At 72.7% G+C, this 40,616-nt stretch carries 32 protein-coding genes (1 of these 32 cut by a window edge); 13 read left to right on the top strand and 19 right to left on the bottom strand.

The window, feature by feature from the left end; all coding sequences use genetic code 11:
• Positions 1–974, bottom strand: partial view of an ATP-binding protein gene (locus tag IG86_RS0109605; RefSeq protein ID WP_030822642.1) — the 5' portion only. 322 nt of this gene lie to the left of the window's left edge; 974 of the gene's 1,296 nt are visible here — the first part of the coding sequence; it begins with the start codon at positions 972–974; its stop codon lies off the left edge, out of view.
• A 131-nt stretch (positions 975–1,105) separates the two neighbouring features.
• Here IG86_RS0109605 and IG86_RS0109610 point away from each other — a divergent pair, with 131 nt between their 5' ends.
• Both IG86_RS0109610 and IG86_RS0109615 read left to right on the top strand, forming a co-directional pair.
• Positions 1,106–2,449: a PspC domain-containing protein gene (locus IG86_RS0109610; RefSeq protein ID WP_030822639.1), complete on the top strand. Its 1,344-nt coding sequence runs from the start codon at positions 1,106–1,108 to the stop codon at positions 2,447–2,449.
• The gene (locus IG86_RS0109615) at positions 2,436–2,660 is read left to right on the top strand and encodes a hypothetical protein (RefSeq protein WP_030822636.1); all 225 of its coding nucleotides are present in this window, start codon (positions 2,436–2,438) and stop codon (positions 2,658–2,660) included. The genes IG86_RS0109610 and IG86_RS0109615 overlap by 14 nt, the downstream gene beginning before the upstream one ends.
• Here IG86_RS0109615 and IG86_RS0109620 read toward each other — a convergent pair.
• From IG86_RS0109620 to guaA, 4 genes are all read right to left on the bottom strand, one after another.
• Positions 2,606–3,115, bottom strand: coding sequence for a DoxX family membrane protein (locus IG86_RS0109620; RefSeq protein WP_030822633.1), 510 nt, complete (start codon positions 3,113–3,115; stop codon positions 2,606–2,608). The genes IG86_RS0109615 and IG86_RS0109620 overlap by 55 nt on opposite strands.
• 18 nt (positions 3,116–3,133) lie before the next feature.
• Positions 3,134–4,390, bottom strand: coding sequence for a hypothetical protein (locus tag IG86_RS0109625; protein WP_030896258.1), 1,257 nt, complete (start codon positions 4,388–4,390; stop codon positions 3,134–3,136).
• Between the two features lie 102 nt (positions 4,391–4,492).
• Entirely contained in the window at positions 4,493–5,263 is a 771-nt protein-coding gene (locus IG86_RS0109630) for a class II aldolase/adducin family protein (protein WP_030896261.1), read from the bottom strand.
• Between the two features lie 129 nt (positions 5,264–5,392).
• Complete coding sequence (guaA, locus tag IG86_RS0109635) at positions 5,393–6,979, bottom strand: glutamine-hydrolyzing GMP synthase (RefSeq protein WP_030822625.1); 1,587 nt, start codon at positions 6,977–6,979, stop codon at positions 5,393–5,395.
• Positions 6,980–7,271: 292 nt separating this feature from the next.
• Between guaA and IG86_RS0109640 the strand changes: the two genes are divergently transcribed.
• Positions 7,272–7,532, top strand: coding sequence for a chorismate mutase (locus IG86_RS0109640; protein ID WP_030896263.1), 261 nt, complete (start codon positions 7,272–7,274; stop codon positions 7,530–7,532).
• Positions 7,533–7,790: 258 nt separating this feature from the next.
• Here the strand turns inward: IG86_RS0109640 and IG86_RS0109645 are convergent, their stop codons facing one another.
• The 7 genes from IG86_RS0109645 to IG86_RS0109675 form a co-directional block, all read right to left on the bottom strand.
• Positions 7,791–9,425 (bottom strand): LPXTG cell wall anchor domain-containing protein, encoded by a 1,635-nt coding sequence (locus IG86_RS0109645; protein ID WP_157854801.1) that lies wholly within the window; start codon positions 9,423–9,425, stop codon positions 7,791–7,793.
• Between the two features lie 166 nt (positions 9,426–9,591).
• Positions 9,592–11,412: a GMC oxidoreductase gene (locus IG86_RS0109650; protein ID WP_030896267.1), complete on the bottom strand. Its 1,821-nt coding sequence runs from the start codon at positions 11,410–11,412 to the stop codon at positions 9,592–9,594.
• Between the two features lie 10 nt (positions 11,413–11,422).
• Complete coding sequence (locus IG86_RS0109655) at positions 11,423–13,054, bottom strand: succinic semialdehyde dehydrogenase (protein WP_030822614.1); 1,632 nt, start codon at positions 13,052–13,054, stop codon at positions 11,423–11,425.
• Between the two features lie 103 nt (positions 13,055–13,157).
• Positions 13,158–14,801 carry a serine/threonine-protein kinase gene (locus IG86_RS0109660; protein ID WP_030896270.1) on the bottom strand — a complete coding sequence of 548 codons (1,644 nt, stop codon included), beginning with the start codon at positions 14,799–14,801 and terminating at the stop codon, positions 13,158–13,160.
• Between the two features lie 125 nt (positions 14,802–14,926).
• Positions 14,927–17,524 (bottom strand): protein kinase, encoded by a 2,598-nt coding sequence (locus tag IG86_RS0109665; RefSeq protein WP_030896273.1) that lies wholly within the window; start codon positions 17,522–17,524, stop codon positions 14,927–14,929.
• A 78-nt stretch (positions 17,525–17,602) separates the two neighbouring features.
• Entirely contained in the window at positions 17,603–19,576 is a 1,974-nt protein-coding gene (locus tag IG86_RS38555) for a serine/threonine-protein kinase (protein ID WP_051785071.1), read from the bottom strand.
• A gap of 605 nt (positions 19,577–20,181) precedes the next feature.
• The gene (locus IG86_RS0109675) at positions 20,182–21,888 is read right to left on the bottom strand and encodes a glycerol-3-phosphate dehydrogenase/oxidase (protein ID WP_030822602.1); all 1,707 of its coding nucleotides are present in this window, start codon (positions 21,886–21,888) and stop codon (positions 20,182–20,184) included.
• A gap of 228 nt (positions 21,889–22,116) precedes the next feature.
• Between IG86_RS0109675 and IG86_RS0109680 the strand changes: the two genes are divergently transcribed.
• Together IG86_RS0109680 and IG86_RS0109685 are read left to right on the top strand one after the other, a co-directional pair.
• A complete protein-coding gene (locus tag IG86_RS0109680; protein ID WP_030822598.1) occupies positions 22,117–23,346 on the top strand; it encodes a nucleotide sugar dehydrogenase in 1,230 nt (409 codons plus the stop codon).
• Between the two features lie 116 nt (positions 23,347–23,462).
• Positions 23,463–23,933 (top strand): hypothetical protein, encoded by a 471-nt coding sequence (locus IG86_RS0109685; RefSeq protein WP_037942187.1) that lies wholly within the window; start codon positions 23,463–23,465, stop codon positions 23,931–23,933.
• Positions 23,934–24,137: 204 nt separating this feature from the next.
• Here the strand turns inward: IG86_RS0109685 and IG86_RS0109690 are convergent, their stop codons facing one another.
• From IG86_RS0109690 to IG86_RS0109705, 4 genes are all read right to left on the bottom strand, one after another.
• The gene (locus IG86_RS0109690; protein ID WP_030659524.1) at positions 24,138–25,262 is read right to left on the bottom strand and encodes a GuaB3 family IMP dehydrogenase-related protein; all 1,125 of its coding nucleotides are present in this window, start codon (positions 25,260–25,262) and stop codon (positions 24,138–24,140) included.
• 139 nt (positions 25,263–25,401) lie between these two features.
• On the bottom strand, positions 25,402–26,901 hold the full coding sequence (gene guaB, locus IG86_RS0109695; RefSeq protein WP_030822591.1) for an IMP dehydrogenase: 1,500 nt from the start codon (positions 26,899–26,901) through the stop codon (positions 25,402–25,404).
• 114 nt (positions 26,902–27,015) lie between these two features.
• Positions 27,016–27,645, bottom strand: coding sequence for a sigma-70 family RNA polymerase sigma factor (locus IG86_RS0109700; RefSeq protein WP_030659530.1), 630 nt, complete (start codon positions 27,643–27,645; stop codon positions 27,016–27,018).
• A 375-nt stretch (positions 27,646–28,020) separates the two neighbouring features.
• Positions 28,021–28,632, bottom strand: a complete 612-nt coding sequence (locus IG86_RS0109705; RefSeq protein ID WP_003948568.1) for a response regulator transcription factor — start codon at positions 28,630–28,632, stop codon at positions 28,021–28,023.
• 389 nt (positions 28,633–29,021) lie between these two features.
• Here IG86_RS0109705 and IG86_RS0109715 point away from each other — a divergent pair, with 389 nt between their 5' ends.
• Complete coding sequence (locus tag IG86_RS0109715; RefSeq protein WP_030027725.1) at positions 29,022–29,348, top strand: WhiB family transcriptional regulator; 327 nt, start codon at positions 29,022–29,024, stop codon at positions 29,346–29,348.
• Between the two features lie 189 nt (positions 29,349–29,537).
• Here IG86_RS0109715 and IG86_RS0109720 read toward each other — a convergent pair whose 3' ends face one another.
• On the bottom strand, positions 29,538–30,437 hold the full coding sequence (locus IG86_RS0109720) for a LysR family transcriptional regulator (RefSeq protein WP_030822588.1): 900 nt from the start codon (positions 30,435–30,437) through the stop codon (positions 29,538–29,540).
• 88 nt (positions 30,438–30,525) lie between these two features.
• Between IG86_RS0109720 and IG86_RS0109725 the strand changes: the two genes are divergently transcribed.
• The 3 genes from IG86_RS0109725 (at position 30,526) to IG86_RS0109735 (ending at position 32,834) form a co-directional block, all read left to right on the top strand.
• Positions 30,526–31,212: an MOSC domain-containing protein gene (locus IG86_RS0109725; RefSeq protein ID WP_030896291.1), complete on the top strand. Its 687-nt coding sequence runs from the start codon at positions 30,526–30,528 to the stop codon at positions 31,210–31,212.
• 31 nt (positions 31,213–31,243) lie between these two features.
• A complete protein-coding gene (locus IG86_RS0109730) occupies positions 31,244–32,017 on the top strand; it encodes an SDR family NAD(P)-dependent oxidoreductase (protein WP_030822582.1) in 774 nt (257 codons plus the stop codon).
• Between the two features lie 106 nt (positions 32,018–32,123).
• On the top strand, positions 32,124–32,834 hold the full coding sequence (locus tag IG86_RS0109735) for an ester cyclase (RefSeq protein ID WP_030822579.1): 711 nt from the start codon (positions 32,124–32,126) through the stop codon (positions 32,832–32,834).
• A gap of 63 nt (positions 32,835–32,897) precedes the next feature.
• Here the strand turns inward: IG86_RS0109735 and groL are convergent, their stop codons facing one another.
• Positions 32,898–34,526 (bottom strand): chaperonin GroEL, encoded by a 1,629-nt coding sequence (gene groL, locus IG86_RS0109740; protein WP_030822576.1) that lies wholly within the window; start codon positions 34,524–34,526, stop codon positions 32,898–32,900.
• Between the two features lie 111 nt (positions 34,527–34,637).
• On the bottom strand, positions 34,638–34,946 hold the full coding sequence (gene groES / locus IG86_RS0109745) for a co-chaperone GroES (protein WP_030011064.1): 309 nt from the start codon (positions 34,944–34,946) through the stop codon (positions 34,638–34,640).
• A 963-nt stretch (positions 34,947–35,909) separates the two neighbouring features.
• Between groES and IG86_RS0109750 the strand changes: the two genes are divergently transcribed.
• From IG86_RS0109750 to IG86_RS0109765, 4 genes are all read left to right on the top strand, one after another.
• Positions 35,910–36,590, top strand: coding sequence for a response regulator transcription factor (locus IG86_RS0109750; RefSeq protein ID WP_030822573.1), 681 nt, complete (start codon positions 35,910–35,912; stop codon positions 36,588–36,590).
• Positions 36,583–37,917 (top strand): sensor histidine kinase, encoded by a 1,335-nt coding sequence (locus IG86_RS0109755; RefSeq protein WP_051785067.1) that lies wholly within the window; start codon positions 36,583–36,585, stop codon positions 37,915–37,917. Before IG86_RS0109750 ends, IG86_RS0109755 begins: the two co-directional genes overlap by 8 nt.
• Positions 37,918–38,017: 100 nt before the next feature.
• Positions 38,018–39,214, top strand: a complete 1,197-nt coding sequence (locus tag IG86_RS0109760; RefSeq protein WP_030896295.1) for an LCP family protein — start codon at positions 38,018–38,020, stop codon at positions 39,212–39,214.
• Positions 39,202–40,596 (top strand): FtsW/RodA/SpoVE family cell cycle protein, encoded by a 1,395-nt coding sequence (locus IG86_RS0109765; protein ID WP_030896299.1) that lies wholly within the window; start codon positions 39,202–39,204, stop codon positions 40,594–40,596. Before IG86_RS0109760 ends, IG86_RS0109765 begins: the two co-directional genes overlap by 13 nt.
• Positions 40,597–40,616 lie beyond the last annotated feature (20 nt).

Below are 40,616 nucleotides of genomic sequence, written 5' to 3' on the forward strand. Positions count from 1 at the left end.
ACGACGACCTCGATGGGCACGCCGTGGTGGTCCTCGACCTCGGCCGCGGTCTTCTTCACGGCCTCCGCCAGGGTGGCGGGCTCCTCGGCCTCGTCCTTGCCGGTGCCCTCGGGCTTGTACAGCCAGTTGCGCAGCTCGCGTTCCTGGGCCCGTGCGAGGCGGCGCACCTCGCCCACGTCCTCCGCGTTGCGCTGGATCAGGGTGAGGGTGTGCAGCACCGAGTCGTGCACGTGGGCGGCGACCTCGGCGCGTTCCTGGGCGCGGATGCGCATCAGCCGTTCCTCGGAGAGGTCCTGGGTCATCCGGATCAGCCAGGGGCCGGCGAGCAGGGCCACGCCGACGAGGACGGCGAGGGTGGCGGTGAGGACGTTGCCGAGCTGCGCGGCGGAGCCCCGTACGACGATGAAGACGGTGAGGCCCACACCGACCAGGGCGACCCCGGCGAGCGCGCGGGCGGCCTGGAAGAGGCGCCCGTGCCGGCCGGCGGCTGTGGTCCAGTGGGCGCGGCGGGCGTTGTCGGCCTGCCGCCATACGAGGACCACCCCGGCCCCGACCAGCAGCGTCGGCCATACGTAGCGCCCGGACTCGCCGCCCAGCTGGACCTTGGAGATGAAGATGCCCGCGCCGATGAACAGGGCGATCAGCGCGGTGATCTGCCCGCGGTCCGGTTTGCGCAGCCGGCGGGTGCCGTCGGGGAGGGACTCGAAGAAGGAGCGGTGCCCCGCGCGGCCGCCCACGCCGAGCGGTACGAACACCCAGAACGCGGCGTAGAGCAGCACGCCCAGTCCGTCGCCCCACATGAACAGCAGGAGGAACGCCAGCCGGACCCAGCCCACGGGCAGCCCGAGGTGCCCGGCCAGTCCGCGCGCGACACCGCCCAGCATCCGGCCGTCGGCGCTCCGGTAGAGCTTGCGCTGCGGCGGGTCGTCGGCGTCCGGGGCGTGCGGTGGGCGGGAGGCGGCGGCTACGGGCATGTCACCAAGGGTCACATGGCGGGCCGCGGCCCGGCATCAGGGCATCCCCCCACTTCTGCCCGGGAGATTTCAGGGTTGCGCCAGGGTAGGGCCGGATTCCCGGCAGCCGCGCCGCCCGTCACCATGGACGCATGACCGAAGTACACGATGCCCCGCCGCAGGCACCCGGGGCGCCCCGGGGAGCCGAAGCCCGGCCGTCCCTGCGCCGCAGCAAGCGCGACAAGGTCCTCGCGGGCGTGTGCGGCGGTCTGGGCCGGTACTTCGACCTGGACCCGGTGGTGTTCCGGATCGTCCTGGGCGTCCTCGCGGTCACCGGCGGCGTCGGCCTGATCTTCTACGGCTTCGCGTGGCTGCTGCTCCCGCAGGAGGGCGAGGAGGACAGCGAGGCGAAGAAGCTGCTGACGGGCCGGGTCGAAGGGGCGACGCTGGCGGCGGTGTTCGCCGCCCTGGTGGGCTGTGCGCTGTTCCTGTCGATGCTGGACAACGGCGCCCTGGCGGTCTTCTCGGTGCTGGTGGTCCTGGCGCTCGGCGGTGCCTCGTACTGGTCGCAGCGGCGGCGGCAGGCGGCCCCGCCCGAGACGGAGGCACCCGCCCCGGGCGGGGCCGCGCCCCGCGCCGCGCACGGGCCGGCGGCCCCGCCCGAGACGAAGGCGCCGCCCGCCCCGGGCGCCCCTTCCTGGTGGCGGGACCCGCTGGTCAAGGACGGCACCACCGGCCCCGTCGGCGCGACCGGATACCTGTGGGGGCCCGACGACGCCGCCGGCCCGGCGGAGCCCGACGCGGCCGGCGCCGCGGACGCGGCCGTACGGCGGCCCGCCGCCGCCCGGGTCCGGGGGCGCGGCGGCATCGGCGGCCGGGTGTTCGTGCTGGCGCTGCTGGCCGGGGCCGTCGGTACCGCGGCCGACTGGGAGGGCAGCCCGCTGGGCGAGGCCCTGCAGACCGGGCTCGCCGCCGCGCTGATCGTCTTCGGCCTCGGCCTCGCGGTCAGCTCCCTGCTGGGGCGCACCGGCTTCGGCACCGTCGTGCTGGCCGTGATCACCGCGGGCCTGCTCGCGGGCGCGGCGGCGCTGCCGCGCGAGATCGGCACCGACTGGCAGGAGGTCGAGTGGCGTCCGGCCGCCGTGGCCGACGTACGGCCCGTGTACGAGGCGGGCACCGGGCTGGCGACCTTGGACCTGAGCCGCCTGGACGTGCCGAAGGGCACCAGCGTGTCCGTCAGCGCCTCCGTCGACGCGGGCCGGCTCAAGGTCCTCCTGCCCCGGGAGGTCACCGCCGAGGCGGACGTCACCGTCCGGCGCCTCGGCGACATCCAGCTGCCCGGCGACTACGCGGGCCGCATCGAGCGGGCCGGGCCGGGGCGGCAGAACCGGACGGCGACCCTCGCGCCGCCCGCCGGCACCGAGACCGGCGGGACGATCGAGCTGGACCTCAATGCGGGAATCGGACAGGTGGAGGTGGCCCGTGCGGCGTCATGAGTTCCAGCCGGGACGGCTGATCGCGGGCCTGGTCCTGCTGCTGGCGGGCGTGCTCTACCTGGTCGAGACCACCGGTGAGGCCGACATGCCGTGGTACGCGGTCATCCCGATGACCGCGGGCGGGCTGACACTGGCCGCGCTGGTGGGGCTGGTGACCTACGCGGTGCGCCGGGACCGGCGCGACCGGATCTCCGAGTCCAGCGACAGGTAGGGCGCGCCGGCGAGGATCAGCGGGGTCCAGGCCATCAGGTAGATCAGGTCGTTGCCGTAGTAGTACGGGCTCACCGCCCACGACACCGTGAGCCACAGGCTCAGCGAGATCAGCGCCCCGCCGACGGCCGCGGTCCGCGACAGCAGCCCGACCAGGGTGCCGAGGCCCACCAGGACCTCTGCGACGGCGAGGAACACGGCGAAGCCGACGGGCGCTTCCAGAGAGAGGTCCACGAGGGCGGGGATCGCGGAGGTGTCGCGCACCCCGCGCATCAGGTCGCCGATGGAGCCGTCGCCGGAGGCGGAGAGGAACACGGGGTCGAAGAGCTTGTCCAGACCCGCGTAGACGAAGGTCACGCCGAGGAACAGGCGCAGGGGCAGCAGGTGGTACCGGGCAGCCTGTTCACGCAGCCCGCGCGGTACGTCGGTCCGGGGAGGTGCTTCGGTTCTGGTCACGCGTCATGTCTACCCCGATCACTCGGCCACGTCGATGGTGCAGCGGTTGGATTCCACTCCGGCGGCCGTGACCACCTGGATCTCGGTGCGCCCGGGTTCCACTTCCGCCGGGACCGGCACCGTCAGCACCGCGTCGGAGGGGTTGGTGAACCCGCCCGGCACCGGGACCAGCGGCACGTGCACGTGGACCGCCCCGATCCGTACGACCAGCCGGGCGAGCATCTCCGGGGTCTGCGCGCCGGGCGGCACGAAGCCCACGCCCCGGATCTCGATGTCGTCCCCGGGGCGGACGGCGGCGTCCAGGTCCCCGGGCTCGCGTCTGCGCACCACCGACAGCACCAGCGGGCGGCTGCCCTCCGCGTACTTCGCCGCCAGGTAAACCGCCGCCGACAGGGCCACCAGCAGGGCCAGCGCCCAGGGCAGCTGCGGCAGCCGGCCGGGGAAGCGGGCGAGCGAGGCCGCCGCGTAGGCCAGTACGACGGTGGAGACGAGCACGTACTGCGCGTCGGGGAAGCTCCCGCGGCCCGCGTCGTCCGTCAGCAGGTCCGCTCCGCGCGGCCGGTCGGCCGGCAGCTTCTGCAGCCGCTGGCTCATGATCCGTACGGAGACCACCCGGCGCACCAGCACCGCCACCGCGGAGGTCAGCACGACCACGGACAGCAGTGGCAGCGCCCGGTCCAGGGCGAGGCCCGCGTACAGCGCCCGCCGCTCCGGGCCGGGGGCCGAGGCGGCCAGCCGCAGCGCGAGCAGCAGCGTGGCGAAGGACGTCAGCACCACCCAGGCGGTGGGCACCGCCTTCGAGGTGGACAGCCGGTTGTCCTCGCCGACCAGCGGGGCCAGCAGTCCGCCGCGCACCGACTGGGCTCTGGCGGCGACCGTCAGCAGCCCGGCGAGCAGCAGGGCCGCGAGGAGTCCGGCGGTGCGCGCGGTGGACCAGCCGGTGCCGAGCGCGGCGGCGACCTGGACCAGGAGCAGGACGCCGGCGGCGATCCACACGGCGAGGACGGCCCGCCAGGAGAACACGTACAGCCAGGAGTTGCCGGCTTCCCGGCCCCGGTCGGCGACGGTACGGGCCGACAGGGTCAGCTCGTCGGAGACCCACTGGCGGGAGGCGCCGAGGGAGTGGGCGACGGCGGCCGGCACGCCCTGCCCGGCGGCGAACTCGTCGCGCTTCTCCAGGAACGCGGCGACCGCTCGACGGTGCCCTTCCCGTGCGCACTCTTCGCAGGCGCAGGCAGTGGTATGGGTGCCGCGGGACATCTCTTGGACAGCCACGTACGTGCCGCCTCTCTGAACTACGGGGCAATGCCAGCGAATTGTGCACCACTGGGGCAGTGCTCCGGATTGCGCACGATGTCAGAGCAGGTGATTAACGGTTCATGATGTTGACGCCATGTCCGCGACGGTCTGCCACAGCGGCTGGTAGCTCACCCAGGCGGCCAGGTCCCCGCCGAACCGCTCGCGGGTGGCCAGGGCGCCGTGGTGGTCGATGAGCACCGGTTTCCCGGCGGCCCGTGCGATCAGCTGGACCTGCGCCGCCCGTTCCGCGGCGACGAACCACCAGGCGGCCGCGTCCACCGAGCCGCCGACCGTCAACAGCCCGTGATTGCGCAGGATGAGCGCCTTGTACGGGCCGAGCGCCCGGGCGATGCGCGCGCCGTCCTCCGCGCCGGCGTACTCGTCGAGGAGCGCGTGGTCCTCGTAGAAGGCGCAGGCCTCGTGGGTGACCGGGGCGAGCAGCTCGCCGAGGGCGGCGAGGGCCCTGCCGTACGGGGCCTGTGCGCGGACGACCGCCACCGCGTCGGGGCGGGCCCGGTGCACGGCCGCGTGCACGGCGAAGGCCAGTTGGTTGACGCGCCGCTCCCCCCGGACCACCCGCCCGTCCCCGTCGACGAGCAGCAGGTCCTCGGGGCCGAGCGGGGCGAAGGCCCGGCCGAAGGGGTTCACCCAGTAGCAGTCGTCGTACTCCGGGTCCCGCGCGGTGACGTGCCCGGCGACCCCGTCCTCGTACCCGAGGCGGGCGAACAGCCGCAGCGCGCCCGCGAGCCGCTCCTTGCGGTGCGCCCGCTCCTCGGCCGGGTCCGTGTGCGCGGGCGGCATCTCGAAGCGCAGCCGTTCCACGGGCACGGGTACGGGCTGGTCCGGCATGGGCGCTCCTTCGACGGCTCGGCTCGGCTCGCGGCGCAAGGTACCGGCGCCCCTGCCAAGTGGCCAGAGAAACGGCGGAGCCGCCGCCCCGGAGGGGAGCGGCGGCTCGTCACGCACGGCGGGTGGGGACTACTCCCACTCGATGGTGCCCGGGGGCTTGCTCGTGCAGTCCAGGACCACACGGTTGACCTCCGGCACCTCGTTGGTGATGCGGGTGGAGATCCGGGCGAGCACCTCGTAGGGCATGCGCGTCCAGTCCGCGGTCATCGCGTCCTCGGAGGAGACGGGGCGCAGCACGATCGGGTGGCCGTAGGTGCGGCCGTCGCCCTGGACGCCGACGCTGCGGACGTCCGCGAGCAGGACGACCGGGCACTGCCAGATCTCGCGGTCCAGGCCGGCCGCGGTGAGCTCGTGGCGGGCGATGGCGTCGGCCTCGCGCAGCAGGTCCAGGCGCTCCTTGGTGACCTCGCCGACGATGCGGATGCCGAGGCCGGGGCCGGGGAAGGGCTGGCGCTGGACGATCTCGTCGGGCAGGCCGAGTTCCTGGCCGACCATGCGGACCTCGTCCTTGAACAGCTGGCGCAGCGGCTCGACGAGCTCGAACTCGATGTCGTCGGGGAGGCCGCCGACGTTGTGGTGCGACTTGATGTTCGCGGTGCCGGTGCCGCCGCCGGACTCGACGACGTCCGGGTACAGGGTGCCCTGCACGAGGAAGGCGACCGCGGGGCCGTCCTCCTGGAGGATCTCCAGCTGGGCCTGCTCGAAGACGCGGATGAACTCGCGGCCGATGATCTTCCGCTTGGTCTCCGGGTCGGAGACGCCGGCGAGGGCGTTCAGGAAGCGCTCCTGCGCGTCGACGACCTTCAGCTGCACGCCGGTGGCGGCGACGAAGTCCTTCTCGACCTGCTCGGTCTCGCCCTTGCGCATCAGGCCGTGGTCGACGTAGACGCAGGTCAGCTGGGAGCCGATGGCCTTCTGCACGAGGGCCGCGGCGACCGCGGAGTCCACGCCGCCGGACAGGCCGCAGATGGCGCGCTTGTCGCCGACCTGCGCCTTGATGGCCGCGATCTGCTCCTCGACGATGTTGCCGGTCGTCCAGGTGGGGGCGAGGCCGGCGCCGCGGTAGAGGAAGTGCTCCAGGATCTGCTGGCCGTGCGTGGAGTGCATCACCTCGGGGTGGTACTGCACGCCGTACAGCTTCTTCTCGTCGTTCTCGAAGGCCGCCACGGGCACGACGTTCGTCGACGCGGTGACGGTGAAGCCCTCGGGGGCGGCGGAGCAGGCGTCGCCGTGCGACATCCACACGGACTGGTTCGCCGGGGTGCCCTCGAAGAGGGTGGAGCCGGCCTTGGAGACGGCCAGCGGGGTGCGGCCGTACTCGCGGGCGCCGGTGTTGTCGACCGTGCCGCCGAGGGTGACGGCCATCAGCTGGAAGCCGTAGCACATGCCGAAGACGGGGACCCCGGCCTCGAAGATGGCGCGGTCCAGCTGCGGGGCGCCCTCCTCGTAGACGGAGGACGGGCCGCCGGAGAGGATGATCGCCTTGGGGTTCTTGGCCAGCATCTCGTCGACGGGCATCGAGCTCGGCACGATCTCGCTGTAGACCCGTGCCTCGCGGACGCGGCGGGCGATGAGCTGGGCGTACTGGGCGCCGAAGTCGACGACGAGAACCGTGTCCGGGGCGCTGTCGTGGGCGGCGGAGGGTGCTTCTGGCACGGGGCGGCCTTCCGGCGGAAGAGGTGGCTGTTTTGTCGATTCTAACGGGGGACGCCGGGGCCCCTTCGTCTCACCATCCGAATGTGCTTGGCGTGCGGGGGGACGGGAGGCAATAATCCCTTCCGTGCGCAAGCAGCTGAGCTTCCTCTTTACCTATGGCACCGGCCGGTCCGGTCGCCATGGGTCATCGTGATGCTCGCTTGAGCCGCTGACTTCCCAGAGCGCCCCGGTCCGACAGGACCGGGGCGCTCCGCGTTTCCGCTCCTGACGGCACGACCCACAGGAGAACACCATGAGCGTCACCACCACCCCCGAGCAGCTGATCGCCGAGTCCCGTACCCGCATCGACGCGATCGACGACCGGATCATCGGGCTGATCCAGGAGCGGATGGCCGTCTCGACGGTCGTCCAGGACGCCCGGATCGCCTCCGGCGGGCGCCGGGTGCACCTGTCCCGCGAGATGGAGGTGCTGTCCCATTGGAACGACGCCCTCGGCAGGCCCGGCACCGCCCTCGCGATGACCTTGCTGGAGCTGTGCCGGGGCCGGGTGTGACGGCTGTTCGTCACCCGTCCGGCGCGTGACCGCCCCGGGAACGCCTCGTTGGTGAGGGTGTCCGCGGCAGCCAGCCGCGGAACGCAACACCACGCGTGGCTCCGCAGGAGCGATGAGACGTGCGCCTCGTGGTGCGTGCGTCGTGGGACCTCGCTCCTTCGCGTGACCGGACGGCAGGGGACAGCAGCCCGGTCACCCCGTAGAAAACGGCCGGCCCAGGGGACGCCCCGGGCCGGCCGCTGCGTTCGTGCTCCGCCGCTAGGCGTGCGTGCCGCTCTTGCGGCGGAAGGCCAGGACGAGACCGCCGCCCGCGGCCACGAGCACCGCGCCGCCGAGCGCGAGCGGCCCGGCGGAGCTGCCGGTGGCGGCGAGGCCGCCGTTCGCCGTGGCGCCGGACGTGGCGGTGGCCGTGGCCGTGGCCGAGGAGGTCGCCGTGGCGGTCGGCGAGGCGGTGGCCGTGGCGGTCGGGCTCGGCGAGGCGCCGCCGTCCTTCGCGCTGATCACGACGGACGCCTTGTCGTTGGCGTGGTTGGGGTCCCACGGCTGGCCCTTGGTGCCCTCGGGCGTCCCCTGGCCGACCGAGACGGAGCCCGCCGCGTTCGCCACGACCTGCTCGATCTTCAGCTCGAACGGGTAGCTGAACTTCTCCCGCTCCCCCACGACGTGTCCGGTGGAGCAGAAGTAGCGCGGCGCGCCGAGCGTCTGCTCGCGGGCGGTGCCGTCGGGGTTGACGCCCTGGCAGCCGGCCGGGACCTTGGTCACCTTCGTGCCGGCCGGGATCACGATGTCGGTGCGGGCGATGCTCTGACCGGAACGCAGTTCCGCCACCCAGGCGGGGCCGTTGTTGCGGAAGCCGAAGTCGGCCTTCACCGTCTCGCCCGCCCCGCCGGCGAGTGCGACGGGCCAGGCGACGAGGTCGGCGCTGTTCCTCGTCCTGAAGTCGAACTCCTGGAGGTTGTTCCAGGGGTCCAGGTCCACCGACTGCGCGGAGGCCTTGGCGGCGCGCTCGCGCACGGCCAGCTTCTTGCCGCCGGTCGGCTTCTTGGAGGTCTTGCCGGCCTTCGGCTGGTCGCCCGCGGCGTACACGGCGTAGGTGAGGCCGTCGGCGAAGGCGTGCGGGGCCGCCTTGAGGGTGAGCGGGCCGTCGACCCCGTAGACGGTGCCCGGCTTGTACTCGCCCTCCAGGAGGCACTGCACCGTGCTCCAGCCCGTGTTCCAGGGCCGGCCCTCGCTCGGGTCCTCGGAGTAGGAGCAGTTGTCGTACTGCTCGACCAGGTCGATGCCGTGCGTGGTGCGCATCTCCAGGACGACGCCCTGGACGGACTCCGTGCCCTCGTTGGCGAAGACGATCGACAGGGGCTGCTTGTCGCCCGGCTTCTGCTCCGCCTTGAGGTCGGCCCGCTCCAGGACGAGGTCGGGGCCGCCGACCCGGACCTTGGTGGTGGCGGACTTGAAGGTGGCGCCTTCGGCCTTGCCGGTGACGGTGAGGTCCGCGGTGGCGCCGGCCTTGCTGTCCTTGGCGGCGCTGAGGTCGAGGTCCACGACGGTGGTCTCGCCCTTCCACAGCGCGGGGCGCTTGCAGGTGACGGCCGCCTCGGTGAGGGCGCAGTCAGAGCCCTGCTGCTTGGCGAGCGCGACGTCGGCGATGCCCTTGAGCCCGCTGAGGTCGATCGTGAAGGTGCTCTGGCGGTCGAAGGCCGCGGCGGTGTCGTTGACGAGCCGGAACTCGACCGAGGTCTTCTGCGGTCCGACGTTCTGCCCGGGGTGCGGGCGCAGGCCGATCTCGGCCGGTCCGGCCAGGGTGAAGACGGGGTCCGCGGCGTGCGCGGGAGTGGCGGCGAGCCCCAGGGCGGCGACGCCGCAGGCAGCCATCAGGGAGATGCGCTTTCTCATGCTGCCGTTGACGGCCGAATGCGACGCGCAGTTGCCTCGTTGACCGTGTGATCGACACCACAGCCCGGCTTGGCGGATTCCGGTACAACCATCAAGGCTGAACATCTGTCACGTATGTACCGCGGTGGGTACCGCGCTCGGAGGGGGAGCGCGGTACCCACCGCCGTCATCCGGCCGGTTCCGGATCCCGTGGGGGAATTTCGGGGACGGCCAGGAACGGCAGCCTCAGCGCGCCGAACGCGTCCTTGGGGACGGCCGGCCGGACCGGTTCCACCGCGTCCAGGCGGGCGTAGGCGGCGCCCTGTTCGGGGCGCGGGTCCCGCTCGCCCTTGTTCGGCCAGTACGACATCGCCCGCTCCGCCTGGGCGGTGATCGTCAGCGACGGGTTGACCCCCAGGTTCGCGGAGACGGCCGCGCCGTCGACCACCGAGATGCCCGGATGTCCGTAGAGCCGGTGGTACGGGTCCACCACGCCCTCCTCCTCGGACGCCCCGATCGGGCAGCCGCCGAGGAAGTGCGCGGTCAGCGGGGTCCCCATCAGCTCGCCGATGTTGCTGCCCGGGAAGCCGTTGATCTCCTCGGCCAGCAGGGTCGCGGCCTGCGTGGCCTCCGCGATCTGCACCGGGTTCGGGGCGCCGTGCCCCTGGCGGGCGGTGAGCAGGCCCTTCCCGATCCCGCCCGGCTTGCGGTACGTGGTCAGCGAGTTGTCCAGGGACTGCATCACCAGGCCGATGATGGTCCGCTCCGACCAGCGCCGGTTCGACAGCGACCTGGCCAGCTGCACCGGGTGCCGCACGGTCCTGGCGAGCCAGCCGCGGACCCGGTGGGCGCTGTGGGGGACCTGCAGGACGGTCATGAACCCCATGGCGTTGGAGCCCTTGCCGTAGCGGACGGGCTCGATGTGGGTGTCGGCGTTGGGGTGCACCGAAGAGGTGATCGCCACGCCGCGGGTGAAGTCGGCCCTCTGCTCCTCGCCGGGGCCCGCGCCGCGCCGCCTGCGGTAGCGGCGGTCGTCGGTCTGGGCGCCGATGATGCCCTCGGAGTTGGTCCGGGTCAGCTCCCCGAGCCGCTGCGACAGGCGCGGCAGCTCACCACGGTCCTTCATGGTGTGCAGCAGGGTCTGCGTGCCGTACGTGCCCGCCGCGACGACCACGTACCGGCAGCGCAGCACCTTCGCCTTCCCGCGGCGGCGGCCGTCGGTGGGCACGGTGCGGACGCGGTGGCCGCCGTCCGGGTGCTCGGACAGGGCGGTGACGGTCGTCATGGGGTGGATGACGGCGCCGGCCCGCTCGGCCAGGTGCAGGTAGTTCTCGTTCAGGGTGTTCTTCGCGCCGTGCCGGCAGCCGGTCATGCACTCGCCGCACTCGGTGCAGGCCTTGCGGGCGGGGCCGGCGCCGCCGAAGTACGGGTCGGCGCTCTCCTCGCCGGGCCGGACCCGGCAGGTGCCCGCGGCGTCCTCGCCGTCGCCGAAGAACACGCCGACCGGGGCCATGTGGAAGGAGTCCCCGACGCCCATCTTCTCGGCGGCCGCCTTCAGGTGGACGTCGGAGGGCGTCATGGTCGGGTTGAGGCGCACCCCGAGCATCCGCTTGGCCTGGTCGTAGTAGGGGGCGAGTTCCTCGCGCCAGTCGGTGATGGACGCCCACTGCCGGTCCTGGAAGAAGGCTTCCGGCGGCACGTACAGGGTGTTGGCGTAGTTGAGCGAGCCGCCGCCCACGCCGGCGCCCGCGAGCACCATGACGTTGCCGAGCACGTGGATCCGCTGGATCCCGTACAGCCCGAGCGCCGGCGCCCACAGGTAGTTGCGCAGGTCCCAGCTGTTCTTGGGCAGGCTCTCGCGGGTGAAGCGGCGCCCTGCCTCCAGGACACCGACCCGGTACCCCTTCTCGGTGAGGCGCAGGGCCGAGACCGCCCCTCCGAAGCCGGACCCGATGACGATGACGTCGTAGTCGTAGGCGTCGTCGCCGGATGCGTCGTCGTGCGACACGGATACCTCCTCAGCGCAGTCGGAGAGCCTTCATGACCTGGAGGCTTCGGGTCATGAACGCCGCGTACTTCTCGTCGTCCATGCCCAACGAGGGCGCCATCGGGAGCAGCCGCTGGTGGGCGACGGTCTGGGCCTCGGTGTACTTGAGGATGCCCTCGGAGCCGTGGCGGCGGCCGAGGCCGGAGTCCTTCATGCCGCCCATGGGGGCCTGGGCGCTGCCGTAGGCGGGGGCGTAGCCCTCGTTGATGTTGACGGTGCCGGTGCGCAGGCGGGCGGCGACGGAGTGGCCGCGGCGGGCGTCCTTGGTCCAGACGCTGGAGTTGAGGCCGTAGGCGGTGGCGTTGGCCTCCGCGATCGCCTGCTCCTCGTCGGTGAAGCGGTAGACGGAGACGACGGGGCCGAAGGTCTCCTCGCCGCACACCGCCATGGGGGCCTCGACGCCGTCGAGGATGGTGGGCTCGTAGAAGAGCGGGCCGATGTCGGGGCGGGCGGTGCCGCCGGCGACGAGGGTGGCGCCCTTGGCGACGGCCTCGTCCACGTGCCGGGTCACGGTCTCCAGCTGGCGCTCGCCGACCAGCGATCCCATGTCGGCGCCGTAGGCGAGGGAGGCGCCGAGCCGCATGGCCCTGGTACGGGCGGCGAACCGCTCGACGAAGGCGTCGGCGATCGAGGCGTGGACGTAGAGCCGCTCGATGGAGATGCACAGCTGGCCGGCGGAGGAGAAGCAGGCGCGGACGGCGCCCGCGGCGGCCTTCTCGATGTCGGCGTCGTGCAGGACGAGCATGGCGTTCTTGCCGCCGAGTTCGAGGGAGACCCCGACGAGGCGGTCGGCGGCGCCCCGGGCGACCTCGCGGCCGGTCCGGGTGGAGCCGGTGAAGGAGACGTAGTCGGCGTGGCGGACCACCTCGGGGCCGACGACGGGACCCTCGCCGAGGACGATCTGGAAGACCTCGGCGGGCAGCCCGGCCTCGATCAGCAGGTCGCGTGCCCACAGGGCGGTCAGCGCGGTCTCGGTGTCGGGCTTCATGACGAGCGCGTTGCCCGCGACGAAGGCCGGCAGGGCGTCGCCGACGGACAGTTCGAGGGGGTAGTTCCAGGGGGCGATCTGGCCGACGACCCCGCGCGGCTGGCGCAGCTCGGTCACCTTGGTGAGGGTGGGCATCGCGCCCGTGTGGCCCTTGGGGCGCAGGTACGAGGGCGCCCTGCGGCCGTAGTGGCGGGCGGACACGGCGACGGCCTGGACCTCCTCGTGGGCGTGCAGGCGGGCCTTGCCGGTCTCCAGCTGGATCAGGTCGAGGACCTCGGCCTGCCGGGCCAGGACCAGGTCGTGGAAGCGGAGCAGGACGGCAGCCCGCTTGCGTACGGGGACGGCGGCCCAGGCGGGCTGCGCGGCGCGGGCCCGTTCGAAGGCCTCGGCGACGTCCTCGGGGGTGGCCTCGGGCAGCTCCGCCAGCCGGTCCCCGGTGAAGGGGGTGTGGTTGGCGGTGCGGCCGGAACCGATCACTCCGCGGGTCAGCCGGGCGACCAGGTCGGGGGTCACCACGTCGGCGGCGGTGCGGGCACCGGCCGGGGCCGGGGCGACCGGGTTGGTGGGCTGCGGTGCGGTCCGGAGGGGGGCGGCTGGGGCCTGCGAGTCCGTCATGCCGGTGAGCGTATTGCGCCCGGCAGCCTTTGGGTACCCGCCGGTAACCGGATTTTGCCTTTTCCGCCAGTGATCGCTGGCAGGATGCCCTGATCGGTGCCGGTCAGGACTTCTTGGCGGGTGGCTCCCAGCCGCTGAGCACGACGTCGAACTGCTGCTCGGTCGTGGCCCAGCTCGCGACCGGGCTGGAGATGTAGATCGCGTACTCCGTGCCGTCCGGGGCGACGTACATCTGCTCCTTGGCCCGGCGCGGACCCGGGTGGGTCTGCTTCTCCGTATAGGTGAAGTCCCAGAGCGCGGCCCGGGTGCTGTCCCGGAAGGTGTTCTGGTTCAGCCGCACCTTCCTGTAGTCCGTCCGCTTCGCCACCTGCTTCTCCAGGTCGGTCAGGTGCTCCAACGGAGTCCCGTAGTCCGGGGTGGAGTCGGCGGCGATCCGGATGAAGTGCTTGCCGTCGTCCGGGGTGTAGTCGATCTGGTCGCCGTTCGCCTTGCGCGTCCAGCCCTCCGGGACGAAGAGGGTGAAGCCGGCGAGCGGGTCGACGACCTTGGTGTAGCCGGCCGGAGGGGCCGCCGCCTGCGGCTTGCCCTCGTCGCCGGACTGGCCGCCCGTCGAGCTGGTGACCCGGTCCTGGCCGCCGTCCGCCCCCGAATCGCCGGTGAACTTGAGGATCCCGAAGACACCGCCGCCGCCGAGCAGCGCGGCCACCAGGGCCACCACCGCGGCGCGCTTGAGCCAGCCGCCGTCGCGGTCGGCGGGCACGGGCGCGGCCACCGTCCCTGACACCGCCGGCTCCGGAAGCGGCGCCGTCTGCGCGACCTCCTCGTGCGGGGCCGGCTCCTCCGGCCGCTCCTGCGCCGGGGCGAGCTCCTCGGAGGTGACCGCACGCGTCGGCACGTACGCGTGCGCCGCCTTCGGCTCGCGGCCCTCCATCGCCTCCAGCAGCATCCGCTCGGCCTCCTCCGCCGAGGGCCGCTCCGTCGGATCCTTGCGCAGCAGGGCGGTGATCACCGGGCCCAGCGCCCCGGCCTGGCGCAGCGCGGGCGGCTCGTCGTTGACGACGGCCTGCATGCTGGAGATGGGCGACGTACGGCGGAACGGCGAGCGCGCCTCGACCGCCGTGTAGAGGGTGGCGCCCAGCGACCACAGGTCCGAGGACGGGTCGGGGATGCCGCCGGTGACCCGCTCGGGCGCCAGGTAGTCGATCGAGCCGACGATCTCGCCGGTGCGCGTGATGGACGAGTCGCCCTCGATCGCGGCGATGCCGAAGTCGGTGAGCAGCACCCGGCCGTCCTTGGCGAGGAGCACGTTGCCCGGCTTCACGTCCCGGTGCAGCACGCCGACCGCGTGTGCGGCGCGCAGCGCGCCCAGCACGTGCAGCCCGATCCGGGCCGCCTCGCGCGGCTCGATCCGTCCGGCCGCCTTGGCCGCGTCGGCGAGGGAGGGACCGTCGATGTACTCCATGACGATCCACGGCCGGTCGTCGTGCTCCAGCACGTCGTGGACGGTGACCACCGCCGGGTGCTGGATCCGGGCCGCGGCCCGCGCCTCCTTCTGCGTCCGGGCGTGCATGACGTCCCGGTCGGCCTGGGTGACGTACAGACCCGCCGTCAGTTCCTTGACCGCGACGGTCCGGTGGAGCAGCTCGTCATGCGCGCGCCACACCTTTCCCATACCGCCCCGGCCGATCGGCTCGACGAGCCTGTACCGGCCCGCCAGCACGGCGCCCCCACCTGTCTGCTGTTCCACGAATTCCCGCCGCTCTCTGCACTTCAGGCCAGATTACGGAGCCCACGGGGGCTGTCGGAACCGCCCGGGCGCCGAAAGACGGCACTGTGACGCAATCGCCGTACTGATCGGTCGTCAATATCCGCTCATCCGCCCGCCTTGTAACTCGCCGTGGCCTTCTCGAAGACTTCGGTGACCTTGGTCTGTTCGTCCTCCGGACCGGTCACCAGGACGACGTGGTAACTGCCGCCCAGCGCGACGACGAAGTTGCGGGCGAAGACGTTGCGACCGGTCCCGTCGATCCACGTGTAGCGTCCCGTGGCCCGCAGTTGCTGCCCGACCCTGGTGGTCTTCACGTCCCCGACGGTCGACCAGGTGGAGGTCCGGTACGGCGTCAGCTCCGGCTCCTTGTCCTTCTGGTACGCCGCCGGGTCCGGATTGCCCTCGACCTTGTCCCGGCCGGGGACCACCGTCAGCACGAACGCCCCGTCGGTGTAACGCACCTGGCCCGCCTCGTTGATCCCGCGGCGCTCCCAGCCCTCGGGGACGGCGATCTCGAAGTGCTCCGGGTCCTGCTGGGTGGTGTAGCCGGGCGGGGCGGGCGCGGGGGCGGCCTGCGAGGCCGCGGGCCCGGTCGTCTGCGGCGCGGGCCTGGACTCGGGCGTACCGGACGGGACCTGGGACGGGTTCGGCGGCGAGGAGGCGTGCGCGGTGGCCTCGCCGGGGCCGTCCTGCTCCTGCGGGACACCGGCCCGGGGCATGAACAGCATCGCGTACGCGACGGCTCCGGCGAGGAGGACCAGGATGCCGACGAGCAGGGTCCGGCCGAGCGCGCGCGGCCTGCGGGCGGCCGTGGGGTTGCGGTGGCGCCCGTGGACCTCGCCGCGACGGCGTACGACGGGCAGCCGCGCCGGATCCGCCTCGGGCATCGGGAGCACGCCGAGCCCGGCGTCCGGCTCGGGAGCGGACCGTACGAGCGAGCGCAGCCAGCCGCGCAGCTCCTCGAAGTCGGGCCGCTCTGTGGGGTCCTGGCGCAGCAGGGACTCCACGACCGGGCGCAGCGCGCCGCATTCCTCGGCGAAGGCGGGCGGCTCGGCGCAGACCATCTCGACGAGCTCGGCGACGCTGTCCTCGGGGTACGGGGCGTGGCCCTGCACGGCGCGGTAGAGCAGCGCGCCGAGCGCCCAGAGGTCGGTGGCGGGCCCGACGGGCGCGGCCAGCTGCCAGTGCCCGTGCACGGGGCCGGCCTGTTCGGGGGCCCACCGCTCGGTGACCGCGCCGACCACGGCCATCCGCGTGTGCCGGGCCCGCTCGGCGTCGAGCCCGGTCCAGGGGGCCGACGGGGGGCGCTGCGGGGCCGGTTGCGGGGTCGGTTGTGGGGTCGGGGACGGGAGCGGGAGAGGCCCGCCGGGCGCCGGGCGCCCCGGAGGCTCGGCCTGGCGGTAGCCCTGCGGCAGCGCGAGCTGCGCGGGCAGGGCGGGCGCGGCCGGCGGGTCGGCCCGGCCCCACCCCGGCGGCGTAGGGGCGGGCGGGTGCTGGTCCGCGGGCTCCGGCCCGGGCCTCGGCGCGGGCTCGGGTCCGGGCCGGCGCTCGCGCTCGGGCAGCGACGCGCGTTCCGGCTCCGTTGCCGGCTCCGGCTCCGGTTGGGCCGGGCGGCGCGGGGTCGCGCCGTGCCAGGCGCCACCGGTCCGGGCCTCCGGTCCGCCGTACGGGTAGGAGTACCCCTGCGGGAGGGTCGATCCCGCGGGCCTGCGCTCGGTCGCGGCGCCGGAACCCGGTCCCGCCTCGATCGCGGCAGGGGCAGCGCTCCCGCCGGCGGCTTCGGCCTTGCGCTGCTCGGTGACCCGGGCGGCCGCCGCCCGCGCCCCCGCCCGGTAGGCGGCGATGACCCCGGCGCGCGCGGCGGCCTGGAGGTCGGGCCCGTCCTGCGGCCGGCCGGGGGTGATGTGATCGGTGTAGCGCGGCCCGGTGTCGTAGCCGGGGGCCACGAGCGGCGCGTACCCGCCGTCGCCGGGCGCGCCGGGCCCCCCGGCCGGGGTGATCACAGGAGCCGGAACCGCAGGGGCCGGCACGGGAGGAGCCGGAACCGCAGGGGCCGTTACGGGAGGAGCCGGTAACGGGGCGGGGGCGGGGCCGGCACCCCAGCGCTCGTCGGGACCGGGGTCGTCGGTGCGGGGGACGGGGTCGTACCCGCAGAGGGCCTCCTCCGCGGCGCCGGCCGCCAGGCCCGTCAGTACGACGCGGCCGTCCTCGCACACCAACACCGTGCGGACGGTGATGTTCCGGTGGGTCCAGCCGTGCGCGTGCAGCACCCGCAGCGCGGTGAGCACGTCCGACGCCACCTCAGCCGCCCGGTACGGGGTGAGGGGTTCGTCGGCGATCAGCGCGGCCAGCGGCCTGGCCGGGACGAGTTCGCTCACTATCCACAGCGACTCGCCCTCGGCGAACACGTCGAAGACCTGGTCCAGCCGGGGGTGGTCGGGAATCGAGGCCGCGGCCTGCGCCGCCTCGATCGCGCGCCGCACGGCCGGCAGGTCGGCGGGAGCGCGGCGCGCCGCCGGGACGGCCAGGGGCCCGTCGACCAGCTCGGCGTCCACGACTTCCGGCAACGGCACCTGCCGTACCAGGACTTCCTGTCCGCTGCGCGTGTCGAAGGCCCGGGTCTCGACCAGCTCGTACTCGTCGGACGGCGGCAGGGGCAGGCGGTAGCGGCCGGCCAGGATCCGGCCCGCGTACTCCTCCACATCGCCTCCCCCGAGTGCGGCGGGCCCCCCAGGGCCCCGCTGACACGATACGTCGACAGGGGCGCCTGCGTCCCGGGGTCAGCCGAGAGGCCGGAAGGTCTCGAAGGCGACGTTGCGCATCTGGGTGCACTCGGGGCCGTCCCACTGGTCGGCGGGGCAGCTGATCATGATGGCGTAGCCGTGCGTGGCGTCGATCTTGAACCCGCGGTTGAGCACCCGGACCCTCGTCCCGCTCTGTTCGCGCTCGAACTCCCAGTCCGCGACGGTCGGGTAGCCCCGGTACTGCAGCTTGTCTATGCGGATCAGCCGGTAGCCCTTGCTGCTGCTGCCCACGGCGGGGGCCAGCTTGGTCCAGGCGAGGGCAGCGTCGTCGCCCGGCTTGTCGGTGAAGTCGACCTGGATCCGCGGGAACCCGCCGTCGCGGCTGAATATCCCGCCGGAGTTGTCGCCCGCGATGGCGGTCCGCTTGAACCCCTCGGGCATGGCCATCGAGAAGTGGAAGCCGGGCTCCGTCACGACCGCGTATCCGGCCGGGAGTGCGCCGCCCGCGCCGCCGTTCGTGGCGCCCTGACCCTGGCCCTGACCCTGGCCGGCGGTCTGCTGGCCCTGACCCTGGCCCTGGCCCTGGGCGCCGGCTCCCGCGTCGGCACCGGTGCCGGTACCGGTACCGGCGCTGCCGCCCGTACCCGTCTCGCCGGTGTTCCCCGACGGCTTCGGGGAGCCCTGTTCGGCGCCGCCCGTGGTCTGCGGGGCGGATGCGGCCGGGGTGGCCTGGCCGCCCTTCCCCTGGTTCTTCTTGTCCTTGTCGTCACCGCTGACCGCCCAGGCGATCAGCGAGCCGACGACCGCCAGCACGGCGACCACGGCGACCACGGCCAGCGCGATGGTGCGACGCGGCATGACGTCCGTGAGCGGCGCGACGACGGAGGCGGGGCGGCGCTTGGGCGCCTCCGCGGCCGATACCGCCGGCGTTGCGGCGGCCGCGGCGGCCGTCTGCGCCTTGCGGGCGGCCTTCACCGCGGCGCGGGCGCGTTCGCGCTGCTCCCGCTCGCGGCGCTCCCGCTCCTTCTTGGCCGCCTTCTCGGCGGCCTTCTCCGCGGTGGCCTTCTCCGCGGCCTCCCGGGCGTCCGCCAGCGATATCTGCCGGGTCTCCTCGGCGACGGCGGGCACGGGGGCCGGTACCGGTTCGGGCGCGGCGAGGACGGCGGTGAGCATCGCCCGTGCGCGTCCCTCGTCGAGACGGCGGGCCGGATCCTTGGCGAGCAGACCGTAGATGACCTCGGTGAGCGGGCCGGCGTTCTTCGGCGGGTCCACCGGCTCGGTCATCACCGCGGTGAGCGTGGCGAGCGCGGACCCCTTGTCGTACGGGGGGACGCCCTCGACGGAGGCGTACAGGAGGCCGCCGAGCGACCACATGTCGGCGGGCGGGCCGGGCTTCTGGCCGCGGGCGCGCTCGGGCGAGATGTAGGAGGGGGCGCCGACGAGCATGCCGGTGGAGGTGACGGAGGGGTCACCCTCGACCTGCGCGATGCCGAAGTCGGTGAGGACGACACGGCCGTTGCCGGCGATGAGCACGTTGGAGGGCTTGACGTCGCGGTGCAGGATGCCCTGGCCGTGCGCGGCGCGCAGGACGTCGAGCACGGCGAGGCCGACCTCGGCTGCGCGGTGCGGGGTGAGGGGGCCGTTCTCCCGGATGAACTCGGCGAGCGAGGGCCCCTCGATGAGCTCCATGACGATCCACGGGCGGGCGTCCTCGTCGACGACGTCGTAGACGGTGACGGCGCCGCCGCTGCGGATCCGGGCGATGGCCTTGGCCTCGCGGAGGGTGCGGGTGATGAGGCGGCGCTTCTCGTCCTCGTCGACGCCGCTGCTGAAGCGGAGTTCCTTGACGGCGACGGTGCGGCCCAGGGTCTCGTCCTGGGCCCGCCAGACGGTGCCCATGCCGCCCTTGCCGAGCACCGAGTTCAGCCGGTAGCGCCCGGCCAGCAGCCGGCCTTCGTCATGCCCGCCCCCGGCCGCCTTGGCGGCGGCGGCCTTCACGGCGGCGGCCATGGCATCGGCCTTCTCGACGACCGGGTTGCCCCCGGTCGCCCCCACGGCCGTCTTCGAAGCCGCCGGCCTGGCCGCACCGTCCTTGCCCGACCCCGACCCCGACGTCGCAGCCGCAGGCTTCGCGTCCTCGGGCTCGTCCGCGGGCACGGCCTTGCCCGGCCCCGGCTTGGCAGCCGCGGGCTCGGCGTCCTCGGGCTCCGCCGCAGCGGCGGCCTTGCTCAGGCGCGGCTTGGCAGCCGCAGGCTTCGCGTCACCGTCCGGCTCGGCCGCGGGCGACGACGCGGAGGCGGCCTTCGGCCCATCAGGCTCCGCGTCGGCGGCAGCCCTTGCCGCGGGCACGGAAACGTCCTCGGGCTTCGCCGCAGGCGACGCCGCAGAAGCGCCATCGTCAAGCTTCGCCGCAGGCGCCCCGGCAGGTGACTCGGTGTGCTCCGGCTTCGACATGCGTCCCCTCTGCGATCGTGCCGCTGCTCCGCCCGCCCCAGCGGCTGAGCGACCCGGCGGCCGGGGCCCACGGTAACCCGCCCCGGCAGAGCCATCATTGTTCCTCACTCCGCAACGGACGGACCCCCCGGGTCTGCGGTTCCGCCTTCCGCATCCCGGAGTTACAACGGAACGATGTCGGGCGCCCCCAGCCGTGCCGCGTCCGCCGTCTGGTCGTCCGGCTGCCGCTGCGATTCCCGTTCCGCCTGGACCCGCTTCTCGTAGTGCTCCACTTCCTTCTCGATCTGCTGTTTGTCCCATCCCAGCACCGGTGCCATCAACTCCGCGCACTCCCGCGCCGACCGCGTCCCGCGGTCGAAGGTCTCGATGGAGATGCGCGTCCGCCGCGTCAGCACGTCGTCCAGGTGGCGCGCCCCCTCGTGCGAGGCGGCGTACACGACCTCCGCCCGCAGGTAGTCGTCGGCCCCGGTCACCGCCTTGCCCAGTTCCGGATCGGCGGCGACCAGTTCCAGCAGTTCCTCCGTCAGCGTTCCGTACCGGTTCAACAGGTGCTCCACCCGCACCACATGAAGCCCCGTCCGGGCCGCGATCCTCGCGCGGGCGTTCCACAGGGCGCGGTACCCCTCGGCCCCCACCAGCGGCACGTCCTCCGTCACGCACGGCGCCACCCGCTGGTCCAGCCCGTGCACCGCCTCGTCGACCGCGTCCTTCGCCATGACCCGGTACGTCGTGTACTTGCCGCCCGCGACCACCACCAGCCCCGGCACCGGATGCGCCACCGTGTGCTCGCGCGACAGCTTGCTCGTCGCGTCCGACTCGCCGGCCAGCAGCGGCCGCAGGCCCGCGTACACGCCCTGGACGTCGTCCCGGGTCAGCGGCACGGCCAGCACCGAGTTGACGTGTTCCAGCAGGTAGTCGATGTCCGCACTGGACGCCGCCGGGTGCGCCTTGTCCAGGTCCCAGTCGGTGTCCGTGGTCCCCACGATCCAGTGCCGGCCCCACGGGATGACGAACAGCACGGACTTCTCGGTCCGCAGGATCAGCCCGGTGGTCGAGTGGATGCGGTCCTTCGGCACGACCAGGTGGATGCCCTTGGAGGCCCGTACGTGGAACTGCCCGCGCTCCCCGATCAGCGCCTGGGTGTCGTCCGTCCACACCCCCGTGGCGTTCACGACCTGCTTCGCGCGGATCTCGTACTCGACGCCGCCCTCCACGTCCCGCACGCGCGCGCCGACCACCCGTTCACCCTCGCGCAGGAACCCGACGACCCTCGCCCGGTTGGCGCAGTGCGCCCCGTACGCCGCGGCCGTCCGCACGAGCGTGGTGACGTACCGCGCGTCGTCCATCTGGGCGTCGTAGTACTGGAGGGCGCCGACCAGGGCGTCCTTGCGCAGCGCCGGCGCCACCCGCAGCGCCCGGGTGCGCGACAGGTGCCGGTGCACCGGCAGTCCCCGTCCGTGGCCGCTGGAGACCGACATCGCGTCGTACATCGCGACGCCCGCGCCGGCGTAGATCCGCTCCCAGCCCTTGTGCTGCAGGGGGTACAGGAAGGGCACGGGCTTCACCAGGTGCGGGGCGAGGCGCCCCAGCAGCAGGCCGCGCTCCTTCAGCGCCTCCCGTACGAGGGCGAAGTCGAGCATCTCCAGGTACCGCAGACCGCCGTGGACGAGCTTGCTCGACCGGCTGGAGGTGCCCGAGGCCCAGTCCCGCGCCTCCACCAGGCCGGTGGACAGGCCCCTCGTCACGGCGTCGAGCGCGGTGCCGGCGCCGACCACGCCCGCGCCCACGACCAGCACGTCCAGTTCCCGTTCGGCCATCCGGGTGAAGGCCACGGCTCGCTGCTCCGGCCCCAGTGTCGCTGTCCTCACGGCTGCCTCCCGTTGGTGCGGGTGAGATCCCGCTCACATGCCCCCGTTTCTCGATTCTGACTTCCCGCATCCACATCAGCCACCGCCTGTGGACAACACAACGGTGGCGTTCACCCCGGAATGCGACATATCTGTCATATATAAGCCTAGTCTGACATTGCGCCAGCTCCCCTGTCCTCGGAGGACTCGCGCGGCACCCCCTCACGCCAGGGAAGGGACGGCATCCCCATGCCCGCAGACCTCGCCGTCATCGGACTGGGCCATCTCGGCCTCCCGCTCGCGCAGGCGGCCGTAGCCGCCGGAATCGAGACGGTCGGCTACGACAGCGGTCCGGTCACGGACTCCACTCTCTCCGCTGCCGAGATCCGCCGCATGTCGGCGGCCGGCTTCCGGGTCACCACCAACCCCGCCGAGCTCGGCCGGGTCCGCACGGCCGTCATCTGCGCCCCCACCCGGCTCGGCGCCGACCGCGCGCTGGACCTCTCCGCCGTGGGCGGGGCCGGCCGCGCGCTCGCCGCACGGCTGCGCCCGCACACCACGGTGATCCTCGAGTCCGCCGCCCACCCCGGCGTCACCGAGGACTACCTGCGGCCCATCCTGGAGGAGGGATCCGGACTCCGCGCCGGCCGGGACTTCCACCTGGCCTACTCCCCCAGCCGCCTCGACCCCGGCAACCGGACGCACGGCGTCTCCAACACCCCCAAGGTGATCGGCGGCCTCACCCCCGCCTGCACCGAGTCCGCGCACGCCTTCTACGCCCGCCTCACCGAGAAGGTCGTCCGCGCCCGCGGCCTGCGCGAGGCCGAGACCGTACAGCTCCTGGAAACCAACTACCGCCACGTCAACATCGCCCTGATGAACGAGATGGCCGTGCTCTGCCACGACCTCGGCGTCGACCTGTGGGACGTCATCCGCTGCGCCGAGACCAAGCCGTACGGATTCCAGGCCTTCCGCCCCGGCCCCGGGGTCGGCGGCCACGGCGTCCCCCTCGACCCGAACTACCTCCCCCACACCACCCGCACCCCCGGCCACCCGCTGCGCATGGTCGGTCTGGCACAGGAGATCAACAACCGGATGCCGCAGTACGTCATCCAGCGCTCCGCCACCCTGCTGAACGAGCACGGCAAGTCCGCCCGCGGGGCCCGCGTCCTGCTGCTCGGGGTCACGTACAAGCCCGACCTCGCCGACCAGGAGGGCTCCCCGGCCGGTGAGATCGCCAGCCGCCTCATCGACCTCGGGGCGCTGATCAGCTACCACGACCCGTACATCACGGGCTGGCGGGTCAGGGACCGGCCGGTCCCCCGCGCCGAGTCCCTGTACGAGGCCGCGGCCAACGCCGACCTGACGATCCTGCTCCAGCACCACCGCACCTACGACATGCAGGCCCTGGCGGTGAAGGCGCAGCTGCTCCTGGACACGCGCGGCGCCAGCCCGGTGGGCGCGGCCCATCGGCTCTGAGCACCGGGAAATCCCCCTGGCGATGTCCGACCGGCCTGCTGGCCTGCGGCGTCACTTATCTAGCACTTATGCCCGAGGGCCACACGTGTGCTCGGGTCCCTGGGGGGATTTTTCCAATGAGCCAGAACTTCACGCCGCCCGCGCCCGACTCCTACTCCCCGGTCGCCGCCCCGGCCCCGACCCGCGGCGGCAACATCGGCCTCGGCATCGTCGCCGCGGTCGTCGCGGCCATCGTCACCGGCGGCGTCTACGGCGCGATCATCGGCGCCAGCGGCTACCAGATCGGCTACGCCGCCGTGGCCGTCGGCGCGGTCGTCGGCCTCGCGGCCGGCAAGGTGGGCGGCTCCAACCCGGTTCTGCCGCTGCTCAGCGTCGTGCTGTCGCTGGCCGCCGTCTTCGGCGGTCAGCTCTTCGGCATCGCCTGGATCCTCGCGGACGAGCTCGGCACGACCGTCCCGGACGTCCTGAGCATCGGCGTGCCCAAGCTGGTCGAGGCCTGGCAGGAAGTGATCTCCCCGATGACCTTCCTCTTCCTCGCCATCGGCGGCTACGCCGCCTTCCAGTCGGCCCGGAAGGCCGGCCACTGACGCACCGGCCGCCGACGGGGGGCTGAGCAGCCACGACCGGTCCGGCCGCGGCCTTCTTCAGGTCCCTGCCGACCGTGACCTGCGCCTATCCGTGGATCGAGTACCTGCGCAGGCGCCGGCGCGGCGAAGGCTGATCCGGCCGCGCACGCCGAAGGGCCCGGCCCCCGGAACGGGGTCGGGCCCTTCGGCATGCGGCCGGTGGGGTCAGCGGCGGTGCTGGGAGTCCGCGACGGTGACCTCGACGCGCTGGAACTCCTTGAGCTCGCTGTAGCCGGTGGTGGCCATCGAGCGGCGCAGGGCGCCGAAGATGTTCATCGAGCCGTCCGGGCTGTGCGAGGGACCGGTGAGGATCTCCTCGGTGGTGCCGACGGTGCCGAGGTCGACCTTCTTGCCGCGCGGCACGTCCTCGTGGACGGCCTCCATGCCCCAGTGGTTGCCCTTGCCGGGCGCGTCCGTGGCGCGGGCCAGCGGGGAGCCCATCATCACGGCGTCGGCGCCACAGGCCACCGCCTTCGGGATGTCGCCCGACCAGCCCACGCCGCCGTCGGCGATGACGTGCACGTAGCGGCCGCCGGACTCGTCCATGTAGTCGCGGCGGGCCGCGGCCACGTCCGCGACGGCGGTCGCCATCGGGACCTGGATGCCGAGCACGTTGCGCGTGGTGTGCGCGGCGCCGCCGCCGAAGCCGACCAGCACGCCGGCCGCGCCGGTGCGCATCAGGTGCAGGGCCGCCGTGTAGGTGGCGCAGCCGCCCACGATGACCGGGACGTCCAGTTCGTAGATGAACTGCTTGAGGTTCAGCGGCTCGGCGGCGCCCGAGACGTGCTCGGCGGAGACGGTGGTGCCGCGGATCACGAAGATGTCCACGCCCGCGTCGACGACGGCCTTGGAGAACTCGGCGGTGCGCTGCGGGGAGAGCGCCGCGGCGGTGACGACACCGGAGTCGCGCACCTCCTTGATCCGCTGACGGATCAGGTCGGCCTGGATCGGCGCGGAGTAGATCTCCTGGAGGCGGCGGGTGGCGGCCTCCTCGTCCAGCTCCGTGATCTCGTCGAGCAGCGGCTGCGGGTCCTCGTAACGGGTCCACAGGCCTTCGAGGTTCAGCACGCCGAGGCCGCCGAGCTCGCCGATGCGGATCGCGGTCTGCGGGGAGACGACCGAGTCCATGGGGGCGGCCAGGAAGGGGAGCTCGAAGCGGTACGCGTCGATCTGCCAGGCGATCGAGACCTCCTTCGGGTCCCGGGTACGCCGGCTCGGGACGATGGCGATGTCGTCGAACGCGTACGCCCTGCGGCCGCGCTTGCCGCGCCCGATCTCGATCTCAGTCACGTGTGGTGGCCTTTCCTCTGGGTCTGCCCGTCCAGTATCCCCGAACCCCGGCGGGCCGCGTTCCGGTGACCGCTGTACGGACGTCATGCGTGAGGGGCGGACCCGGTGACCCGGGTCCGCCCCTCCGCGTCGCGCCTGCTCAGCCCTTGCGGCTGTAGTTCGGGGCCTCGACGGTCATCTGGATGTCGTGCGGGTGGCTCTCCTTGAGGCCCGCCGACGTGATGCGCACGAAGCGGCCGTTGTCCTGGAGCTCCGGCACGGTGCGCCCGCCCACGTAGAACATCGACTGGCGCAGGCCGCCGACGAGCTGGTGGACGACCGCGGACAGCGGACCGCGGTAGGGCACCTGGCCCTCGATGCCCTCGGGGATGAGCTTGTCGTCGCCGCCCACGCCCTCCTGGAAGTAGCGGTCCTTGGAGAAGGAGCGCTGGTCGCCACGGGACTGCATCGCGCCGAGCGAGCCCATGCCGCGGTAGGACTTGAACTGCTTGCCGTTGATGAAGAGCAGCTCTCCCGGGGACTCCTCGCAGCCCGCGAGCAGCGAGCCGAGCATCACCGTGTCGGCGCCCGCGACGAGGGCCTTCGCGATGTCGCCGGAGTACTGCAGGCCGCCGTCGCCGATGACCGGGACGCCGGCCGCCTTCGCGGCGAGCGAGGCCTCGTAGATCGCGGTGACTTGCGGGACGCCGATGCCGGCGACGACGCGGGTGGTGCAGATGGAGCCGGGGCCGACGCCGACCTTGATGCCGTCGCAGCCGGCGTCGATCAGCGCCTGGGCGCCGTCGCGGGTCGCGACGTTGCCGCCGATGACGTCGACCGGGGCGTTCGACTTGATCTTGGCGACCATGTCGCCGACCAGGCGGGAGTGGCCGTGGGCGGTGTCGACGACGATGAAGTCGGCGCCCGCCTCGATCAGGGCCTGGGCACGCTCGTACGCGTCGCCGGCGACACCGACGGCCGCGCCGACGAGGAGGCGGCCGTCCTTGTCCTTGGCGGCGTTCGGGTACTTCTCGGCCTTGACGAAGTCCTTGACCGTGATGAGGCCCTTGAGGACGCCCGACTCGTCGACCAGCGGAAGCTTCTCGATCTTGTGGCGGCGCAGCAGCTCCATGGCGTCCACGCCGGAGATGCCGACCTTGCCCGTGACCAGCGGCATCGGCGTCATGACCTCGCGCACCTGGCGGCTGCGGTCCGACTCGAAGGCCATGTCGCGGTTGGTGACGATGCCCAGGAGCTTGCCCGCGGGGTCGGTGACCGGGACGCCGGAGATGCGGAACTTCGCGCAGAGCTCGTCGGCCTCGCGCAGCGTCGCGTCCGGGTGCACCGTGATCGGGTCGGTGACCATGCCGGACTCGGAGCGCTTGACGAGGTCGACCTGGTTGGCCTGGTCGGCGATCGAGAGGTTGCGGTGCAGCACGCCGACGCCGCCCTGGCGGGCCATCGCGATGGCCATGCGGGCCTCGGTGACCTTGTCCATGGCCGCCGACAGCAGCGGGATGTTCACGCGCACGTTGCGGGAGATGAGGGAAGAGGTGTCGATGTCGTTCGGCGCCATGTCCGACGCGCCCGGCAGCAGCAGCACGTCGTCGTAGGTCAGTCCGAGCGTGGCGAATTTGTCGGGCACTCCGTCGGCAGTCATGACACCTTCCCAAATGGTCTTGCTCAGCGCGGATGTCCATGCTAACGGGATCCCGACGCGTCTCATTCCACGACCAAGGTCAACCAGAAGATTCGTAGTTTCCTACGGGTAGGCCTACTGCTCGGCGAGCGCGCGGAGCCTGCTGAGCGCCCGGTGCTGGGCGACGCGCACGGCTCCGGGGGACATCCCGAGCATCTGACCGGTCTCCTCCGCGGTCAGCCCGACGGCCACCCGCAGTACGAGGAGTTCGCGCTGGTTCTCCGGAAGGTTCGCCAGCAGCTTCTTGGCCCAGGCGGCGTCGCTGCTGAGCAGCGCGCGCTCCTCCGGGCCCAGCGAGTCGTCCGGCCGCTCGGGCATCTCGTCCGACGGCACGGCCGTGCTGCCCGGGTGCCTCATGGCGGCCCGCTGCAGGTCGGCGACCTTGTGCGCGGCGATGGCGAAGACGAATGCCTCGAAGGGCCGACCGGTGTCCCGGTAGCGCGGCAGCGCCATCAGGACGGCGACGCAGACCTCCTGCGCCAGGTCCTCCACGAAGTGGCGAGCGTCACCCGGGAGCCGGGACAGTCGGGTGCGGCAGTAGCGGATCGCGAGGGGGTGCACGAAGGCGAGCAGGTCGTGCGTGGCCTGCTCGTCGCCCTCCACCGCCCTGCGGACGAGCGCGCTGACGCCCCCGGCACTGCCGCCTCCGGCGGCGCCGGTGGGGCCTGTGGCCGCAGGGGACCCCAGGGCCTCGTCGTCGCGCATCCGTCCATGGTGCCTTGGCGCCGGAGCATCCGCGGCACCGTGGCCCTTGTTGTGCGTCGAAGCGTTATGAGCGGGTGCGCCGGAACTCTGCATCTGCGCCCTCCCCTCCCGCTCGGCCGAATAGTCCCCGAGAGACTCCACACCCTCAAGGATGCGGCATCGCGCACGAAGCGAGACGTCCCCCGGATTGTGCCCCGCCAACCCCCGGGTGCGCACCGGGTACGGCGGGACAGGGCTACCGCGACGAGAAGAGGCGCCGGGAGGCGCCGGGAGGCGGCAAGAGCGGCGCGCCGCCCCGTCCACCGGCGGCGGACGGGACCGCTCTCGACGATCCGCGGTGTGCGGCGGACCGGGCGGGGCCCGGCCGCGGCCGGGTCAGCGGACGAGACCCCAGCGGAAGCCGAGCGCCACGGCGTGCGCGCGGTCCGAGGCGCCGAGCTTCTTGAAGAGCCGGCGGGCGTGCGTCTTGACGGTGTCCTCCGAGAGGAAGAGCTCGCGCCCGATCTCCGCGTTGGACCGGCCGTGACTCATGCCTTCCAGCACCTGGATCTCGCGCGCGGTGAGGGTGGGCGCGGCGCCCATCTCGGCGGAGCGGAGCCGGCGCGGGGCCAGTCGCCAGGTCGGGTCGGCGAGGGCCTGGGTGACCGTGGCCCGCAGCTCGGCGCGCGAGGCGTCCTTGTGCAGGTAGCCGCGGGCGCCGGCGGCGACCGCGAGGGCCACGCCGTCCAGGTCCTCGGCGACCGTCAGCATGATGATGCGGGCGCCGGGGTCGGCCGAGAGGAGACGGCGGACCGTCTCCACACCGCCGAGCCCGGGCATCCGTACATCCATCAGAATCAGGTCGGAGCGGTCGGCGCCCCAGCGGCGGAGGACTTCCTCGCCGTTGGCAGCCGTCGTCACACGCTCGACGCCGGGCACGGTGGCAACCGCGCGACGGAGCGCCTCTCGGGCAAGCGGGGAGTCGTCGCAGACGAGGACGGATGTCATGACCGCCCTCCGCAGCTGCTGATGCGCGTCACCTTGAGCCTCCAGGCTGGTACGTATCGTCACCTGTGCGGTCGATGCTCCCGGACACCTGTCCGAGAACTTGTGGGTTCAACCGCCTTCGCACTCTCAACGATGGTCACTCGAAAGAGTTACGGGTCGGACGGACACCTTCGGCACTCTACGTGAGGAAGCGATCACGGCGGTGGAGGCGCAACCGGCCTGTCCTCCATCTGGAGCTATGCCCTATTTGGCGGCTTTCCTTCCGTTTGGCACGTGTCTGAGGCTAGATTCCCAATGAGTCATATTTACATCTACTCCGACAGTAGGTGTGGAGACCCTTGGAGACATGGACCGTATCCGCCTCAGTACCGGCACCAAGAGGACTACCAATGGCAGATTTCTCCCGCCTCCCCGGACCGAACGCCGACCTCTGGGACTGGCAGCTGCTAGCCGCCTGCCGCGGGGTCGACAGCTCCCTCTTCTTCCACCCGGAAGGCGAGCGGGGCGCGGCCAGGAGCGCGCGCGAGGCCTCGGCTAAAGAGGTCTGCATGCGATGCCCGGTTCGTTCGGAATGCGCCGCGCACGCACTCGCCGTCCGTGAGCCCTACGGGGTGTGGGGCGGCCTCACGGAGGACGAGCGCGAGGAACTGATGGGCCGCGCCCGGCATCGCCTGATCCCCGCGTCGAGTGCGATCGGACCGATCGCGCCGCACTGAGAGCCGACGAAACGACGGAAGGAACGTTTCCTCCGCACCACCGGCACGCCCGGGCGTGTCGTCGCCCGGTCCCGGTTTCACGCGTTCGGCCGTACGCGCCCCGGCACGTTACGGCCGGCGCGGCCGGGGCCTGCGGTCAGCGCGTCCGGCCGGGACCTTCGGTCAGCGTGTCCGGCCGGGGGCGCGCGGTCAGCGCGTGGCCGCCCGCTCCAGCTCGGCCAGGGTCGCGGCCACGGCCGGCACCCGGGCCAGGTCGGGCAGCGTCAGCGCCACGACCTCCCGCTCGACGGCCGGCTCCACGACGACCGTACTGACGCCCTTGGCCCGTACGGACTCCACCGCGAGCTCCGGCAGCACCGCGACGCCCAGCCCCGCGCCGACCAGGCCGACCACCGCCGGGTAGTCGTCGGTGGCGAAGTCGATGCGCGGGGTGAAGCCCGCCTCCTCGCACACCTCCACCAGATGGCGGCGGCAGCGCGGGCAGCCCGCGATCCAGGGCTCGTCGGCCAGCTCCGCCATGCCCACGCGCTCCGCCCCGGCCAGCGCGTGCCCCTCGGGGACCAGCCCCACGAGCCGGTCGGTCAGCAGCGGCCGCACCACGAGGTCGTCCCACTCGGCGGCGGACCCGGCGGCCCCGCCGTAGCGGAAGGCCAGCGCCAGGTCGCAGTCGCCCTCGCGCAGCATCTCCACCGACCGCGGCGGCTCTGCCTCGACCAGGGAGATACGGGTGCCCGGGTGCTCGGCGCGCATCGCCGCGAGTGCGGTCGGCACCAGCGTGGAGCTGCCGCTGGGGAAGGACACGAGCCGCACCCGGCCCGCGCGCAGCCCGGCGATGGCCGCGACCTCCTCCTCCGCGGCGGTCAGCCCGGCCAGGATCCCGGCGGCGTGCCGGACCAGGGCCTCGCCCGCCTGGGTCAGCCGCATCTCGCGGCCGGTGCGGATGAGCAGCGGGGTGCCGGCCGACTGCTCCAGCGCCTTCATCTGCTGGGAGACGGCGGGCTGGGTACAGCCGAGTTCGCGCGCGGCGGCGGAGAAGGATCCGGTCCCGGCGACGGCGCGCAGTACCCGGAGATGACGTGCCTCGATCACCCTGTGAGCATAAGGCCCGCTTTGACGCTCGCGCGAATACCTCCGTGACGCTTTGGGGCCGCGCGGTTAGCCTGTGCTCATGGGTCCCATGCATCTGATCTCCGTCAACCTCGGCGCCGCCACCCCTTCCGAGCACACCGACGCGGACAGCGGGGTGACGGGCATCGGCAAGCGCCCCGTCCCCGGCCCGGTCCGCGTCTTCGCCCCCGGCGCCAAGGCCACCGGCCTCGGCAGCGGCCTTGAGGGCGACGCCGTCTGCAACCGGCGCCACCACGGCGGCGACCACCAGGCCGTCTACGCGTACGCCCGCGAGGACCTGGACCTGTGGGAGCGCGAGCTGGGCCGCGAACTGCCCGGCGGGCTCTTCGGCGAGAACTTCACGACCTCCGGCGTCGATCTGAACACCGCGCGGCTCGGCGACCGCTGGCGGGTGGGCACGGACCTCGTCCTCGAAGTGGCCTCGGCCCGCATCCCGTGCCGCACCTTCCAGGGGGTGCTGGGCGAGGCGGGCTGGGTCAGGCGGTTCACCCGGGAGGCCCGGCCGGGCGCGTACCTGCGGGTGATCCAGGAGGGTTCGGTCTCCCCCGGCGACCCGATCGAGATCATCCACCGGCCGGACCACGACGTGACGGTGCAGCTGTGGTTCCGCGCCTTCACCACCGAACGGGCCCTGCTGCCGCGCACCCTCGCCGCGGGTGCGGCGATGGAGCCGGAGGCGCACGAGACCGTGCGCCAGTACGTGGAGAAGTACGGGGCCGGGGCCGGGGCGCGATAACGCTGTCATCCGGGGCGGCTAGGTTGCGCCTATGACGACTGCGTTGATTACGGGATCCACGGCGGGCATCGGCGCCGCCTTCGCCCGGCGGCTGGCCGCCCAGGGGCACAACCTCGTGCTGGTGGCGCGCGACACCAAGCGGCTCGGCGAGCAGGCCACCGAGCTGCACGACCTGCACGGCATCGAGGCCGAGGTGCTGGCCGCCGACCTCTCCACGGAGGAGGGCATCGCGGCGGTGGAGAAGCGCCTCGGCGACCGTACGCACCCGGTCGACCTGCTGGTCAACAACGCGGGCTTCGGCAACAAGGGCCGCTACCTAGAGGTCTCCATGGCCGACGAGCTGACCATGCTGAAGGTCCACGTCGAGGCGGTGCTGCGGCTGACCTCGGCGGCCTCGGAGTCGATGCGCTCGCGCGGCCGCGGCGGCGTGATCAACGTGGCCTCGGTGGCCGCCTTCGTACCCCGCGGTACGTACGGGGCCAGCAAGGCCTGGGTCGTGCAGTTCACCCAGGGCGCGGCGCGGGACATGGCCGGGTCCGGGGTCCGGCTGATGGCGCTGTGCCCCGGATTCGTGCGGACGGAGTTCCACCAGCGCGCCGGCATGGGCACGGACAACATCCCCGGCTGGATGTGGCTGGACGCCGACAAGCTGGTGGCGGCGGCGCTGGCCGACCTGGCGCGGGGCAAGACGGTGTCGATCCCGGACCCGCGGTACAAGGCGCTGATGGGCGTGGTGAAGCTGACGCCGCGCGGGCTGCTGGGCGGGATGTCCTCGCGCACGGGCCGCAAGTACGGGCCCCAGTAGCGCTCGTGACCCGTCGGTAAGCCTCCGCCGAAGCCCCGCCGAAACCGCCAAACGGGCTAACTCTCCCTAAACTGGACATGTCCCATCTCAGGCGGGAGGCGACGCGATGACATTCGTACAGGTGATCGATTACGAGACCACGCGGTTCGATGAGATGAACGCGCTCATCGACCGCTGGGCGGAACAGAGCAGCGGCAGGCGCACCGCCACGCACACGATGATCGGCCAGGACCGCGAGGCCCGGAACCACTACGTGGACATGGTGGAATTCGCCTCGTACGAGGAGGCGATGAAGAACTCTCAGCTCCCCGAGACGGACCGGATGTTCCAGGAGATGGTGGCCCTCTGCGAGGGAATGCCGACGTTCATGAACCTCGACGTGGTCCGCGACGAACACCTCAACAAGCAGCTCTGCAACCGGGTGTTCCAGGAAGCCGCCATGGCCGGCGACATGAGCGTCCTCGACGAGTGCTTCGCGGTGAACTACATCGACCACGACGCCAGCAAGGAGGAGCCCACCGTCATCGGGCGCGAGAACATGCGCTCCGACATGGAGATGTGGCGTGGCGCCTTCGACATGACCTTCGAGCCGACCGCCCAGGTGGCCGAGGGCGACATGGTCACGACGGTGTGGAACTGGCGCGGCACCCACAAGGGAGAGTTCATGGGGGTCGCACCGACCGGGAAGACGTACGAGATGTCCGGGACCACGACCTTCCGGTGCCAGGACGGAGAGATCACCGAGGGCTGGTGGCACTACAACCCCGGAGCCCTGCAGCGCCAGATGGGCGGAACCGGATCGCCCTACGCGACCTGAGCCCCCATACGGGGAAGGCCCCGCTCCGCGGCTGCGGAACGGGGCCTTCGACGTGGAGCGGGGTCAGTGGCTGTGGCCGTGACCGTGGCCGTGACCGGCGTCGCCCTCGTCCTCAGCCGGCTTCTCGACGACCAGGGTCTCGGTCGTGAGCAGCAGGGAGGCGATGGAGGCGGCGTTCTCCAGCGCGGAACGGGTGACCTTCACCGGGTCGATGACGCCGGCCTTGACCAGGTCGCCGTACTCGCCGGTGGCGGCGTTGAAGCCCTGGCCCTTGTCGAGCTCGGAGACCTTCGAGGTGATGACGTAGCCCTCGAGGCCCGCGTTCTCGGCGATCCAGCGCAGCGGCTCGACGGCGGCGCGGCGCACGACCGCGACACCGGTGGCCTCGTCGCCCGAGAGGCCGAGGTTGCCCTCGAGGACCTTGACGGCGTGGACGAGCGCGGAGCCACCGCCGGAGACGATGCCCTCCTCGACCGCGGCGCGGGTCGCGGAGATGGCGTCCTCGAGACGGTGCTTCTTCTCCTTGAGCTCCACCTCGGTGGCGGCGCCGACCTTGATGACGCAGACGCCGCCGGCGAGCTTCGCCAGGCGCTCCTGCAGCTTCTCGCGGTCCCAGTCCGAGTCCGTGGACTCGATCTCGGCCTTGATCTGGTTGACGCGACCGAGGACTTCCTCGTGGCTGCCGCCACCGTCGACGATGGTCGTGTCGTCCTTGGAGATCGTGACGCGGCGGGCGGAGCCCAGTACGTCCAGACCGGCCTGGTCGAGCTTGAGGCCGACCTCCTCGGCGATGACGGTGGCACCGGTGAGGGTGGCCATGTCCTGCAGCATCGCCTTGCGGCGGTCACCGAAGCCCGGGGCCTTGACGGCCACCGCGTTGAAGGTGCCGCGGATCTTGTTGACGACGAGGGTGGAGAGCGCCTCGCCCTCGACGTCCTCGGCGATGATCAGCAGCGGCTTGGAGCCACCCGCCTGGATGACCTTCTCCAGCAGCGGCAGGAGGTCCTGGATGGAGGAGATCTTGCCCTGGTTGATCAGGATGTACGGGTCGTCGAGGACGGCCTCCATACGCTCCTGGTCGGAGACCATGTACGGGGAGAGGTAGCCCTTGTCGAAGGCCATGCCCTCGGTGAACTCCAGCTCCAGGCCGAAGGTGTTGGACTCCTCGACGGTGATGACACCGTCCTTGCCGACCTTGTCCATCGCCTCGGCGATGAGCTCGCCGACCTGCGAGTCCTGCGCGGAGAGCGCGGCCACGGCGGCGATGTCGGACTTGTCCTCGATCGGGCGGGCGGTCGCGAGGAGCTCCTCGGAGACGGCCTTGACCGCGGCGTCGATGCCCTTCTTCAGGGCGGCCGGGGACGCGCCCGCGGCGACGTTGCGCAGACCCTCGCGGACCAGCGCCTGGGCCAGCACGGTGGCGGTGGTGGTGCCGTCACCCGCGATGTCGTTGGTCTTGGTCGCCACCTCCTTCACGAGCTGCGCGCCCAGGTTCTCGTACGGGTCGTCCAGCTCGACCTCGCGGGCGATGGTGACACCGTCGTTGGTGATGGTGGGGGCGCCGAACTTCTTGTCGATGACGACGTTGCGGCCCTTGGGGCCGATCGTCACCTTGACCGTGTCGGCAAGCTTGTTGACGCCGCGCTCGAGGGCGCGACGGGCGTCCTCGTCGAACTTCAGGATCTTCGCCATGGGAGCGGTTCAGCCCTCTCGAAAACTCGGTTTAACGGGCTGCGCCCCTCGCCGCCCGGCAATCAGCGGGGTGACCAGGGGCGCAGCTCAAAGCAGTACTGATGAAGAGAATTACTTCTCGACGATCGCGAGCACGTCGCGGGCCGAGAGGACGAGGTACTCCTCGCCGCTGTACTTCACTTCGGTGCCGCCGTACTTGCTGTAGAGCACGATGTCGCCGACGGTGACGTCCAGCGGGAGACGCTGGCCGTCCTCGAAGCGACCCGGGCCGACCGCGAGGACGACGCCCTCCTGGGGCTTCTCCTTCGCGGTGTCCGGGATGACCAGGCCGGAGGCCGTGGTCTGCTCGGCGTCGAGCGGCTGGACCACAATGCGGTCCTCAAGCGGCTTGATGGCAACCTTGGAGCTGGCGGTCGTCACGATCCGACCTCCCCCTTCGGAGATCCGGGGTTAACTGTCTGAGGTGGCGACCAGGTCGATCCGTCGTCGCGGGTGCCGGACCTGCCTGTCGCTGTGTTGGCACTCACCGGGGGCGAGTGCCAGGTGCGAGACTATTCCGGCGATTAGCACTCGGTCAAGCGGAGTGCCAATTCCCGCGGGCCGGGCGTTGCGCGGGTGCCCTGCGGGCTTGCTCGGCGGACCGGCCGGCCCGGCGACCCGGCGCCCTCCAGCCGGGTGCCCTGCGGGCTTGCTCGGTGGAATCCGGTATCCCGGCGTAGGCGCGGTGCCCCGTCCGGGGTACCCGTCCCCTGCGGGGTGCTCGACGGTGTACGGCTCGTGCCGGTCGGGGTGCTTGCCGGTGCCCTGCGGGCTTGCTCGGCGGTGTACGGCCCGGGCCCGTCGGGGTGCTTGCCGGTGCCCTGCGGGCTTGCTCGGCGGTGTACGGCCGGGCCCGTCGGGGTGCTTGCGGTGTGCCGGTGTGGGGTGGTGCCCCGCAGGAGGATCTCCTCGGCTCGGCGCGTGCGGGCACCTCGCGGCTGTGCCCGGTGGTCGCGCCTCGTCCTGCGGGGACCCTCCTACGTGCCCCCACCCCACCGCCCGCCCCGTTGGGGTCTCCGGCCCGCCTGCGGCTTCGCGGTGAAGGGGAGGGGGGACGGGGTGGGGTGTCCCCGCAGGACGAGCGCGCGACCACCGGGTACGGCCGAGACCGCTCGAACGCGCCGAGCCGAGGAGACACCCCACCCCGGCCCCCCGCACCGACCAGACCGACCCCGGCCACGCCAAAGCAACCCGGACCCCGCCGAGCCGGCCCGCAGGGCAACCCGCGCGGGGTCCGGGGCGGAGCCCCGGCAGCCGCCCGCAGGGCACCGGCAAGCACCCCGACCCGCCGGAGCACCGCACGCAGCCGAGCAAACCCGCAGGGCGATATGTGACGCTTGGGCCGTGCGCATCCTCGTGGTCGAAGACGAAGAAGGCCTCGCCGAGTCCCTGCGGCGCGGCCTGTCCGCCGACGGGCACCTCGTCGACGTCGCGCACGACGGCCACCGCGGCCTGGACCTCGCCCTCGCCGGCGGCCCGTACGACGTCGTCCTGCTGGACCTGATGCTCCCGGGGCCCGGCGGCCACGCGATCTGCACCCGCATGCGGGCCCACGGCGACACCACGCCCGTCCTGATGCTCACCGCCAAGGACGGCGAGCACGACGAGGCCGAGGGGCTGGACGCCGGCGCCGACGACTACCTCACCAAGCCGTTCTCCTTCGTGGTCCTGGCCGCCCGGATCCGGGCGCTGGCCCGCCGCGCCGGAGCTTCCGGCCGCGGCACCCTCCAGGCCGGCGACCTCGTCCTGGACCCGCGGGGCCGCCGCTGCCGCCGCGGTGACCGGGACATCGAGCTGACCGCCCGGGAACTCGCCGTCCTCGCCTGCCTGATGGAGCAGCCCGGCCGGGCCGTCGCCAAGCAGGACATCCTGGACGAGGTCTGGGACACCCCGCAGCACATCGACCCGAACATCGTCGAGGTGTACGTCTCCTCGCTGCGCAAGAAGATCGACGCCCCCTTCGGCCGCCGCTCGATCCTCACCGTTCACGGCACCGGCTACCGGATGGCCCCCGACGGTGGTTAGGCCCGGAATCCGGGCGCGCACCGCCGCGGCCGCCGCCCTCGCCATGGCCGCGGTGCTGGCCGGCGGCGGCCTGTGGCTGCACGCCCTGCTGCGGGCCAACCTGCTCGACAACACCACCGGCCGCACCGAGCTCGCCGCCCTCAGGGCCGCCGCCCAGCTCGACGGCCGGACCCCGCCGCCCGGCGGGCGGCTGCCCGCGCCCGAGAACGGCGTGGACCTGGTCCTCGTACGGGACGCGGCCGGCCGGACGGTCGCCGCGACCGGTGGCGACACCGGGCACGGCCCCGACCTGGACGGCGCGCCGCGCCCCGACCCCGGCGAGGACTCCCGCTCCGCCGTACTCCCGCCCGAGCGCCCCGGCGGCCACCGGCGCGCGGTGGTCGCCGTCGCGGCGCCCGGAGGGCAGACGGTGTACGCGATGACCGTGCTCGGCGACGTCGACGACGCGACCCGGGCCGTCGCCGTAGGACTGCTCGCCGGCGCGCCCCCGCTGATCGCCTTCGCCGCGGCCCTGGCCTGGTGGGTGACCGGCCGTGCGCTGCGCCCGGTGAGCGCCATCCGGACCGAACTGGCGGCGGTGACCGCCAGCGAGCTGGACCGGCGGGTCCCCGACCCGGGCGGGGCGGACGAGATCGCGCGCCTGGCCCGGACCGTCAACGCCACCCTGGACCGGCTGGAGCGCTCCGACGCCCGGCAGCGGCAGTTCACCGCGGACGCCTCGCACGAGCTGCGCAATCCGCTGGCCGCCGTACGGTCCCGGCTGGAGGTGGCGCTGACGGCGGACCGCCCCGACCGCGAGTCGGTCGTGGCCGCGCTGGCCGAAACCGAGCGGCTCCAGCGGATCGCCGCGGACCTGCTGTTGCTGGCCCGCCTGGACGGCGGGCCGCCGCCCCGGACCGAGCCGGTGGACCTGGCGCTGCTGGCCGCGGAGGACGTGGCACGCCGGGGCGGCGCCCGGGTCGCGCTGCGGCTGGACGCGCGGGCACCCGTACCGGCGGCCGGGGACCCGGCGCGGCTGGAGCGGGCACTGGCCAACCTGGTGGACAACGCCCTGCGGCACGCCCGCTCGGAGGTCGCGGTCCGGGCGTCCGCGGAGGACGGCTGGGCGGTGCTGGAGGTCACGGACGACGGCCCGGGCATCCCGGACGCGGACCGCGACCGGGTCTTCGAGCGGTTCGTACGGCTGGACGCGGACCGGAGCCGGGCCGCCGGCGGCACCGGGCTCGGTCTGGCCATCGCCCGGGAGATCGCGCGGGCGCACGGGGGCGACGTACGCGCGCTGCCGGCGCCGGCCGGGGGCGCGCGGCTGGTGCTGCGGATCCGCTAGCGGGCGTGGGCGTACGGGCCCGGCGCGGCGCGGCGTGCCCTGAACGCCCCTTCAGGAACCTCAGGATTCCTTCAGCGGGTCTGCCCCAGCATCGACTGGCATGAGCGCGCACCGGAGGAAGACGACGCCGACCCGACGCCGACCCCCGTCCCGCCGGCGGCGGCTGGTCCGCACCCTGCTGGTCACGGGCTGCGCGCTGGCGGTCATGGCGGGCGGGGGCGCCTGGTACCTCTACCGGGACCTCGCCGCCGGCATCGGCAGCTCGAAGGCCCTCGAAGGGGCCGAGAAGTCGAAGTTCGGCGACACCAACATCCTGCTCATCGGGCTGGACAGCCGCCGGGACCAGAACGGCGAGGAACTGCCGCAGGAGGTCCTCGACCAGTTGCACGCCGGCAGTTCGGACATCGGCGGCTACAACGCGAACACCCTGATCCTGCTGCACGTACCGGGTGACGGCGGCCGGACGCAGGCCTTCTCGGTGCCGCGCGACGACTTCGTCGACATACCCGGCCACGGCAAGGACAAGATCAAGAAGGCGTACGGGCTGGCGAAGGCCCGGAAGGAGGGGCAGCTCGCCGCGCAAGGGGTGAAGGACGCCCGGCAGCTGGAGCGGGAGGGCCGAGAGGCGGGGCGGGCCGCCCAGATCGCGACGGTGCGCGCCTTCCTGGGGGTGCCGGTGGATCACTTCGCCGAGCTGAACCTGGCCGGTTTCCTCCACCTCGCGGACGCGCTGGGCGGCGTACCGGTGTGCTTGAACAAGGCGGTGAAGGACCGGTACTCGGGCGCCGACTTCCCGGCGGGACCGCAGACGCTGGACGGCCGGCAGTCGCTCGCCTTCGTACGCCAGCGGCACGGCCTGGACGGCGGCGACCTGGACCGGACGAAGCGGCAGCAGGCCTTCCTCGCGGGCGCGACGAAGAAGCTGAACTCGGCCGGGACCTTCACCGACCCGGCGAAGCTGATCAAGCTGATCGATGTCGCGAAACAGGACGTGGTGACCGACCAGGGGTGGGACCTGCTGTCGTTCGTGAAGCAGGCGAAGAGCCTGTCCGGCGGCAGGGTGCGGTTCACGACGCTCCCCGTCGAGGGCTTCGGACGGAACCTTGGGGAGGACATCAACGTCGTAGATGATATGAAGATAAAGCGCCTCATTGCCGAGCAGATCGGACCCAAAGCTTCCGCCGGCCCCGGCGAACCGGGCGCCTCCGCCGATCCGGGCCCCCCTCCGTCCTCGGCGCCCTCCGCACCCTCCCCGTCCGCCCCCAAGGACGTCGGCGGCATCCCGTGCGTGGACTGAGGCCGCTGACGACGGCGGGCGCCCGCCGTCGCACCGAGGCACTGCTCCTCGTCTTCGTCATCGCCATCGCCGTCTTCGGGCACGCCGCCGCGGGCCTCGCGATGAACGGCGAGCTCCCGCCCAACCTCGCCTACTTCACCATCAGCATGACGCTGCTGTCGCTGGTGGGGCACCTGGGCGTGCGCCGCTTCGCGGCCTACGCGGACCCCCTGGTCTTCCCGCTCGCGATGCTGCTGACCGGGCTGGGGCTCGTACTGATCCACCGGCTCGACCAGGGCTACATCGAGCGGTGGAACTCGGACGCCAACGCCCCGGGCCAGCTGTTGTGGACGGTGGTCGGTGTCGCCGCCTGCATCGCGGTGCTGGCCATGCTGCGCGACCACCGGCTGCTCCAGCGGTTCATCTACATCACGATGGCGATCGCGCTGGTGCTGCTGATCGCGCCGGCGTTCTTCGGCGCGGACACCTACGGCGCCAAGCGGTGGATCATCCTCTTCGGCTTCTCGGTCCAGCCGGGCGAGTTCGTGAAGATCATGATCGCGATCTTCTTCGCCGGCTACCTGGTCATCCACCGCGACTCGCTGGCCCTGTCGGGCCGCAGGTTCCTCGGCATGCGCCTGCCTCCGATGCGCCAGCTCGGACCCATCGTCACGGTGTGGATCCTCTCGATGCTGGTGCTGGTCTTCGAGCGCGACCTGGGCACGTCACTGATCTTCTTCGGCGTCTTCGTGGTGATGCTGTACGTCGCCACCGAGCGCACCAGCTGGATCGTGTGCGGGCTGCTCATGGCCTCGGCGGGCGCCTTCGTCGTCGGCTCCACGGAGCCGCACGTCAAGGCGCGCGTGGCGGCCTGGCTGAACCCGCTCTCCGTCTACTGGGAAACCCCTCCCCCGGGCGTCGCTTCGGACCAGTCGGCGCAGGCGCTGTTCAGCTTCGGCACGGGCGGCATCTCGGGGACCGGCCTCGGCATGGGACACCCCGAGCTGATCAAGTTCGCCGGCCGCAGCGACTTCATCCTCACGACGGTGGGCGAGGAACTCGGCCTGGCCGGGGTCATGGCCGTACTGATCCTCTACGCGCTCCTCGTGCAGCGCGGGCTGCGGATGGCGCTCGGCGCCCGCGACCCCTTCGGCAAGCTGCTGGCGGTGGGCCTGGCCTCGGCGCTGGCCCTCCAGGTCTTCGTGGTCGCCGGAGGCGTCACGGGCCTGATCCCCCTCACGGGCAAGGCGCTGCCCTTCCTGGCCAAGGGCGGTTCGTCCCTCCTGGCCAACTGGATCATGATCGCCCTCCTCCTCCGCATCAGCGACAGCGCGGAACGCCAACGCGAGGCGGACGCCCGGGGCCCGGCGGAAACGACGATCACCCCGGTGGTGCGGGTGTAGGGGGCGGGGCGGGATGGGGG

The sequence above is a fragment of the Streptomyces virginiae genome, assembly GCF_000720455.1.
GTDB lineage: Bacteria > Actinomycetota > Actinomycetes > Streptomycetales > Streptomycetaceae > Streptomyces > Streptomyces virginiae.

What these genes read in the sequence shown, in the direction of transcription:
- IG86_RS0109715 (WP_030027725.1), top strand. Translation starts at nt 29,022, where the DNA reads ATGGCAGATTTCTCCCGCCTCCCCGGACCGAACGCCGACCTCTGGGAC.
- IG86_RS0109680 (WP_030822598.1), top strand. Translation starts at nt 22,117, where the DNA reads ATGCCCGCAGACCTCGCCGTCATCGGACTGGGCCATCTCGGCCTCCCG.
- IG86_RS0109645 (WP_157854801.1), bottom strand. Translation starts at nt 9,425, where the DNA reads ATGAGAAAGCGCATCTCCCTGATGGCTGCCTGCGGCGTCGCCGCCCTG.
- IG86_RS0109630 (WP_030896261.1), bottom strand. Translation starts at nt 5,263, where the DNA reads ATGCCGGACCAGCCCGTACCCGTGCCCGTGGAACGGCTGCGCTTCGAG.
- IG86_RS0109655 (WP_030822614.1), bottom strand. Translation starts at nt 13,054, where the DNA reads ATGACGGACTCGCAGGCCCCAGCCGCCCCCCTCCGGACCGCACCGCAG.
- IG86_RS0109610 (WP_030822639.1), top strand. Translation starts at nt 1,106, where the DNA reads ATGACCGAAGTACACGATGCCCCGCCGCAGGCACCCGGGGCGCCCCGG.
- IG86_RS0109760 (WP_030896295.1), top strand. Translation starts at nt 38,018, where the DNA reads ATGAGCGCGCACCGGAGGAAGACGACGCCGACCCGACGCCGACCCCCG.
- groL (WP_030822576.1), bottom strand. Translation starts at nt 34,526, where the DNA reads ATGGCGAAGATCCTGAAGTTCGACGAGGACGCCCGTCGCGCCCTCGAG.
- IG86_RS0109725 (WP_030896291.1), top strand. Translation starts at nt 30,526, where the DNA reads ATGCATCTGATCTCCGTCAACCTCGGCGCCGCCACCCCTTCCGAGCAC.
- IG86_RS0109700 (WP_030659530.1), bottom strand. Translation starts at nt 27,645, where the DNA reads ATGCGCGACGACGAGGCCCTGGGGTCCCCTGCGGCCACAGGCCCCACC.
- IG86_RS0109735 (WP_030822579.1), top strand. Translation starts at nt 32,124, where the DNA reads ATGACATTCGTACAGGTGATCGATTACGAGACCACGCGGTTCGATGAG.
- guaB (WP_030822591.1), bottom strand. Translation starts at nt 26,901, where the DNA reads ATGACTGCCGACGGAGTGCCCGACAAATTCGCCACGCTCGGACTGACC.
- IG86_RS0109685 (WP_037942187.1), top strand. Translation starts at nt 23,463, where the DNA reads ATGAGCCAGAACTTCACGCCGCCCGCGCCCGACTCCTACTCCCCGGTC.
- IG86_RS0109640 (WP_030896263.1), top strand. Translation starts at nt 7,272, where the DNA reads ATGAGCGTCACCACCACCCCCGAGCAGCTGATCGCCGAGTCCCGTACC.
- IG86_RS0109730 (WP_030822582.1), top strand. Translation starts at nt 31,244, where the DNA reads ATGACGACTGCGTTGATTACGGGATCCACGGCGGGCATCGGCGCCGCC.
- IG86_RS38555 (WP_051785071.1), bottom strand. Translation starts at nt 19,576, where the DNA reads ATGGCCGCCGCCGTGAAGGCCGCCGCCGCCAAGGCGGCCGGGGGCGGG.
- IG86_RS0109705 (WP_003948568.1), bottom strand. Translation starts at nt 28,632, where the DNA reads ATGACATCCGTCCTCGTCTGCGACGACTCCCCGCTTGCCCGAGAGGCG.